Raw genomic sequence first — 57,391 nt, 5'->3', positions numbered from 1 at the left:
CGATTCGGACTCGATGCTCACTGAGGTTGAAATCGCCACAGCAGATGTATGCGTGGCGGTGGTGGCGGCGCGGCACAGCGGGCCTGCAGGTGGTAGGCAGGAGGAGTAAATGTCCCCCCGCCTGTCGCTGGACAATCGCTAGTCCTGCTCGAACGTCGGCTCGAGACGAGAACGATCAACGGTTACACGCACCTTCTGACCGGCGCGGTCCCGAGGAAGGAACTCGACCGTCACGCCGGCCTTCTCCATGGCTGGCCGAAGACGCTTCAGCGTGTGGGAAAGCCGGGAGGGAGTTGGCGGGAGACCCTTGGACGCTTCGCCAAACGCAGTAAACAGGTCCGCGACATAACCGACGAACGGCCCTTCTTTGCCCTCAAGCGCCCTCCGGACGGCGAGCCCCCGCAGCTTCATGACCAGCGGATCATCGTTAATGCGTTCGAGCACGAACTCGTTCTGGGCCTCGGTGATGGACCCGATAAGCTCCCCCTCAAGACTTAGGGCGGGCTCGGCCGCCTTGATCCAACGAGCGGCGTCCGCCATCCGCAGGTGACGGGGCGGCTCGACGGATGCCAGGTTCCGCAGCGCTGCAGAGACCGCGTCATACAGGACCCCAAGGAGTCCCGGCAGAATCGCCTCGAATGCGGCGAGCAGTTCGGCCTCGGTCTTGCGGGTGTTCTCAGGAAGGGCGGGGAGCTTAAGCGGGATCGCGCGCTCCATGAGGTCGGGACGGTTCACGTACCCAGAGATCCCATTGAGGACGAAGGGGCGGGCGAAGGACATCACGTGGAGGTCGCCGTCCGTGTAGAGCTTCCGGACCGCGATGCCGCCCCCCGTCGCGAGAGCGCAAAGAGCATCCGACATTTCCGCCTTCATCCCGGACGCATTGTCGAAGTTGAGGTGCCGGTACTCCTTCGCCTGGATCATCAAATCCCTCTCATTGTCGGGGAGGCGGAGACGGCCGGCTTTATTGGGGTCGAGAATCCTCTTGATGATCTCGCAGATGAAGCTCTTGCCGCTTCCCTGCTCGCCCTCGACCAACAGAATGAAGAAGGGACCTCCGGGCTTCAGCGCATTGATGATGAAGGCGATGACGAGCAGGAAATTCTCCATCGAAAGGCCGAGGAGTTCCTGGAGATCGCTCAGCTTCCCGCCACCAACCGGCTCCGGGAGCGCGCTGTAGCCCGAGCCACGAGCGAACTTACTCCTCGGCTCTTGGCTAACGCGCCAACCGCCACCGACGATCACGACTGTGCGGCCGTCGCTTGTGCCGAGGTCGATCTCGACGATCTCATCATCACCGGCGACCCGGTTGTTGACCACGTACGAAGCGCCGTCGAATAGCGCCATGGCTTCGATTCCGGCAATCGCCTCGAGGAGCGGACCGGCGCCTACCGGGCGGTCGAGAGCTTTGTGCGCCTGATAACGCACCCAGGTTTTGAAGCCTTCGCTGTTGACCCGGTACGTCACGACGCCTGATTCCGCTGCGACGGAGGCATACCCGTTGCGATCGCCGTCGTTGAAGAGCTCTACACAACCGGCGACGGCCACCTCCATGACGGCTTGCGCCAAACTGGGGCCACGGCCCTCGCGCTGATCGTAGCCCTTATCGCGAGCCGAGGAGAGCCACTCAGGGAGTTCCTTGAGACTGTCGCCTTTGTAGTCGACAGGCAGCAGCGCTCGTACAAGAGCTTCCGCCTCCTGATCAGACGCTCCCGCGCTAACCAACTGCGCCGCGAATTCGAGCCCGGCGATGTGCGTTAGTTCTCCTCGCATAAGCGTCGGCACATGCGGAGAGCCGAACACAACCTTCAGCAGCTTCACCTGCTTTTTGGTCAGCTCCGGCAGAAGCGCCAGGTCGGCCTCCAGCAGCGTCGTCCCCAGATTTTCGTAGGGTTTGCCGGTATCGGGGTGGATAGACGGCGGCATGACCGTCTCCTTCCCGGCTCCGAGCACGTCTATGTTCCCGAGGGGCTCTGCGCCTTCGATTACGGTCGACTTGAAGCCCTTCTTCGGGGCGCGCATAAAAACCGTTAGCCCCTTCATGCCGCGCTTTGCGCAGTACGAAGGATCTTCGGGGTTGATGCCCAAAACGGCGAGCGTCGGCTTAACCAGGCGGTCGTCGTCGATGTCGAGCGCAACCAGCTGATGGTCCGGCGCTATCTTCGACCCTAGGAGAACGCCCCAGCCGTTCGACGCATAGCGCGATAGCCAAGCCGTCTTGATTTCCGCACCTGGGATCGCGGCGAGATAGCCAGGCCAGCCGGAGATTTCCTTGGCCGGCCTTTTGTCCCCGGGCTCGATCGGCAGAACTCTGAGGTCGCGCTCCCATGCGAGCGGCGCGTAGCGCGAGAAGATTCCTTCGCTCACTGCGCCGCCTCCGTACGGGAAGCGCGGATCGCCGACACGACTTCCGAAAGCCGCACCAGCTTGCGGCTGTTGAATGGCGCATAGGCGGGGATCGTACCGGCCTTCACGGCGCGGCGCAGAGCCCATGTGTGGACGCCGAGCGTCTGCGCTGCCTGGGCTATCGTGACATAGGGCTCAACAGGCTTTTCCGGTTCCATCGAATCCTCCTTGGAAATGCGGGGGACGATGAATGATCAGGAAAAGCGGAGAGTGCAGCGGAGGAAATTCCGGGATTAATCTCTGTCGCGGTAGCCCACTGGAACGACGCGGCGCTCCACCTTCAATCCGGCCTCCCCAAACGCGCGCAGTATCCGGTCGATCGGCCTGTAGATGTCCGGCTCCTCCGAATCGGAGGCCTCAGCCTCTAAGAGCTGTGGAGCGAACTCATCGAACTTGCGGACGAGGTCGCGCACGACGGCCTCGCGTCCCTCGGTCCCAGCGGTGTCGGGATAAAATTCGACCAGTCGCTTGGCTAAGGACGTAACGCTGACATCTCGCTTGTTATAGTATTTCTCGACGGAGTAATCGAAGGCCAGCATACTAAGGAGCTCATCTCTATTCTTGCCTGGCGCGCCTTTCCTCGGCTGGCGCCCGAGCAAGATGGCAACCGCCTGCGCGACACGAGCCTCGTCGGTCCGCCCGGCTTGGTCTGGATGTGCCTCGATGATGGCGCGCAACACGATCCGCAGCGTCCGATCCGGCCGATCAAGCAGAAGTTCAGGAACGCCGGTCTTCTTGTGAGCTCCGTCTCGATTGGTCATTCCCCCTCCCCCAGCCGCCAGCGCAGCCCGCCGTACAGCGCCGCCACCACCACCACGCCGTCACATCCGAAGTCTTCGTGATGGTGTGACGGTGATGCAGCCATGTAGCAAGCTGGCTAGGGCGGCGTGGGAGGGGGCGCCGTGGCTGTGCTACCGCGCGCGTAGCCAGCGCGCATATACAAGCTGAGGTATAGTGGGTAGCACGCATAGTGGGTGGTATCGACGTATGCTAACGCCCGGAAGCCGTCGCCGGCACATTCCCAGCTCACATTCTGCCACTCTCGCCCTATGGTTCAGCAGTCTCGTTGAGAAGCGAAGACGATCTACGTAGCCGACCTCTGATTGCAATTCTCGCGCAGCTGTGAAGGATCGATTGACCCGCGCTCGAGCGGCGGGTTCTGGAAGGAAGTTGCATGGCGGACGCGACCGAAGCCTCAGTTTTTCGCAGCGATCTCCCGATCTCCGAGAAGCTTGAACGAGCCCGAACTGAACTGCTCGACCTTTCAGCGCGCAATCGGCTCCTCAACGTCCCCAGGTTTTCGAAGAGCGCCCGCGCGATTGAAATCGTCGATGAGAAGTCATCTGAAATTTTCCGCCTGCTGCGCGATGGCAAAGCCTTTACTTTCGTCCCCGGACGGGAAAGTCCTGCGGGTTCTGGGGATGAGGGCGAAAGTGAAGAGAACCGCCTCGTCGAGCTGCCTCAGCCAGAAGACGATGAAGTTGATGAGCGCGGAGTCGCCGCCCGACACGTCGATACGCGCCTCCAGACCCGCATGACGTCGAAGGGTCTGCAGAAGCGTCTCCTTGACCTTCATAACGACGCCCGCACCTTGGAGGAGGAGCAAGGCGTCAACATCCTGTTCCTCGCGCTCGGGATGCTGAAGTGGATCGATCCGAACAACGTCCAAAATGCGCGGCACGCGCCGCTGCTGCTCGTGCCGGTAAGCCTGGAGCGAGGAGCAGCCGGGGAGAAGTTCCGCCTGCGCGCCCGGCAAGAGGACGTTGCGACAAACCTGTCGCTTGAATCTTATCTCGACCGAGTTCACGCGTTGAAGTTACCCGTATTCGACACGGGAGATGAATTCGACCCCACGGCCTATTTCGCGGCGGTCGCTGAAGCAGTTTCGACGAAGCCGGATTGGGCGGTTCTGTCTGACGACATCGTCCTAGGCTTCTTCTCGTTCGCCAAATTCCTGATGTACCGCGACCTCGACGCGGATATTTGGCCGCCGGCGGACCGGATTTCGGATCGTCCCTTGATCCGCGGTCTCCTCGCGGACGGATTTGCGGTCACGCCGGATCTCGTCCCCGAAGAGGGCTCGATCGATCCCTTCATCTCCCCAGCCGACATGCTGCACATCGTCGACAGCGACAGTTCTCAGACCGTCGCCGTCCATGAGGTTCGCTCCGGGCGAAATCTCGTCATCCAAGGACCGCCCGGCACCGGCAAGTCGCAGACTATCGCTAACGTCATCGCTTCCGCTGTCGCCGATGGAAAGACCGTCCTGTTCGTCGCGGAGAAGATGGCCGCGCTCGAGGTCGTGAAGCGGCGTCTCGATCAAGCAGGCGTTGGAGACGCCTGCCTGGAGTTACACAGCAACAAGGCGAACAAACGTCTGGTTCTCGAGGAGCTAAAGCGCACTTGGGAACTGGGCCAACCTCGGGGCGCCCCCTCGACGTCTCTGGCCGATCGTTTGACCGGCCTCCGCGACGTCCTGAACAGCCATGCCGAACGCATCCACCGGACGCTGGCTCCGAGCGGTTTGTCCCCCTACGGCATTCTTGGCGAACTTGCGCGGCTGAATAGACTTGGGCAGCGGCCGGTCGACTTTTCTCTGGTCGATCCGCAGAGCTGGACGCCGGAAGACAAGACCGAGCGAGCGGCTTTGCTGAACGATCTCGTCCAGCGCATTCGCGACATCGGCCAGCCGGATCAGCATCCTTGGCGGGGCGTCGGGCTCGAAGTCGTCGTCGCGACAGCGCTCGAACGCATAATCGACCGCATCGGTGACGCACGGAGCGGTCTAGGTCGACTCGTTCAAGAAGGTGAGTCGCTGTCAGAGAAGTTCGGCGTCGAGCCACCGTCCAGCCTCTCGGGGTTCGCCGGCGTTGCAGATATCGGACGCCGCGTCTCGGGCGCTCCCAACCTCAGCCCCGAAGCTTTGGCAGCTTCGATTTGGGAGACTGATCCCGAAGCGGTGCGCGACGCGCTCGAAGCGGGGTGGCGCCTGAATGAGCTCGCCAGTCTGTTAGAGGGAGACTTGGTTGCGGCGACCGCCGACGCGCCGCTCGAAGGCGTTCGCGAGCAGTTCGGCTGGCTCCCACGCGACTTCGGCCTTGATGCGTTCGAACGCGTCGGGCGGTTGGCTCAGCGCCTGCCTCGCATCGTGGACGAGGCTGAACGGCTCCGCATCGAACTGGGATCGGCGACCTCCTCCGACACACTGAGCGGGGCGGACCGCCTCATCGAGACGGCCGAACGCGTCGCCGCGGCGCCAATTGCGAGTCCTGAAGCATTTGCAGCCTCTGTATGGGATCATGGCGTCGAGCGCGCCGGCGACATAGCGGAGGCGGTCGCACGGTTCCAGGAAGCGCGCGCCGCTGTCGGGGATCTTGTGACGGACACAGCCTGGGAGACGGATCTCGCCTCGACGCGCAAAGCGCTCGCGCTACACACCGGCCCGCTCCGGCGATTGAACGGCGATTGGCGGCGCGCCCATGCTGTCGCGCGCACCGTCCTCAGGAAACCAGACAGCCCTTTGGGCCAGCAGCTTGAGACGCTGGACCGCCTCATGGCGGGCCAGAAGGCCCTCAAGACGATCCGAGACGAAGACGCTTTTGCACGCTCGGCGTTCTCCAATGACTGGCGCGGCGAGCGATCGTCCGCAGCTCCACTTCTGACGCTTGTCGAGTGGATGCGGACGCTACGAGGACTGGGAGCAGAGCCTCGCCTCATTGCCGGTAGAACTCCCGAGCGTTCTGCAATTGGCGATCTAGCCAGCCAATTGAAGCAGCTGATTGGGGAACTCCGATCGGACCTGCGGCAGTTCTGGTACGATCTTGGATCGTCCGCCGGGCCGGCGTTCGAGAATGTGCTGACGCCCGAGCGCGTGGATCTCCGGCTCCTTCGTGCAAGGCTCGATGGTCTCGCAGATGCCGACCGACGCTCGCGCGCCGCGATGAAAAAGCCGCCAGCTACCGTGGAAGAGCGGCTCGCGCTGATCGATCGCATCGTCGAATGGCGCGAAAGCGCCTCCGCTCTTGCGCAGGCCCAGCCGATCGGACTGGCGGCTTTCGAGGTAGCCTGGAAGGGAGAAGCTTCGGACTTGTCAGCCCTCGCAGAGGCCGCCGAATGGCTGATCGGCAATCCGGCTATGGGGAAGCTTGCCGCCAGGCTTGGCGATCAAAGGGCCGAGATAGCCCGTCGTGCGATCGAGGCGGAGCGCGACGCTGATCGCCTGGCGAGCGAGCTTTCCGCCCTCCTGGCCGACCTACGGACCGACGCGAGAGCACAGTTTAGAGCGACAGTAGTTTCTGAAGCCGAGTTCCAAGACCTGTCGCTGCGCCTGGATCTCTGGCTGGGAAACCGCGAACAGCTTTCTAAGTGGGTGACGTTCCGCGATCGCGCCGCCCATGGGAGGGCGCTCGGAATGACCGCGTTGGTCGACAGGCTGGAAGACGGCCGGGTTTCTCCCGACGCCGCTCAAAACGCCTTCGCCATGGCCTACTACGACGCCCTTCTTGGCGTAGCGATCTCGGCCGATCCTGCCCTAGGCCGTTTTGACGGTCCTCTTCACGAGGGGCAGGTACGCGAGTTCGCGAACCTCGATCGCCAGCGCATCGCCGAGTCGCGCATAGAGGTGGCGAGGGCGCATCATAAGAAGATCCCGCCGTCGTTTGGCGGCGTCGGGCCTCTCGGGGTACTGCGCGCCGAAATGGCGCGACGCCGCGGCCATATGCCGATCCGTCAACTCATGCACCGCGCGGCGCAGCCGATCCAGGCGTTGAAGCCTGTCCTTATGATGAGCCCGTTATCCGTCGCGCAGTTTCTTCCACCAGGTCAGTTGACCTTCGATCTGCTCGTCATGGATGAGGCTAGTCAGATCCAGCCGGTGGACGCGCTGGGCGCCATCGGGCGCTGCCGCCAAGTGGTGGTGGTGGGCGATGAACGGCAACTCCCCCCGACCCGGTTCTTCTCGAAGATGACGGGAAGCGGCGAGGATGACGAGGATGACGGTGCACAGGTCGCTGACATCGAGAGCATCTTGGGGCTTTTCCACGCCCGTGGCCTTCCGCAGCGTATGTTGCGTTGGCACTACCGCAGCCGGCACCAGAGCCTGATCGCCGTTTCCAACTCGCAGTTCTACGAGGATAAGCTGTATATTGTGCCGAGCCCCTACACGCGGGAGGCCGGCATGGGGTTGCAGTTCCATCTCGTGCCCAACGGCGTGTTTGACTCCGGCGGGACGACCGCCAACCTCATTGAGGCGAAGGCTGTTGCACAAGCCATCATTCAGCACGCCAAGTCCAATCCGGAACTCTCGCTCGGCGTCGCCACCTTCTCGATAAAGCAGCGTCGCGCGATCCAAGATGAGGTTGAGATCCTGCGGCGCAAGAACCCGGACATCGAAACGTTCCTCAGCGCGCATCCCAGCGAGCCATTCTTCATCAAGAACTTGGAGAACGTGCAGGGCGACGAGCGTGACGTCATCCTGATTTCCGTGGGCTATGCGAAGAACGCGCAGGGTCAGATGGCCATGCGGTTCGGCCCGCTCAGCGCTGAAGGTGGCGAGCGACGACTGAACGTCCTCATCAGTCGCGCTAAGCGCCGGTGCGAAGTCTATGCTTCGATCACCGACGAGGACATCGATCTTGAGCGCGGGAAGGGCAAAGGCGTCTTAGCTTTCAAGCTCTTCCTCAACTACGCCCGCACCGGGCAAATGACGCTGCAGCCGGGCGCGGCGAACGCCGGGCCCGAAATACTCGAAGCGCAGGTGGCAGAGGCCCTCAAGGCGCGCGGCTATCAGGTGCATCCGCGCGTCGGAGTCGCAGGACTGTTCATCGACCTCGCGATCGCCGACCAGGAGCATCCCGGCCGTTACCTACTCGGTGTCGAATGCGACAGCCGCAGCTATGCAGGCGCGAGGTCGGCGCGGGATCGCGACCGGCTCCGTCAGACCGTTCTTGAAGATCACGGTTGGATCATCCGTCGCGTATGGAGCGTCGATTGGTTCCAGAGACCTCAGGAAGAGCTCAACCGCCTATGCGAGGCGATCGAGGCCGCGAAAGTCGAGCTCGCTGAACGCCTTGAGGCAAGCGCAGCGCGCCAGCGCGCCGTGGATGTCGAGATCGTCACCGTGGACCGAGGCGACTTTACGGAAGTCGGGCTCTCGGACGTGGCCGAGGACGGGTTGGCGGATCGCTTCTACGTCGAGGCGTCCCCGCGCGCCCATTTGCAGTACGAGCTCCATGAGACGCCGGTCGGCATGCTCGCGGAACTCGTCGTTGATGTCGTCTCTGTCGAGGGGCCAGTCCATATCGATGAGGCCGTCGCGAGGATCCGATCGGCTTGGGGACTGCAGCGCTCGGGCGGACGCATACAGGCCGCGGTGGAGAGGGCTGCGGAGATCGCCGTAAGGTCCGGGCGGGTGGCGCTCGATGGCCAGTTCCTCCGGATTCCGGATGCTCGGGTGACGATCCGCGACAGGCGAGACGTCCTGTCAACGACCTTACGGAAGCCGGAGATGCTGCCGCCGATCGAGCTTCAGGAAGCCGTGCGCCACGTCGTCACGACGAATTTCGGGGCCACACGCGAGGAGGTGGTGGTGGCAGTATCACGGCTCCTCGGATTCAAAGCGACGAGCGCCCAATTGCGGGACGTCATTCTGGCGCAGGTCGAGCGGCTCGTCGCCGACGAGACCCTATCGCAGGCAGACGGGCTTCTCGTCGGGCGTTCGTCAACCGATCCTCACGAACGTTCCGCACGTCCTGAGGTGACAGTGAGCGCTTAGCGTCCTTCGCTCGCTGCGACGCGCTGACGCGATCACTTTCGCCGGTTACATCGGGGTTACGGTCCGCACGGTAACTCCGAGTAAATACCGCTTCAGCCGAGTTCGTCGTGGTGCAGCCGTCAGAAGGCGCGAGTTCAAGAACGGAATGAGGTCGTGGGTTCGAATCCCATCGCCCGCTCCAGTTTCTTCAAAGATTGAAAAGTGTTACGATTTGGCCGCGCGAGCGGCCAAAGTCGTTTTTTGCCCGGGGATCCGCCGCCAGGTCGACGCCGCAGGCGTCGCTCCCAACATCCCGCCGAAGAGCAACCGTCGCTGGAAGCCGTGCTTCTCGGCTGCGCTGCGCAGCGAGGGCCTGCGCCAAGCCGGGTTCAAGGCCGAGTTAATCGAGCGGGTGCGCGGGCGCTCGCGCATGGCGGTCCTGTTCCAGGAAGGCGAGAAGCGTCAGAAGCAGCGCGTCGCCACCGCCCGCTTCTTCGCGCCCCGCGTGGTCGGCGCCCGCTACCGGGCGCTGATGACCACGTTGAGCGATGGCCTGATCGGCGGCCGGGAATCCAGCGGGCTGCGGACAAGATCGCCTCGGCTTGTTCCGGTGGAGGGGTGGCGCCCGAACCGCGCCGCAGCGACCTCGATGAACGAGCGCAGCTTCTGCATGACCCCCCAGTCCGGGGGAACGGCAGGTGCATAGGCCGGCTGAGCTCCATGCGGGCAGCAGCCGGACAAGGCGTCCAGCTTTCAAGTCCTCCGCGGTGAGGTCTTGCAAGACAACGCGGAATCCCTGGCCAGCGCTAACTCCTGCAACGCCTGACCGCTACGCCTAAGCCCGGAAGCGCTTCCCATTTTAACGGCGGCTTGGCCAAGAACTGCCCCTCAGCGTGAAACGCCGGGGAACTCGACCTGATCATTCCAAAAAGCGGCTTCCGGGCCGGCACATCAACGCATGACGCGCCAAATTTGCCGTATCGCGACCGGTTGACAATCCAGTTATTTTATAGAATTTGTGGATAGTCATCCGGATTGATCCTGCATGAGCTCGTCTCGCATCATCGCCATCAGCGGCAGCGTCTCTCTTTCGTCGAACACCAGGGTTGTGCTGGAGGACGTTCTGGAGCGTCTCTCCGAGCGCGTTGAAGCGGCCGTCGAGGTCATAGACATCGGCGAGATCGCTCACGTCCTTGGCCCCACTAAGCTGCGGACGGACGCGCCCGCGGAGATCGAGCGCCTGCTCGAGGCGGTCGAGGGATCCGATCTGATTTTGGCTGGTGCGCCAGTCTACAAAGGCTCGTATCCCGGACTCTTCAAGCACTTTATTGACCTGATCGATTACCGGGCGCTGGTCGGCCGCCCCGTCGGCCTGATTGCGACCGGGGGAAGCGATCGGCATGCGCTCGTCATCGAGCACCAGCTCCGGCCGCTGTTTGGTTTCTTCAACGCGCGAACGCTTCCGACCGGCGTGTTCATCTCCACGCCGCAGCATGACCGCGGGATCATTATCGACCCGCTCGTCCGAGCCCGCCTCGATGCCCTGGTCGACGAAGCCGTCGAAGCTCTCGCACGCCATGCAGTGGCCGCCTAAGCGGCTCGACAGCCAAATCTATACAGGAGGGCCACATGGCCGAGACGCCCCAATCAAACCGCCCGAACGAGCCGCTGAAATTTGCCTACTGGGTGCCGAACGTCTCTGGCGGCCTCGTCATCTCCAACATCGAGCAACGGACCCATTGGGGCATAGACTACAACCGCAAGCTCGCGCAGATCGCCGAAGCGGCGGGCTTCGACTATGCGCTGAGCCAGATCCGCTTCACCGCCGGCTATGGCGCCGAGAACCAGCACGAGAGCGTCTCGTTCTCCCATGCGCTCGCGGCTGCGACCGAGAAACTGACGGTCATCGCAGCGCTGCTGCCCGGGCCGTGGAACCCCACGCTCGCAGCAAAACAGCTTGCCACCATCAACCACCTCACGAACGGCCGGATCGCGGTCAATGTCGTGTCCGGCTGGTTTTCAGGTGAGTTCCGCGCGATCGGCGAGCCTTGGCTCGACCACGACGAGCGCTACCGGCGCTCCGAAGAGTTCATTCGGGCGCTTCGCGGGATCTGGACCGAAGAGAGCTTTACGTTCAACGGCGACTTCTATCGCTACCGCGACTATTCGCTGAAGCCCAAGCCCGTCGACCCGCACCCCGAGATCTTCCAGGGCGGCTCCTCGCGTGCGGCCCGCGACATGGCCTCGCGGGTCAGCGATTGGTACTTCACCAACGGCAATACGCCCGAAAACATAGCCAGACAGGTCGACGACATCCAGGCCAAGGCCGCCGAGCACGGCCGCCGCGTGAAGATCGGCGTCAACGCATTCGCGGTCGCGCGCGACACGGAGGCGGAAGCCCGTGCGGTCGTGGACGAGATCATCGCCAAGGCGAACCCGGACGCCGTCAACGCCTTCGGACATGAGGTGAAGAACGCCGGCAAGGCCTCGCCCGAGGGCGAAGGCAACTGGGCCAAGTCCACCTTCGAGGATCTCGTCCAGTACAATGACGGCTTCAAGACCAACCTGATCGGCACCCCCAAACAGATCGCCGAGCGGATCATCGATCTGAAGCAGGCCGGCGTCGATCTCGTGCTGCTCGGCTTCCTGCATTTCCAGGAGGAGGTCGAATTCTTCGGGCGCGAGGTCATCCCGCTGGTGCGCGAGCTCGAAGCTCAGGGAGCTGAGGCGACCCGGCCAATCCACGCCGCGGCCTGAGGCCGGATCGAAACCTTCGGGGATTTATCAATGTCGACATCGACGATCGCCGCGCCACGCGCGGCGACAGAAGGCGCTCGCGCCGCTGACGCAAGCGCGCCGGCGCTCGAGGTCGCGGGAGTGAGCCTCGCGTTCGGCGGCGTCACCGCGCTGACCGGCGTCGATCTCAAAGTCGCCGAAGGCGAGATTTTTTCAGTCATAGGCCCGAACGGCGCCGGCAAGAGCTCGCTGATCAATGTCGTCAGCGGCCTCTACCGCCCGAACGCGGGCTGCGTCCTGATTGGCCGGAAATCCTTCGCCGCCGTTCCGGCGGCGGCGCTCGCCAGCCTTGGCGTCGCGCGCACCTTCCAGAACCTCGCGCTGTTTAACGGTCTCGACGTCGCCGGCAACGTCGCCATGGGGCTCGCCCACCAAGATCGCACCGGGCTGTTCGGACAGATCGTGGGATCGCCCGGCGCACGCGCCGAGGAAGCACGCTCGCTCGTCACCGAGATCCTCGCATTCATCGAACTGACCGCCATCGCCGATCGCGCGCCGGGCACGTTGCCCTATGGCGTCCGCAAACGCGTCGAACTTGCGCGCGCGCTTGTCTCACGTCCGAAGCTGCTCCTGCTCGACGAGCCGATGGCGGGCATGAACGCCGCCGAGAAGGCCGACATGGTGCGCTTCGTGCGGGCGGCGCGGGACCGCTGGGGCGCGACCGTCGTGCTGATCGAGCACGACATCGGCGTCGTCATGGAGATCTCCGACCGGATCGCGGTGCTCGACCACGGCCGCAAGATCGCCGATGGCGCGCCCGCGGAGGTGCGCGACGACAAGGGCGTAATCGACGCCTATCTCGGCGTCGCGCACGACGACGACGAGATCCCGCTCGAACTGGCGGGAGCGGCTTGATGGAGCTCGCGGATTTCCAGTTCTTCGTCGAGGTCTTGGTCGGCGGCCTGTTGTCTGGGGTGATGTACTCGCTCGTCGCGATTGGCTTCGTGCTGATTTACAAGACCTCGGGCGTCCTGAACTTCGCTCAAGGGGCGCTGCTGCTGTTCGCAGCGTTGACCTTCGTCAGCTTGGTAGAAAAGGGCCTGCCGTTCTGGGCGGCGTTCGCCCTGACGTTCGCGGCCCTGACCCTGATCGGGATCGGAGTCGAGCGCGCCGTTCTGAGGCCGCTGGTCAACCAGCCTCCCATCACCCTGTTCATGGCCACTCTCGGCCTGTCCTACATCATCGAGGGCGCGGCTCAGCTTATCTGGGGGACGCAGGTCCACGCGCTCGACCTCGGGATCGACGACACGCCGATCGACGTCGCGGGCGTCTTCATCTCGACCTTCGACCTCGTCGCCGCAGGCGTCGCGGCCGCTATGGTCGCGAGCCTCCTCGCCTTCTTCCGCTTCACCCGGATCGGCCTCGCATTCCAGGCCGTCGCCGACGACCAGTTCGCTGCCGTCGCCGTCGGCCTTCGTCTCCACCGCGTCTGGGTCGTCGTCTGGACGGCGGCCGGGCTGGTCGCGCTCGTGGCCGGCCTGCTCTGGGGCGCACGGCTCGGCGTCCAGTTCTCGCTCTCGCTCGTGGTGCTGAAGGCGCTTCCCGTGCTTGTGCTCGGTGGCTTCGACTCCATAGCGGGCGCGATCGTCGGCGGCCTGATCATCGGGGCGGTGGAGAAGCTCGGCGAGGTCTATCTCGGGCCGTTGCTCGGCGGGGGTATCGAAAGCTGGATCGCCTATGCGGTCGCGCTCGCGCTGCTCCTCGTGAAGCCCTCCGGGCTGTTCGGCCGCCCGTCGACGGAGCGCGCTTGATGGCCGACGTCGCGTTCCGGCTCGCCGCCCCATCGCGGCGCCTGACCTCCGGGGCCGTCGCGGGAGCGCTCGTCCTGGCGAGCGCCTACCTGCTGCCACCGCTCGTCGGTTCGACCTACCTGTTCGAGGCGATCCTGCTGCCGTTCCTCGCATTGTCGCTTGCAGGCCTGGGCCTTAACCTGCTCACAGGCTACGCTGGCCAGCTCTCGCTCGGGTCGGCCGCCTTCATGGCTGTCGGGGCCTACGCCGCCTTCAACTTCGACCTGCGCGTGCCGGGCCTGCCCTTCGTCGGCAGCCTGATCCTAGGGGGCCTGTCGGCCGCCGCGGTGGGCCTTGCGTTCGGGCTGCCAAGCCTCAGGCTGCGCGGCTTTTACCTCGCGGTCTCGACGCTCGCGGCGCAGTTCTTCGTCCAGTGGGCGCTCAACAAGTTCGACTGGTTTTCGAACGGCTCGGCGTCGGGCGTCGTGCGGGCGCCGGACATCGTGCTGGCCGGCCACGTCATCGACGGCCCGGTCGAGCGGTACCTGTTCGCCCTGACGGTGGTGGTCGCCGCAACGCTGTTCGCCGTCCGCCTCGCCAATTCGCAGACGGGCCGAAACTTCATCGCGGTCCGGGACAACGAGACCGCGGCGCGCATCGTCGGCGTGCCCGTCCTGCGGACCAAGCTCGTCGCCTTCGCGGTCTCGTCCTTCATCATCGGCGTCGCGGGCGCGCTGTGGTCCTTCGCCTACCTGCGGACCATCGAGCCCGCGGGCTTCAACCTCGACCGCTCGTTCCAGATCCTCTTCATCGTGATCATCGGCGGGCTGGCCTCGATCCGCGGCGCCTTCTTCGGCGCGGCTCTGATCGTCGTCCTGCCGCTCGCCCTCTCGCGCCTCGGACAGGCGGCCTTTGGCGGCGCTTTCGACTCCGGCGTGCTCGAGCTCAGCCAGCGCGTGCTGCTCGGCGCGCTGATCATCGCTTTCCTGATCGCAGAGCCCAAAGGCCTCGTGGCGCTCGCCGACCGCGCGCGCGCTCGCGCGCTCCGTCCCTTCCTTAAACCGCCTTACGGCGGCTGACCAACCCACCGGGGGAACTTCCATGACCATCAAGCACTGGCTTCGCGCAGCCGCCGTCGCGAGCGTAGCGCTGACTTCGGCCGCGGCGCTTGCCGACGAGCAGTATTTTCCGCTCCAGAGCTACCGCGTGGGCCCCTATGCCGCCGGCGGAACCGGCTTCTTCGGCGGCTTCATCGACTACCTGAACCTCATCAACACCCGCGACGGCGGCGTGAACGGGGTGAAGCTGACCTGGAGCGAGGGCGAGACCCAGTACGAGGTCGAGCGAGGCGTCGAGGTCTACGAGCGGCTGAAGAACAACCCGGGCGTGGCCGCCTGGAACCCGCTCTCGGTCGGCATCGCTTACGCGATGATCGACCGGATCACCAAGGACAAGGTCCCGCTCATCACCATCAACCACGGCCGCACCGACTCCACCGACGGCCGCGTCTTCCCTTATGTCTTCCCGCTGCTTCTCAACCCCTACAGCGAGACCTCCGGCATCGTGAACTATCTCGCCGGCCGCGAGGGCGGGATCGAGAAGCTGAAGGGCAAGAAGATCGTGGTGCTCTACCACGGCTCGCCCTACGGCAAGGAGACGATCCCGATCTACGATCTGCTGGCCAAGCAGTTCGGGTTCGAAGTCCAGCAGATCGAGGTGCCGCATCCCGGCAACGAGCAGCAGGCGCAGTGGCTGACCATCCGCCGCGCCAAGCCCGACTACGTGGTGCTGCGCGGCTGGGGGGTAATGAACCCCGTCGCCCTGAAGACTGCTCAGAAGACTGGCTTCCCGGCCGACCACATCGTCGGCAACGTCTGGTCGAACTCCGAGGAGGACGTGCGCCCCGCGGGCGACGCGGCCAAGGGCTACGTCGCGATCACCACGCAGGCCTCGGGCGCGGACTACCCGGTGGTGCAGGAGATCATCAAGACGGTCTACGACGCGAATAAGGGCAACCTGCAGGACAAGGCCCGCATCGGCTCCGTCTACCACAACCTCGGCATCGTCAACGGCATCCTGAACGTCGAGGCGATCCGGATCGCGCAAGCCAAGTTCGGCAAGCGCACGCTGACGGGCGACGAGGTCCGCTGGGGCTTCGAGAACCTCCGGCTCGACGAAGCTCGGGTGGCCGCGCTGGGGGCCAAGGGCCTGTTCCACTCGATCAACGTCACCTGCGCCAACCACGAGGGCGACGGGCGCGTCACGTTCCAGCAGTGGGACGGGCAGAAGTGGAAGGTCGTCTCGGACTGGATCGCACCGGACTGGAAGCTGCTGCGGCCGATCATCGAAAAGTCCGCGGCCCAGTACGCCGTCGAGCACAAGATCGAGCCGCGCGACTGCGCCAGGGAAGAGGCCGCCGACTCCGTCCGCAAGGCGAGCGCGGAATGACGAGCGGCCCTCTGCTCGAACTCGACGCCGTCGAAGTCTCCTATGGCGGCGCGATCCGCGCGCTTTCGGGCGTGAGCGTCGCTGTCCCGGCCGGCGCGTTCGTCGCGCTGATCGGAGCGAACGGCGCCGGCAAGACCACCACGCTGAAGGCCGCTGCAAACCTCCTGCCGGTCGATCGCGGGGCGGTGACGGCCGGGCGCATCTCGTTCGAGGGCGAGGACGTCACCCACCAGCCGGTCCATCGGCTGGTCCGGCGCGGGCTGGTGCTCGCGCCGGAGGGCCGGCGCTGCTTCCGCTCGCTCACCGTCGAGGAGAACCTCATCACCGGTGCGCTCGGGAGAAGCTCGACGCGCGCGGAACAGCGCGAGGATCTCGATAAGATCTATGCGTTGTTCCCGCGGCTCACGGAGGTCCGACGCAGTCCCGCGGGCCTGGTCTCGGGCGGCGAGCAGCAGATGGTCGCGATCGGCCGGGCGCTGGCGAGCCGGCCCCGCGTGCTGCTGCTCGACGAGCCGTCCATGGGGCTCGCGCCGCTCGTCGTCGAGCACATCTTCCGCGCCCTCAAGCGGCTCACGACAGAGAGCGGACTCGCGATCCTGGTGGCAGAGCAGAACGCCGCGATCGCGCTGCGCCACGCAGACCGCGCCGTGGTGCTGGAAAACGGCCGCACCGCGCTTGAGGGCGACGCCAAGGCGCTCGCGGCGCGCGGCGACGTCAAGGCGTTCTACCTCGGCCGTGCGCCGTCCATCGAGACCCGCGTGGCCTGACCGTCACAATATCTCTTTGACAGGAAACAAACCCATGAGCACATCCGGCGCCCAGCCCCGTCTCGCAGTCGTCGACGACGCCCCCAAAAGCGTGCCCGGACCCCAGCGGTCGTCCACGCCCGCCCACGTGATCAAGGACGACGCCGAGGCGATCGCGGTCGCCGAGCGGCTGGCGGCCGCGTTCGCCCCCGGATCGTCCGAACGGGACGCGAGGCGCATCTGGCCGACCGCGGAGCTCGACGCCTTCTCCCAGAGCGGGCTGTGGTCGATCAACGTGCCGAAGGCGTTCGGCGGGCCGGAGGTCTCCTACGCCACCCTCGCAAGGGTCATCGAGATCATCTCGGCCGCGGACTCGTCGATCGGCCAGATCGCGCAGAACCACCTTGGCGTGATCGCGGCGATCCGCACGGTCTCGGACCCGGAGCAGCAGAAGCTGCTGTTCGGCGAGGCGTTGAAGGGCGTGCGCTTCGGAAACGCATTCTCCGAGTTCAAGTCGAAACGCGCGGCGGATTTCGAAACGACGTTCACCGAGGCGGGCGACCACGTCGTCGTCAACGGACGCAAGTTCTACTCGTCGGGCGCCATCCTCGCGCACCTCGTGCCGATCGTCGCGCTCGATGACCAGGGCCGCGCCTGGTACGCGATCGCCGAACGCGACGCACCGGGCCTGACGGTGATCGACGACTGGTCGGCGTTCGGCCAGAAGACCACGCTCTCGGGCACGGTGATCCTCGACAACGTCAAGGTGCCGAAGACCCACCTCGTCCCCGGCTACAAGGGCTACGAGCGTCCGACCGCGGACGGCGCGATCTTCCAGATCATCCAGGTCGCGGTCGACACGGGCATCGCGTCCGCGGCCATCGCGGAGACGATCGACTTCGTCAACACGAAGTCCCGCGCCTGGGTGGACAGCGGGGTCGAGCGCGCATCCGACGACCCCTACACGATACAGGCGATCGGGGATCTCACCATCCGGCTCCACGCCGCGCAGGCGCTGCAGGAGCGGGCCGGACGCGCGATCGACCAAGCGGTCGAGAATCCGACGGCCGAGACGGTCGCCCAGGCCCAGATCGCGACGGCCGAGGCCAAGGTGCTCTCGACCGAGATCGCCATCGCGGCGACGAACAAGCTGTTCGAGCTCTCGGGCGCGCGCTCGACGCTCGCCGAGCACAACCTCGATCGTCTTTGGCGCAACGCCCGAACCCACACGCTGCACGATCCCGTACGCTGGAAGTACGCGATCGTCGGCAATCACGCGCTGAACGGGGTGAACCCGCCGCTCCACGCCTGGAGCTGACGACCGACAGACTGCCGGGCATCCACGAGGCTCTTGGGTGCTCGGCGACAAGGGGGACATCCAACCCGCGGGCCCCGCAAAGCTGCGCCCAAGATCGGGAGTCGCCGTCTCTCGCATGCAAGGAAACGAGAACGGCGATGAAGCTCAGGATGTTTGTTTGCGCTCGCTGTCGAACCTTGTCCGCGCACGTTCGATCGCTGACTGGTTTTCGTTCGCCCAGCCGGCGAGCGCGACGGCATGCTTCTGCAGCGAGCGGCCGAGATCGGTGAGCTCGTAGTCGACCCGTGGCGGAATGCTGGGCGTCACGGTCCGCGTGACGAGCCCGTCGCGTTCGAGGCCACGCAGCGTCAGCGTCAGCATGCGCTGGGACACCCCGCCGATCAGCCGCTTGAGCTCGTTGAAGCGCTTCGAGCCGTCGGCGAGGAACATCACCACCAGCACGCTCCACTTGTCGCCGATGCGTGCAAGGACGGAATTCACCATCCGGCAGTCGTGCGATTCCGCGCCCGTATAGCCGAAGCTGGGAACATCGGTGTTCGTGCGTTTCAAAAATGTGCCTCCTTGCGCCTAGGCTGGGCAAGTAACTTATAGGTCCTCGGTTACAAACAGATACCGAGACCCCTGTGAAACTCCTTCATGTCGACGCCGGCATTCTCGGCGGAGATTCAGTCAGCCGCGCCGTTTCCGCGGCGATGGTCCAGCGCCTCGCAGAAGACACGCCGGAAGTCGAAATCGTGCGCCGCGATCTCGCCACGGCTCCTCTCGCGCATCTTTCGGCCGCGCATCTCGCCGCGTCGGGACCGGACGCGGAATCTTCGGCGGAAAGGGTCATGGCCGGACCCGGCGTGCGCGAGAAGGCGCTCGAGGCCGCGCTCAGCGACGCGGAGGGCTGAAAGCCGCCTGACGTCCACCAACTCCGCGTCCGCCTTTCGGGGTGGCGGGCGTAGTCTCGCCACGTGCATGCCAAGCCCCTGCCCCGCTGAAATAGATCGGACGCGTCCTCGTCCAGGGCCGGACCCGGTCGTCAGATCCCGTAGAGTAGACCCCATGAAGAAGATCGGCTTCCTTTCGTTCGGCCACTGGTCGCCCGCCGCGCACTCGCAGACCCGCTCAGCCGGCGACGCGCTGCTGCAGTCGATAGACCTCGCCGTGGCGGCCGAGGAGCTCGGCGCCGATGGCGCTTACTTCCGGGTCCACCACTTCGCGCGGCAGCTCGCCTCGCCATTTCCGCTTCTCGCGGCGGTCGGCGCGAAGACGAGCCGCATCGAGGTCGGAACCGGCGTCATCGACATGCGGTACGAGAACCCGCTCTATATGGCCGAGGACGCGGGCGCGGCGGACCTGATCGCCGGAGGCCGGCTGCAGCTCGGCGTCAGCCGCGGCTCGCCCGAGCAGGTGATCGAGGGTTGGCGGCATTTCGGCTATGCGCCGGCGGACGGCGAGAGCGACGCCGACATGGGTCGCCGTCACGCCGAAGTCTTCCTGAACGTGCTGAACGGGGAAGGCTTCGCCGAGCCTAATCCGCGTCCGATGTTCCCGAACCCTCCGGGACTGCTTCGCATCGAGCCGCATTCGGCCGGCCTGCGCAGCCGCATCTGGTGGGGATCGGCGTCGAACGACACGGCCGTCTGGGCGGCGAAGCAGGGCATGAACCTGCAAAGCTCGACCCTGAAGAAGGACGAGAGCGGCGAGCCGTTTCACGTGCAGCAGGCGCGGCAGATCCGCCTCTACCGCGACGCCTGGAAGGACGCCGGGCATGCGCGAACCCCGCGTGTGTCGGTCTCGCGTTCGATCTTCGCGCTCGTGGACGACCGGGACCGCGCCTATTTTGGACGCGGGGACGGCGACGACCAGGTCGGCGTCATCGACAACATGCGCGCGATCTTCGGCCGGTCCTATGCAGCCGAACCCGACAAGCTCGTGGAGGAGCTGAAGGCGGACGAGGCTATCGCGGAGGCCGACACGCTGCTCCTCACCGTCCCGAACCAGTTGGGCGTCGCATACAACGCCCATGTGATCGAGGTCATTTTGGAGCAAGTCGCGCCGGCTCTGGGTTGGCGCTGAAATAGTCCATCCAGATCCGACCCAAAGCCGCGACCAGCGCCTGGAGATGGCGGAAGCAGCGCGGGCGTGGAGCGCCGATCTTGCGCAATGACCGCCTGAGGCGGCAATCGCGGCGGTTCGCGCTGCGGCCGCTCGTCGCGGCTAAATAGCTCGGACTCTACGAAAAAACACCCTTCCGCTGACACGGGCGAGGTCGAACCACGAATATCATTCTGGACATTCGATAGAATCTATATTTTGTTGGCTTTGCCGCGCCTGACGCAGCGTCACGATCGCCAAGAGATCGAATGGCCCATGGGACTGCACAGCAAAATCAGCATCGCGCCGTCCGCCGTCGCAACGAACCGGATATCGTTGAGCGACGATCTCCTCGCGGCGGTCCATGACCGCGCGGCGGAGTTCGACCGGCAGAACCGGTTCTTCCACGAAGATCTCGATGACCTGCGCGCCGCGGGCTATCTGAAAGCGGCGGCCCCGGTCGAGTTCGGCGGAGGGGGCCTCACCCTGCCGCAACTTCTGCACGAGCAGGCTCGCCTCGCCTACCACGCCCCGGCGACGGCGCTCGCCGTGAATATGCATCTCTATTGGGTGGGGACCGCCGCCTATCTCTGGCGCCGGGGCGATCATTCCATCGACTGGATTCTGGAGGAGGCCGTCGCCGGCAAGATCTTCGCCGCCGGACATGGCGAACCGGGAAACGATCTTGGCCTCGCCGGCTCCTCCGTCGCCGCCGAACCATTGGCGGACGGCGCCTACAGCTTCCATGGACGTAAGATCTTCACCTCGCTGTCCCCGGTCTGGGATTGGCTCGGCGTTCACGGCCTGGATTCGAGCGACCCGGCGAATCCGCGCATCGTTCACGCCTTCATCCGCAGGCAGGATCCTGGCCACCGCACGGAAGAGACCTGGGACGCCCACGGGGTCCGCGCGACGAAGAGCGACGACACCGTACTCGAAGGCGTCATCGCGCCGGGCCGGCATGTCGCCCGCGTGCTGCCCGCGGGTCCGCCCGCTGATCCGTTCATCGACGGGATCATCTCGTCGGCGGTCCTGCCGATCGGCGCGGTCTACTACGGCGTCGCCCGCCGCGCCTTCGACCTCGCCGTCGAGGGCGCGAAGCGGCGGATCTCGCCCGCACTGAACGGACGCACCTACGCCCACCACCCCCAGACGCAGACCGAGATCGCCAAGGCTTCGATCGAGCTCGACAGCATCTGGGCCTATCTTTCGCAAGTGGCCGACGAATGGGTCAGGGGCGAAGACCACGGCTTGCTGTGGCCGACGAAGCTGCTCGGAGCCAAGCAGCATGCGGTCGACGGCGCGCGGAGGGTGGTCGACCGCGCGACCAAGGTGGCCGGCGCGAGTTCGCTCTCCAAGCGCGCCGAGCTCGAACGGTTAAGCCGCGACGTCCGATCCGGCCCGTTCCATCCGCCGAACACTGACGCCACCCACGATCTCATCGGCCAGATCCATCTCGGCGTGTTCCCGCCTGTCGCACAGGCGGCGGAATAGCCGCCGCTGACGTCGCAAGGTTCAGTCCATGCCCGCTCTTTCTTCCGTCTCCCACGCCGCTACCGCGGCGGCGGCCATCTCACGGCTCCCGCCGCCGCCCGCTGATACGCTCGACGGCGACGTGCGCGCGCTCTACGAGGCGAACCACCGTGAAAACTGGATCGCGGCTCTCTCTGTGAACGGCGCGACGGCGAAGCGGTTCGCCGGCTATTTCGGAAGCCTGTTCGCGACTGAGGGGAGCTTACTGCCGCTTCAGGAGCGGGAGTTGATCGCCGTCATCGTCTCGGCGATCAACGGCTGCGGCCTTTGCGAAATTCACCACGTCAACGCGCTCGCTTCGGCCCTCGGCGACGATGAGAAGGCGCGCCGCATCGCTCTCGACCCGCATCTCGCCCCGCTCAGCGCCCGGGAGCAGGCGCTCGTCGATCTCGCGACCAGCGTGACCACCGACCCGAAATCGGTCGAACCGCGCGCGTTCGACCGCCTCAGGGCGGTCGGGCTGAGCGACGCAGAGATACTGGAGGCGATCGAGACCGCCTCCTGGTTCAACCACACCAACCGCATCTTCATCTCGCTCGGCGTCTGGCCGGACGAGAAGTACTTCGACCGCTAGACCCGAACAGGCAGGAGCAGACCCGATGTCGACCGCCGCCCTCAGAACAGCCCCGGCTCCAGCCCTCTCCGCGCCCGCGGCGGAGGCGCCCGAGCCGATCTCGCGCCTCGGCCTGCCCGACGAAGCGTCGCTGCCGCCGCATGTGAAGCAGCTCTATGAAGACTTCCGCAGACAGTATGGCTTCGTGCCGAACTGGCTCGCGGCGCTTTCGATCAACCCCGACACCGCCTATCGCCTCGTGGCGTTCTACCGGCACCTGTTCGATCCGGCCCGCAGCCATCTCACCGCCGTCGAGCGCGAGCTCGTCGCGGTGGTGACCTCCGCCGCAAACCACTGCAGTTACTGCGTCTTCAACCACACGCAGGCGCTCGCCGCGGCGCTGGGAGACTCGGTGCGCGCCCAGCGGATCGCTCAGGGCTATCACCACGTCAGGCTGTCTCCGCGCGAGCAGGCGATCGCCGAAGTCGTCGACCGCCTGACCCGCGACGCGACGTCCATCGGCGAGGCTGATCTGCTCCGACTGAGGAATTTCGAGTTTTCGACAGAAGCGATCGCGGAGATCCTCGAGATCTCGGCCTTCTTCAACTACGCAAACCGGTTGACAATCGCGCTCAGCGTGGTTCCGGACGATCAGTTCTTCGACCGGCCGAGTTATGCGCACTAGCTCGGACGGCGCCGCACGGCCGTAAAGCCAGCGCGGCGCCGACGCCCAGACCTCACGGACAGCGACGAATTGCGTTCATCCGACCCCGGCGACAGCCGGATCGTCGGCGGAAGTGGCCTTCGTTCGCCTGTCTCAGCCCGAAGCCGACCCATCGCGTGGGGAGCGACATGCCCAAGCGCATCGATCCGAGAGCCTACCCCGACTTCAGCGACGTCCGCGTGATCGACCGCCACATGGACAGGCTCGACACGCACGGCGCGTCGCGACGGGATTTCCTGTCCCTCGTCTCCGCAGGCGTCGTAGCGGCGGCGGCGGCGGCGACCTGCGGTCTGTCGAACGTCGCCGTCGCCGCCCCGTCGGGAAAACTCGCCTTCCTCACGGCGTTCTACCGCAACGAATACAACCTCATCGCCGACAAGGCGTTCGAAGGCGTCACCAAGGCGTTCGGCCTCGACTACGCCGTGCTCGACGGGCAGTTCGATAGTCAGCTCCAGCTCAGCCAGTTCGAGCAGCAATCGGCGGCAGGCGTGCAGTCGGCAGTGTTCAACCTCGCCGACGGCGCCTCCATCAAGCGCATCGCCCAGGTCGCGCAGCAGAACCAGATCTACGTCGCCAACGTCTGGGACACCTTGTCGTGGTTTACGCCGTTCGAGGCCGGCGACTACTACACGCTCTACGCCGTGCCGGAGGAGTTCGCAGCCCATCGCGGCGTCACCGTCGAGCTTCTGAAGACGATCACGGAAACGCATGGCGGCGGCGACGTGATCGGCGTCACCGGCCTGCCCGGAAACTGGACAGACATCGCCCGCAGCCGCGGCCGCGACGACGCTTTCAAGGACTTTCCGAAAACTCGGCTCGTCGGCGAATTGCCCGGCAAATGGAACCGTGAGGACGCGCTCAAGGCGACCGAGGATCTCCTCACCCGCAACAGGAACGTCGTCGGCGTCGTCGCCCAGAACGACGACGTGGCGCAGGGCGCGCTCGGCGCGATCCGCGCGGCGGGGCTGAAGCCGGGCGAGGACGTCTTCGTGGTCGGCGCCGACGGCACGGCGCTCGGCGCGAAATCGATCGCGCAGGGCCATCAACTCGCGACCAGCGCGAACAGTCCGGCCTATGTCGCCGGCCTGTTCGCCGCGCGCATCTATGACGTCACCCACGGCTGGACGCCGAAGGCCTCCGAACGGCTGCTGAACTGGCGCTCGCTGACGGCCACCAAGGAGAACGTCGCCGGCTACATCGAACGCTTCGTCGACAATAACGGCGTCGATCCGTTCGATTACCGTAAGCTTTCGCGTGTTCTTCATCCCGAAGACTGGGATCCGCAGGTCGAGCTCTACCCGCTCGACATCGAGAAGCACTGGGAAGGCATCCCCCGACCGACGGGCTGGACCGCGCCAAAACCTTACGCCGACGCCTGGTCGAACGGCGAAGCCGAGGCCGTGAAGGCCGAATACGCCGCCCGCTACAAGATCAAGTTCGACGGCCCCTCGCCTCAGCGCAAGGCGTGACGCGAACCGTCTTCTCTCCTCCTCCCCTCGAGACCAAGAGCTCTTCAAATGGCCAAGCGGCTGGATCCACGCACTCTGCCTGACTTCGAGAACCGCAAGGTCGTCGACGATTACATGGGGCGGCTCGACACCCACGGGGTGTCGCGTCGCGACTTCCTAGCGCTCGCCTCCGCGGGCGCGGCGGCGAGCGTCGGCGCGGCGGCGCTCGGCCTTCCAAGCGTCGCGGTCGCTGATCCCTCAGGCAAGATCGCCTATCTCGCCTGGAGCGCCAGCACGGAATACAACCAGTTGGTCAGCAAGGGCGCTGAGGCCGCATCCAAGGCGCTCGGCCTCAACTACGTCTTTCTCGACGGCCAGATCGACAGCACCCGCCAGCTCAACCAGTTCGAGCAGCTCACCACCACGCAGGCCGCGGGCGGCTTCTTCAACATCCTCGACGGCAGCGCGCTGAAGCGCGTCTCCCAGATCGCCGAGGACACCAAGACCTATTTCGGCGCGGTCTGGGACAGCGTGGCCTGGTACACGCCGTTCGAAGCCGGCGACTATTACACGCTCTACGCCGTGCCGGAGGAGGACGACGCCCACCGCCGGGTGACGGCCGAGGTGCTCAAGGCCGTAACTGAATCGTTCGGCGGCGGCGACGTCGTCGCGCTCACCGGCACGCCGGGCAACTGGTGCGAGGCCGCGCGCAACCGCGGGCGCGACGACGCCTTCAAGGACTTCCCAAAGACGAAGCTGGTCGACCAGCTTCCCGGCAAGTGGCTGCGCGAGGAATCGCTGCGGGCGACCGAGGATCTGCTGTCCCGCAACAAGAACGTCGTCGGCATCATCACCCAGAACGACGACGAGGCGCAGGGCGCGCTCGCCGCGTTGCGCAACGCCGGGATCAAGCCTGGGCAGGACGTCTTCATCGGCGGAGCGGACGGCACCTCGCTCGGCGCGCAGGCGATCAAGCGCGGCCTGCAGACCGCGACCAGCGGCAACAGCCCGGTCTACACCGGCGCGCTGTTCGCTGCGCGCATCTACGACGTCACCCACGGCTGGAAGCCCCGCGCAGCCGAACGCCAGCTCTACTGGCGGGCGCTGACCGTCACGAAGGACAATGTCGACCCGTACATCGATCGCTACGTCGACGACAAAGGCGTCGAGCCCTTCGACTACCGCCGGCTTTCGCATGTCGCGGGCGGCGACGCCTGGGACCCGCAGGCGGATCTCTACCCGATCGATCTCGAGCGCCATTGGCGCGGCTATCCGAAGCCGGAAGGCTGGGCGCCCCCCAAGGCCTATGCCGAGGCCAAAGCGAACGGCGAGTTCGACGCGGTGAAGGCGGAATACGCAGCCGCGAACAAGATCAAGTTCGACGGTCCCTCTCCGAATCGCAAGGCGTGAGGACGGGCCGGCCATGAGCGACCGCACCGCCCTCCAGCGGCCTTCTCCCGTGTTCGAGGCGCAGGCGCTTTCGAAGAGCTACGGGCCCAACCGCGTGCTCGACGACGTCGGCTTCGTGGTGCCGCGCAACAAGGTGGTGACCTTCGTCGGAGAGAACGGCGCCGGGAAATCGACGCTGTTCAACATCCTGAGCGGCGTCGCCGCGCCGGATTCCGGCGTCATGCGCCTGCACGGCGCGACCTACGCTCCGACGGATTATGGCGCAGCGGCAAGCCTCGGCGTCTCGCGGGTGTTCCAGGAGCAGTCGCTGATCCTGAACGTGCCGGTCTACGAGAACCTGCTTCTCGGACAGGACGCCCGCTTCGCGCGGGCCGGGCAGTTCCTCGACCGCAAGGCGATGATCGCGGTCGCCGAAGCGATCGTGGAGGAGGCCGGCGTCGACGTCGACGTGCGACGCCGCACCGGCGACTACGACTTCTCCAAGCGCCAGTCGATCGAGATCGCGCGCGCCTGCCTCGCAGGTCTCCATCTCGGCCTCGTCACGCAGCCCTTCGTGTTGCTCGACGAGCCGACGTCCGCGCTCGACCGGCGCGACGAGGAGGCGTTCTTCCGGCTCGTCGCCAGGATCAAGACGCGCGGCTCGCTGCTGTTCGTCTCGCACCGTCTCACCGAGGTGCTTGCTCTCTCCGACCTGATCTACGTCCTCAAGGACGGCCGGCTGGTCGCCGAGCTGGAGCCGGCGAACACCACGGAGTCCGAGCTTCACGGCCTGATGGTCGGACGAGAGCGCGCGGCGGATTTCTATTACGAGCGCCGCCAGCGGGTGATCGCGAAGGGCGCGGAGCCCGTGCTCTCCGCGGTCGGCCTCTACCAGCCAGGCGCGTTCGAGCCCATCGACCTCGTGGTCCGGAAGGGAGAGGTCGTCGGAATCGGCGGGCTGCTCGACTCTGGCAAAAGCGCGCTGGGCAAGGCGGTCGCCGGCGTCGATCCTCCGGCCGCGGGCGAGGTCGCGCTCAACGGCGGGTCCGCGGGCGCGCCCGACATCGGCCGCTTCGTGCGGCAGGGCCTCGGCTACGTGCCGGCCGAGCGTCTCGCGGAAGGCATGATCGCCTCCGCGAGCGTCGCCTGGAACGTGTCGCTCGCGAGCGGCGGCGACCTGTTCTCGAACGCGCTCGGCCTCTGGAGGCGAGGCCGGGAGGTCGAGACGACGGAGCGTTACGTCCGCAGCCTTGCGATCCGCTCGGCCGCGGCGAACGTCAGGGCGTCCCGTCTCTCCGGCGGCAACCAGCAGAAAGCGGTGCTCGCGCGCTGGCTCTGCCGGAACCCGAGCGTGCTGGTGCTCGACAACCCGACCCGCGGCGTCGACGCCGGCGCGAAGGAAGAGATCTACCGGCTGATCCGGGAGCTCGCCGAGACCGGCGTCGGCGTCCTGCTGATCACCGACGAGCTGCTCGAGCTGATCGGCCTGTCGAACCGCATCCTCATCCTTCAGCGCGGACGCCTGGTGGCGGAAGTCCCCGCGCCCGCTGACGCGAAGCCGACCGAGCGCGAAATCGTCGCGCTCATGCTGCCGCAGAGCGATCGCCCCGATCTCCCGACCGGCGCCGCCTCTCCTTCCACCTCCTCGCCCGCTCGGGAGACGATTCCATGACCGCCGACGCAGACCACCTCGTCAGACCCGCGGAACGCCGCCTGCCCGCTTGGCCCACGATCGACAAGAGCCTCTGGCTGCCGATCGCGGTGGTGCTTGGGCTGATCGCGTTCTTCTCGTTCGCGACCGACAGCTTCGCGACGATGCGCAACTTCACGGCCGTGAGCGGCCAGGCCGGAGCGCTGCTCATCGTCTGCCTCGGCGGCACCTTCGTGATCCTGATGGGAAGCATCGACCTGTCGGTCGGCGCGATCGTGCTGTTCGTTGCGGCGGCGAGCGTACAAATCCTCAACAACACCGCGATCGGCGGGGCGGTGTTCTTCGCAGCCGCCGGCATCGGCGCGGCGCTCGGCCTGATCAACGGGCTGATCTACGCCTTCGGCCGCATCCCGTCCTTCGTGGCGACGCTTGGCACGCTGTCGATCTTCAGCGGTCTCGCGCTGCAGATCCTGCAGGGGCGCGCCATCCAGTTCGATCTCCCGGGCTTCGAGGAGATCGCGATCGGCCAGCTCATCCCGCGGCTGCCGAACATCGCGCTCTGCGCGCTGGTCGCCTGGGCGGCCGTCGTGTTCGTCGCGAGACGCACCCGCTTCGGCCGCTACATGTATCTGATCGGCGGCGGCGAGACGGTGGCCCGGACCGCCGGCGTGCCGGTGCGCCGCTACAAGGTCTACGCCTTCACGCTCGCCGGGCTGCTCACCGGCGTCGGCGCGATCCTGATGGTCGCGCGGCTCGGAGCCGCCGGCCCATCGATCGGCCAGGAGCTCCTGCTCAACAGCCTCGCCGCGATCGTCGTCGGCGGCACGTCGCTCGCCGGCGGCGTCGGCGGGCCGCACCGCACGCTGATCGGCGTGCTGATCATCGCCATCATCGACAACGGCCTCAACCTGATGGGCGTCACGCAGTACTCGCAGATGATCGTCAAGGGCGCGGTCGTCATCGCGGCCGTTCTCGTCAGCCGTGAGCGGATCTTCTCCGCCGTCGTAAAGTAAGGAGACCGTCGTGGCCAAAAGGCTGATCTTCAACGGCTTCTCGATGAACGCCGTCTCGCATGTCTACCACGGTCTCTGGCGGCGGCCGGACACGCGGCAGACCGAATTCAACGATCTCGCGCCGTGGGTCGATCTGGCGAAGCTGCTGGAGAAAGGGCGTTTCGACTCGCTGTTCGTGGCCGACGTCATCGGCGTCGATCCCGCCTACCAGGCGAGCTGGAACACCTATCTCGAGGAGGCGGTCCAGATCCCGATCAACGATTCCGGCGCGCTGATCACGGCGCTTATCGGCGCGACCGAGAACCTCGGCCTGACCTTCACCAGCTCGATCCTTCAGGAGCATCCCTTCAACTTCGCCCGCAAGGTTTCGACGCTCGATCATCTCAGCAAGGGCCGCGTCGGCTGGAACATCGTCACCAGCGTCAGTCACAACGCCGCGCAGAACTACGGCTTCGACCGCATCGTGCCGCACGACGAGCGCTACCGCTGGGCGGACGAGTACGTGGACGTCGTCTACAAGCTCTGGGAGGGGTCCTGGGACGAGGACGCGCTGATCGTCGACAAGGAGCGAGGGATCTACGCCGATCCCGGGAAGGTGCACCGCATCCACCACAAGGGCGAGCGCTACCGCGTGCTCGGGCCCCATCTCTCACAGCCCTCGCCCCAGCGGACGCCGGTGCTGTTCCAGGCCGGATCCTCGCGCGCCGGACGCGCCTTCGCCGCCCGCAACGCCGAAGCGACCTTCATCACCAGCCTAAGCCCGGAGGGCGCGCACAGACTGGTGACCGAAGTGCGGAGCCAGGTCGCGGCCGCCGGGCGCGATCCGGGCGATCTCAAATTCATTCAGGGCCTCTCCTTCGTGATCGGCAGCACCGAGGAGGAGGCGCGGCGCAAGGCCCGCGACCTCGACGAATATCGCAGCACGGATGGACTGCTCGCCCACATCAGCCGCGATCTCGGCGTCGATCTCGGGTTGCTCGGGCCCGAACAGCCGGTCGACGAACTCGACATACCGGGCGTGCAGGGCCTCGTCCGCTTCTTCGAGGAGGCCAATCCGGGCAAGCGGGCGACCGTCGCCGATCTCGGCCGGGCTTACGCCTACAACACCCGCATCGTCGGCACGCCGGAGAGCATCGCGGACGAGCTCGCCCGCTGGCAGGCGGCCGGGGTCGACGGCGTCAACGTCATCTACCAGACGACCCCCGGCTCCTTCGTTGAGTTCATCGAACATGTCACGCCGGTGCTGCAGGCGCGCGGCCTCGCGCAGAAGGAGTACGGCCCCGGCACCTATCGCGAGCGCCTGTTCGAAGGCAGCGGGCCGAGGCTGAACGAACGCCATCCCGCGACGCGCTACCGCGGCGCTTTCGGCCCGCAGGCCAAGGTCGCGTGACGCGCGCTCGCTCGCGACCGACTATCCATGGAGTTGAATGATGACTGAAGCCGCCGGCGTCTGGGGCGCAAGCCCGAGCGCTCGATACGAGGCGCTCGCCGCGCCGTTCCGCCCGATCTTCGCGCGCATCCGCGACGGCGCCGTCCAGCGCGAGATCGAGCGTACGCTGCCCTACGAACCCATCCGCTGGCTGAAGGAGGCCCGCTTCGGCGCGCTGCGCGTGCCGGCCGAGCATGGCGGCCCTGGCGCGACATGGCAGGAGACGACGGCGCTGCTGATCGAGCTCGCTGAAGCCGATTCCAACCTGCCGCAGGCCCTGCGCGGCCATTTCGGCTTCGTCGACAACGTGCTGTACCAGCCCGACAGCGCCTGGCGGAGGGCCTGGATCCAGCGCTTCCTCGACGGCGCGACGGTCGGCAACGCCTTTACCGAGAGGAGCGAGGCCAAGGCCGGCACCTTCGCCGCCCGCGTGACGCCGAACGGCTCGGGGTGGGTTCTGAACGGCGAGAAGTTCTACAGCACCGGATCGCTGCTCGCCGACTATCTCGACGTCGTGGCGGTCCGCGGGGAGGACGAGTTCGTCACCGCGATCGTGCCGGCTGATGCGGCCGGCGTTTCGCAGTTCGACGATTGGGACGGGTTCGGACAGAAGCTGACCGCGAGCGGCACGTCGCGCTTCGCCGACGTGCATCTGGAGCCGGACGCGGTGCAGCCGGCCGATCTCAGGTTCAAGTACCAGACCGCCTACTACCAGCTCTCGCATCTCATCACGCTGACCGGCATTGGTCGGGCGGCCGCGAACGACGTCGCGAAGCTGGTTCGCGAGCGCAACCGCACCTACTCCCACGCCAACGGCCGCATCTCGCGGGAGGACCCTCAGGTCCTGCAGGTGGTCGGCCAGGTGCACAGCCTCGCTTACGCCGCCGTCGCGGTGGCGCTGAAGGTGGCCGACGCCGTGCAGCGGGTCTACGAGGCGGCGGCGGCCGGCGACGCGGAGGCGGAAGCACGGTTGAACATCGAAGCCGAAATCGAGTCGTCGCAGGGCCAGATCGTGATCGCGAAGCTTGTGCTGGAGGCGACCACGATCCTGTTCAACGCGCTCGGCGCCTCGTCGCTCGCGCAGGGCAAGGCGCTCGACCGATACTGGCGCAACGCCCGCACGGTCGCGACCCACAACCCTCTTATCTACAAGGAGCGCGTGGTCGGCGACTACGCCGTGAACCGCACGGAGCCGCCCTTCCTCTGGCTGCCCGGCGCGGCCTGACAGTCTCCGTCCGGGTTCCGGCTCAGGCCGGAACCCGGGTCGTCTCTTCGGAGCGGACGTCGCCGCCGAGGTAGAGCGCCTCGAGATCGCCGAGTATCTCCTTGGCCCCGCCTGACGCCGCCACCCCGCCGTTCTCCAGCACATAGGCGCGGTCGGCGTAGCGCAACGCCAGGTTGGCGTTCTGCTCGGCGAGCAGGAAGCTCACTCCCTCGTCCTCGTGCAGCTTCCGGATGATCTCGAAGATCTCCTGCACGATGATCGGGGCGAGCCCCATCGAAGGCTCGTCGAGCAGGACGAGGCTCGGCCTAGTCATCAGCGCGCGGCCGATCGCGACCATCTGCTGCTCGCCGCCGGAGGTCAGCCCGGCACGCGTCGCGCGCTTGGTCTTCAGCCTTGGGAACCAGCCATAGACGCGCTCGAGATCGTCCGCGAGCCGCCTGCGGCTCGGCCGTCGCAGGTAGCCGCCGGTCAGCAGATTGTCCTCGACGGTGAGCTGCGGGAACACCCTTCGACCTTCCAGCACCTGCACCAGCCCGCGCTCGACGAGATCGACGGGGCCGAGCCGCGCCGTGTCCTCGCCCCGCCAGCGCACGACGCCCCGCCGCACGCGGCCGCCCTCCGACGCCAGAAGATTTGAGATCGCCTTGAGCGTCGTGGTCTTGCCGGCGCCGTTCGCGCCGAGCAAAGCGACGACGCCGCCCTCCGGCACCGTCAGCGAAACGCCGCGCACCGCGAGGATCGCGTCGTCATAGACGACCTCGATCCCGTCGACCTCCAGTATCGGCTGCTCACTCATCGCTTGGGCTCCATGATCATCGCGAGCGCTGCGCTCAATTCGTGGCGCCGTCGGACCGGGGCGTGATCCCCTTCTCCTTGGCGTAGGCGGCCGCCCGCTCGTAGATCAGCGGCAGCAGCAGGTCGCGGTCCGAGGCGACCCAGCCCTTGCTGACCACGTTCCACTTCTGGCCGTCCCACTGCAGGACCTTGCCCGACCCGCCGCCCTCGTGATCCTTGGCCGAGAGCTTCAGAGGCTGCACCAGCCCTTCCGCACCGATCTCCTTCAGTCTGGTCTCGTCGAGAACCAAGTGTTCGAGGCCCCACTGGCCTTCTTCACCGTTGATGGGACGCACGCCGAACTTCTTCTGCGCGGTCCGGATCGCCTCAACCGAGATGATCGCCTCGATCACGCCGAAGTTGTAGTAAACCGATCCGAAACTCTTCAGGTCCTTGAGGTCGCTCTTGCCCTTGTCGACGATCTCGGCCCTGATCTTCTTCAGGATCTCGAAGTCCTGCCCGGCCGGGAACGGCGTCACGGCGAGATAGCCTTTGCCGACCACGCCTGCCGGGCGGACGTCCTCCTCCGAGCCCGACCAGATGCCGCCGATGATGTGGTCGACGGGAAAGCCCGTCTTGGCCGCGGTCTTGATCGCGACCGGGGTCATCACGCCCCAGCCGCGCAGGAACACCCAGTCGGGCTTGATCTGGCGTATGCGCGCCCATTGCGCCGACTGGTCGTTGCCGGGATGCGGCACCGGGATCTGGATGTTCTCGAAACCATAGGTCTTCGCCAGCAGCTCGAGCGGCGCCTGGGTCTCCTTGCCGTAGGGACTGTCGTGGTAGACCGTCGCGATCTTCAGGCCCTTGAGCTTGTCCTTACCGCCGACCTGCTCCGCGATGTAGTTCACCACCGACGACGCTTCGCTCCAGAAGCTGAACATCACGGTGAAGCTGTAGGGAAAGACCCGGCCGTCGATCGCCTCGGTGCGGCCATAGCCGGTGGTGATCAGCGGCAGCTTGTCCGCGACCGACTTCTCGGTCAGCGCCTTCGAGATCGGGTCGCCATGCGGCAGGAAGATCGGCACGGGCGAGCCGTTCTTGCCGCCCTTCACGCGCTCGTAGCACTCGACGCCCTTCTCCACCGACCATTCGGTCTCGCACTCGTCCCAGAACAGCTTGACCCCGTTGATGCCGCCTTCGACCTCGTTGACGTAGCGGAAGTAGTCGATGATGCCGCCCCAGCCCGGAATGCCGCTCGAGGCGTAGGCGCCGACCCTGTAGGTGAGGAGCGGAAAATACTGCTCCTTCGCCTCCTCCGCCACGGCGGGCGAGACCGCGAGCGTCGCGGCGGCTGCGAGAGGAGCGGCGAGCCGCGCCACGAATCTGAACAGGTTCATCGGTGCGGCCCTCAGTTTGTGGAATCGGCGTCGGACCGGGGCGTGATCCCCTTCTCCCTGGCGTAGGCTGCGGCCCGCTCGAGGATCAGCGGGCGCAGAAGATCGCGGTCGGCCTGGATCCAGTCGCTGACCGTGCTCCACTTCGCGCCGTCCCACTGGATGACGCGGGCGATGCCGCCGCCTTCGTGGTCGCTAAGCGACAGCTCCAGGGTCGGCTGCAGGCCGGTCGCTCCGATCTCGTCGATGCGCTGGTCGGTGATGTCGAGATGTTCGAGGCCCCAGCGGGCCTCCTCGCCGTTGATCGCCCGGTGGCCGAACTTGCCCTGCGCGGTGCGGATCGCCTCGGTGAGGATGATCGCGTCGACGATGCCGGAGTTGTAATAGACCGAGCCGAAGCTCTTCTTGTCCTGAAGATTGCTCTTGCCCGTGTCGATCACGAATCTCCTGATCTTGTCGTGGATCGGGAAGTCGGCGCCCGCGGGATAGGTGGTGATGGCGAGATAGCCTTTGCCGACCGCGCCTGCCGGCCGCACGTCCTCCTCCGAACTCGACCAGATGCCGCCGATGATGTGGTCGACCGGAAAGCCCGTCTTCGCCGCGGTCTTGACCGCGACCGGCGTCATCACGCCCCAGCCCCGCAGGAACACCCAGTCAGGCTTCAGTTGACGGATGCGGCCCCACTGCGCCGACTGGTCGTTGCCGGGATGGGCGACCGGAATCTGGATGTTCTCGAAGCCGTAAGTCTTGGCGAGCAGGTCGAGGGCAGGCTGCGTCTCCTTGCCGTAGGGGCTGTCATGATAGACGGTTGCGATCTTCAGGCCCTTGAGCTTGTCCTTGCCGCCGACCTTTTGCGCGATGAAGTTGATCGCGGTCGAGGCCTCGCTGTAGAAGCTCAAAACGACCGGAAAGCTATAGGGGAATACGCGCCCGTCGACGGCTTCCGTGCGGCCGTAGTTCAGCGTGACCAGCGGGATCTTGTCCGCCGCCGCCTTCTCGGTCAGCGCCTTGCCGATCGGGTCGCTGTGCGGCCACAGGATCGGCACCGGGGAGCCGTCCTTTCCGCCTTTCACGCGCTCATAGCACTCGACGCCCTTCTCGACGCCCCATTCCGTCTCGCACTCGTCCCAGAACAGCTTCACTCCGTTGATGCCGCCCTCGGCCTCATTCAGATAGGTGAAGTAGTCGATGATCCCGGCCCAGATCGGGATGCCGCTCGAGGCGTAGGCCCCGACCCGATAGGTCAGCAGCGGGATATACTGCTTCTGGACCGGCGGCTCCTCCGCGGAAGACAGCCCCGCCCCCAACCCCAGTCCGACGACCGCGAGAATGGCTGCGCGGCGCAACCGGCCAATACGAGACGACATTTCGAGCACTCCTGAAGAGCGTGGGCGAGAGGGGTCGCGGTCAGCGACGGGATGGGGACGAAAGGCGTCGGCCAAGGCGCGCCAGCAACGCCGCGAGGCCCTGCGGCTCCTTGATCAGGAACACGATGATCAGCGCGCCGAAGACCACGTTCTGGAGATTCTCGAGCTGGCCGGCGTCGACCGCGCCGCCGAACGCCGCCCCCGCGACGCGGCTGAGTAGGATCGGCAGCAGGACGACGAAGGCGGCGCCGATGAAGCTGCCCGCGATGCTGCCCATGCCGCCGATGATGATGATGAACATCGCCTGGAAAGAGCGGTCGAGATCGAAGCTGCGGGCGTCGACGGTGCCGAGATAGGCGAAGGCCCAGAGCGCCCCCGCGACGCCGCAGATGAAGCCGCCGGCGAAGAAGGCGGTGAGCTTGCCGCGCGCAACCGGCACGCCGATGACGGCGGCCGCGGTGTCCATGTCGCGGATGGCCGTCCAAATGCGGCCGGTCTGGCTGCGGACCAGCCGCGCCGCGACGAGGGTGACGACAGTCGCCGTCGTCAGCGTCAGCAGATAGCGGGCGACCGGCGAGCTCAGGTCGTAGCCGAGAAAGACGAGCCGCGGCGCCGAGATCGAGCTCGAGGTCGAGTAGTTGGAGAACCAGCCGTACTGGTTGAACGTCCATTCCAGCAGGAACTGCGCCGCGAGCGTCGTCGCGATCAGATAGAAGCCCTTGATCCTGAGCGAGGGCAGGCCCACCACGACAGCGACGGCGCCAGCGATCACGCCGCCGAGCGCGAGGCTCGCAGGCAGCGGCAGCTCCGGCAGCCGGAGCATCAGGTTGTAGGTGGCGTATGCGCCCGTCGCCATGAAGGCGCCGGTCCCGAGCGACGCCTGGCCAGCATAGCCCATCAGCAGGTTCAGCCCGAGCCCGGCGAGCGCCATGATCAGGAACGGAATGAGGATGGCGTTGAACCAGTAGTCGTCTCCGACCGCGGGCGCGCCGACGAAGGCAGCGGCCAGCAGCGCGGCGATCGGCAGCGCGCGCCGCACGCGCGGCCAGAGCGCGTCCGGGGTCGCGGCGATAAAGTCGGAGGCGGCGTCCGAGCCGATGGAGGACATGCTCAGACCCTTTCGATCGCCCGCTCGCCGAACAGGCCGGCCGGGCGGATGAGCAGGAAGACGACGGCGAGGACGTAGGCGAACCAGGTCGAGACGCTGCCGCCGAGCAGCGGGCCGATATAGATCTCAGCGAGGCTGTCGGCGGCGCCGACGATCAACCCGCCGACGATCGCGCCCGCGATCGAGGTGAAGCCGCCGATGAGCAGGACAGGCAGCGCCTTCAGCACCACGAAGGTCAGCGAGAACTGGACCCCCTGCCGCGCGCCCCACAGCAGGCCGGCGACCAGCGCCACGAAGCCCGCGACGCCCCAGACGATCCGCCACAGCGTCTGGAGCCGGATGCCGATCGAGAGCGCCGCCTGCGGGTCGTCGGCGATCGCGCGCAGCGACACGCCGATCCGCGTCGCGCTGAAGAAGATGGAGAGGCCGATGACCAGAGCGCCCGCGACGCCCGCCGCGACCAGGTCGAACTGGCTGATCTGGATCGGGCCGACTTCAACCGGCACGTCGACGACGCCGAGGTCGAGCTCATGGACGCTCGCGCCCATTAGAATTTGGGCGACGCCCTCGATGACGAAGCTGAGGCCGAGCGTCGCCATAAACAGCGTGATCTGTGGCTGGTTGACCAGAGGCCTGAGCACGACCCGCTCGATCGCGACGCCGAGCGCGACCATCACGACGAGCGTGACCAGCCCAGCGGACCAGAAGTCGAGACCTTTGTCGCGCAACGTGACGAAGGTCAGCGCCGCGCAGAGCACCATCGACCCCTGCGCGAAGTTGAAGACTCCGGAGGCCTTATAGATCAGCACGAAGCCGATCGCGACGAGAGCGTACATCACTCCGGCGAGCAGACCCCCGACCAGGGTTTCGAGGAAGAAATCCATGACCGCCTCAGTGAACCGCGCCGAGATAGGCGGCGATGACTTCCGGATTTTTGCGGACGACCTCGGGAGCGCCGTCGCCGATCTTGCGGCCGTAATCGAGCACAACGACGTGGCGGGCGAGGTTCATCACCACGCCGATGTCGTGCTCGATCAGCACCACGGTCGCGCCGAGCCGCTCGTTCGCCTCGCGGATGAAGCGCGACATCTCGCGCTTCTCGTCCTGGTTCATGCCGGCCATCGGCTCGTCGAGCAGCAGCAGGCTCGGACGTCCCACCAGCGCGCGGGCGAGATCGACCCGCTTCTGCACGCCGTAGGACAGCGTCGAAACCACGGAGTCGCGGAACGGTGAGAGTTCGAGATGCTCGATCACCTCCTCGGCGCGAGTCTGGAAATCGCGCTCCTCGGCGCGGTCGCGCGGCAGGCCGAAGGCGTGCTCGACGAAGCGCGTCCTGCTGTGGCGGATGAGGCCGGCCAGCACATTGTCGGTGACGCTCAAGCGGGAGAACAACGCATTGTGCTGGAAGGTGCGGCCGATGCCGCGGCGGGCCGCCTCTCCCGGCCGGATACGGCGGAACGGCTCGCCTGCGAAAACGACCTCGCCGGCCTGCGCGCGGTAGACGCCGTTGATGATGTTGAGCAGCGAGCTCTTACCGGCGCCGTTCGGGCCGATCAGGGCGCAGATCTCGCCCTGATCGACCGCGAAGCTCAGCGCGTTCAACGCCTTAACGCCCTTGAATGAGAGCGAGACGTCGCGGAGTTCCAGGAGGGGGCGCGTCACGGCCGCTTCACGCGTCGACGGTTTCGAGGCGCCGGCCGGCGCCGCTTCGGGCGGCGTCCGCGCGCTTCACCGCCTCGATGTCGCGATAGCGGTCGGCGGGATGGCTCGCCGGCAGATAGGGACCGTCGCCGAACAGCTTCTCCCGCAGCGTCCCCGGCTTGTAGGCGGTGGGATAGACGCCGCGCTTCTGCAGCTCCGGCACCAGCAGGCCGACGATGCTCTCGAAGGTCTCGGGCGTCACGGCGTAAGCGAGGTTGAAGCCGTCGACGTCGGTCTCCTCGACCCAGTCCTGAAGGATGTCGGCGATCGTCGACGGCGAGCCGACGAACACCGGGCCAAGCCCTCCTATGCCCCCGAAGGTCGCAAGCTCCTGGATGGTCCACGCCTTGCCGCCGCCCGCAAGGTGCTCGACCGCCGAGACGATGGCGTTGGTGTCGACGTGGCGGACGAGTTCGGTCGGCGCGTACTGGCCGAAGTCGATGCCGGTCCAGCCCGACATGAACACCAGCGCGCCGTCGTAGGAAGCGTACGACTTGTATTCCTCGAAGCGGGCCTGCGCCTTCTCGTCGGTCTCGTCGACGATGATCGTGACGAGATTGTACGTGTAGAGCTTGCGCGGGTCCCGCCCCGCCGCCGCGGCCTGGCGGCGGACGTCGGCGACGTAGGATTTCAGCACCGACTTGCTGGGCGCCGCCACGAACACGCATTCGGCGTGGCCCGCGGCGAAAGCCTTGCCCGGGCCCGACGCGCCTGCCTGGTAGAGCACCGGCGTGCGCTGGGGCGACGGCTCGCAGAGGTGATAGCCCGGAACCTCGAAATGCGCGCCCTTGTGGCCGATCTCGTGAACCTTTTCCGGATGGGTGAAGACGCGGCGCTCGCGGTCGCGGACGACCGCCCCTTCCTCCCAGCTTCCTTCGAACAGCTTGTAGAGGACCTCGACATATTCGGCGGCGATCTCGTAGCGGTCGGCGTGCCGCTCCAGCCCGCTTTGCCCGACGTTCTTGGCGCCGCTCTCGAGATAGGACGTCACGATGTTCCAGCCGACCCGACCCTTGGTGTGGTGGTCGGCGGTCGAGAGCCTGCGCGCGAAGGTGTAGGGGTGCTCGAACGAGGTCGAGGCCGTGATCCCGATCCCGAGATGCTCGGTCGCGAGCGCGATCGGCGCCGCAAGCTGAAGCGGGTCGTTGACCGGGATCTGCGCGGCCTGGTGCAGCGCGTGGAAGTTCGATCCCTTGTAGACGTCGTAGTAGCCGATGACGTCGGCGATGAAGATTCCGTCGAAGATCCCGCGCTCCAGCGTCCGCGCCAGATCCTGCCAGTAGTCGAGATCCTTGTAGGTCCAGGACCGGTCGCGCGGATGCGCCCAGAGCCCAGGCGACTGGTGGCCGACGCAATTCATGTCAAAGGCGTTGAAACGGATCTGGCGGGTCATGGGGCCTCGCGTCGAAGGGGCCCAAAGCTAGGCGCCATCAATCTATAATGTCGATAGCTTTGATAGAATAATTTGTCGCACCCATCCTTGCTTGATTCTATAAATTTGACCGATTTAATAAATTGATGCGTCGGCCTAAGTGCCGGACGCCCACGCCATCGGCGGTCCTCGGGGGGATCGACGGTTTTCACATGAATTGCGGGAGACGCGTCCGGCGAACGGCGCGGCGGGCGCCTGCGCGCTTGCACCCGCGGAAGTCGCATGAAGGGGGTTTAATGTCTGGAGCGCTCAGGTCCGCACTCGCTGCGGCCGCTATTTCAGTCGTCGCGATGGCGAGCCCGGCCGCCGCAGCCGATCTCGCCGTTTCCGAACCGCCGCAGGTGGCGACGCCTGACTGGTTCGACGCTGCGTTCGGCGTCACCCTCGCCAGCCAGTACGCATGGCGGGGCCTGGCTCAATCGGACGGTCATCCCGGCTTGCAGGGCTATGGCGAGTTCCGGTTCTTCGACTGGGTCTATGCCGGCGCATGGCTGGCGAGCGTCGACTTCCCCACCAGCAAGGGTCTCACCGACCCCGCGGTTGAAGCCGATCTTTACTTCGGCGTCCGACACACCTGGGACAGGTTCACTTTCGACGCGGGCGCAATCTACTTCTATTATGCAGGCGAGAAAGGCGGAAACATCGATTTCTGGGAGCCTTATCTCAATCCGTCCTATAAGGTGAACGACTGGCTGACGCTGAACGCTCTGCTGCGCGTCACCGACAATTTCGTGAACAAGGGCGCGAAGCAGGCTTATTTCCTCGGAACCGCGAAGATCTCGCTGCCCAACTACACGCCGTGGCAGGACATCAACTATTACGTCACCGCATCGCTTGGAAAGCGCTGGGTCGGCAAGACCGACGATGGCTTCAACTTCCCGAACTACGTTGTCTGGCAGGGCAGCGTCGGCGCCACCTACAAGGCCGCGACGCTCGACTTCCGCTACTCGAAGACTGATCTGTCGCGGAGATCCTGCGCTTTGTTCACCGGCGACTCGGGCTGGTGCGGCAGCAAGTACGTCCTGAGCCTGTCCTTCGACACCACGCTGAGCGCTCTCAAGTAAGGGTCTTACATGGCGATCCCGAGCCTTTCGGGGGCCCAAGGAACGCCTTCGCGACACGCCCGGGGATGAGTGGCCCTCCCCGGGCGACGGCGATGACGTTGGACTCCCGCCGATCCCGACGGGCGGTGATTGGCCTGACCTTAACCGGCAGAAGCAATCCCTCTGGCTCAATCTTGATATAAACGATCAAATGAATATATTGTCTTGACTGCAGGCAAGGCGGTTCTCAATCGTCCGCGGGCTCACACGTCGTTCATGGACCGCTTCATGCTGACCAAGAAAGCCAAATACGGATTGAAGGCGATGGTGCATCTCGCGCGGCTGCCGCGCGGAGCCTCGGCCTTCGTGGCGGATATCGCGGTTCGAAACGGCATCCCGAAGAAATTCCTCGACGCGATCCTCGGCGAACTCCGTAACGCCGGCATGCTCACCAGTAAAAAGGGCAAGGCGGGAGGGTACATGCTCGCTGGCCCGCCAGAAGGCATCGCCGTCGGATCGATCCTGCGGGTGCTGGACGGCCCGCTGGCGCCGATCGCCTGCGCCAGCCGGTCCGCCTTCTCGCCCTGCCAGGATTGTGACGATCTGCAGCGCTGCGAGGTGCGACTGGTCATGCTGGACGTCCGGGAAGCGATTGCGAGCGTTCTCGACACCCGAACGCTCGCCGAGATGCGGGACCTCGGCTCCGACGACATCTCAAGCTTCGTCTACGAAATCTGACGCCGCCCACCCGCTGAGGGTGAGCTCGGCGAAGGCTCGCTTTCTTTAGAGTTGACTTAGTTTATAGACTTTATCAATTTATGGCTGCGCGACCGTCATCATCTTCGCGCCTTGCCGGAGACCCCCCAATGCTGCTGCTTCGTCGTCAGGCGCTCGCGATCGGCATCGCCCTCGCCTCTCTTGGCGCTCTAGGCGCGCGCGCTGCGCCGAGCGAGATCCGGTTGGACTGGGCGACCTACAGCCCCGTGAGCGTTGTGTTGAAGGAAGAGGGCTTCCTTGAAAAGGCGCTGGAGAAAGATGGGATCGGCGTCCGCTGGGTGCAGTCGCTCGGCTCCAACAAGGCGCTTGAATTCCTGAATGCGGGTTCGCTCGACTTTGGCTCCTCCGCCTCCGCCGCAGCGCTGATCGCGCGCGTCAACGGCAACCCGATCAAGTCGGTCTATGTCTACTCCAAGGCGGAGTGGACGGCGCTCGTGACCAAGCCCGGCGCGGGCGTCGAGACGATCGCGGACCTGCGCGGCAAGCGCGTCGCCGTCACGCGCGGCACCGACCCGCACATCTTCCTCATCCGCGCGCTGGCGCGCGAGAACATCCCGGCGTCCGAGGTCAAGCTGGTGCTTCTGCAGCACGGCGACGGCCGGCTCGCGCTCCAGCGCGGCGACGTCGACGCCTGGGCCGGGCTCGACCCGATCATGGCCTCCGCCGAACTGCAGGACGGCGCCAAGCTGTTCTACCGAGACCCCTCGCTCAACAGCTGGGGCGCTCTCAACGTCCGCGAAGACTTCGCAAAAGAAAATCCCGCCCTCGTCGACGCCGTGCTCGCCGCCTACGCCAAGGCCCGCCAATGGGCGCTCGACCATCCCGATGAGACCCGCGCCCTCCTCGCCAAGGCGGCGAAACTGCCCGAGGACGTCATCGCGCGGCAGCTCGAGCGGACCCAGCTCGCCTATACCCCGCTTGGCGACGCTGAAACCGCGACGGTCGTAGCCGCCGGCGAGGCGCTGGCCCAGGCCGGCGTCATTCCGGCCGACACCGACGTCAAGGCGACGACAGACGCCCTGATCGATCGGCGCTTCGACGCCAAGCTCACAAACTGACGGCGTCGCAGACTTGACCGCGATCGAGCATCCGGACGCCCGCGCGCCAGCCGTGGGAGACGCCCTCCCCCTGCGGCGCAGGAGCGGTGGATGGGGCCGCCCCCTCATCGGCTTCGCGCTCCCCGTCGGGCTTGCATTGCTTTGGGAAGCCGCGGTGCGTTCGGGGCTCGCCAACGGTCGGCTGGTCGCGCCTCCGAGCCGGATCGCGATCACGATCGTCGAGCTCTGGCGATCGGGGGACCTGCCGCTTCACATCTGGGCGACGGTCTGGCGGGTCGCCGCCGGCTTCGGCCTCGGCGTGATCTCCGGCACCACGCTGGGCGCCCTCGCAGGCGCGTCGGTCCTGGTCAGGCAGATCGTCGATCCGACCATCCAGGGTCTCCGCTCCGTGCCGTCGATCGCCTGGGTGCCGCTGTTCATCCTGTGGCTCGGCATCTTCGAGCCGTCGAAGATCGCGCTCATTTCCGTCGGTGTGTTCTTTCCCGTCTATCTCGGCGTGCTTGGCGCGATCGCCTCCGTCGACCGGAAGACCATCGAGGTCGGGCGCATCTTCAGGCTCGGGCGGTTCGCGCTGGTGCGCCGTATCCTGCTGCCCGCCATCCTGCCGGCATACGCGCTCGCTCTGCGGACGGGCCTTGGGCTCGGGTGGATGTTCGTGGTCGCGGCCGAATTCATGGGGGCCTCGGAAGGGCTCGGCTACCTGCTGGTCGACGGCCAGCAACTCGGCAAGCCCGACCAGATCATCGCCGCCATCCTGATCTTCGCGTGCCTCGGCAAGCTCACCGACGGCCTGCTGGTGAGCGTATCGGCGCCCCTCCTGCGCTGGCAGGACACCGTCGCGGAACAGGGGCTCTCCTGATGCTGACGCTGAAGCAGGTCTCCAAGACCTTCGGCGCCGGCCAACAGGCGCTGTCCAACGTCTCGCTGTCGGTCAGCGAGGGGCGCATTCTCGCGATCGTCGGGGGCTCGGGCTGCGGCAAGAGCACGCTGCTGCGCGCGATCGCAGGCCTCGACTCTCCGACGAGCGGAGAAGCCCTGCTCGACGGAAGCCGCATCATCGGTCCCCGCGAGGAGATCGGTCTGGTCTTCCAGGAGCCCCGCCTTCTGCCCTGGCTTACCGTGCGCGGGAATGTCGGCTTCGGGCTGGAGGGGCGGCCGGACGCCGAACGCAGGGCGCTGGTCGACGAGGCGCTGGAGCGGGTCGGGCTGCTCGACAAGGCCGAGGTCTGGCCGCGTCAGCTCTCCGGAGGCCAGGCCCAGCGGGCTGCGCTCGCCCGCGCGCTCGTGGTGCGGCCGAAGGTTCTTTTGCTCGACGAGCCGTTCTCAGCGCTCGACGCCATCACCCGCGCCGATCTTCAGGACCATCTGCTCGAGCTATGGGCGGCGTTCCGGGCGACGCTGGTGCTGGTCACCCATGACGTCGAGGAAGCTGTGCTGCTCGCCGACGAGATCGTCGTGATGTCGTCGCGCCCCGGCCGCGTGTTCGAGCAGGTCGCGGTCGACCTGCCCCGGCCGCGCGAGAGGCGCTCGGCCGCGCTCGAAGCCGTCGCGCGGTCCGTCGCGGCGTCGCTGGACCGCGCGATCGACCGCAACGCAGTCCGGCGCAGCCTGCCGAAACCCGCCGCCGCCTGAGCCGACCAGCTTCGCCCCATGACGACAATCGATCTCGACGCTCTCCAACCGCCCGACGCTGCTCCAACCCGGACCGCTGCGGCGCAGCGCCTCCATCTCGCAGGCGTCGCCCTGTTCGGCGACCGCTATCACAGCGCGCTGGCCAAGGAGCTCAAAATCTCGCGGCCGCTGGTGCACGCCATGGTCAACGACCAGCGGCGGATCAGCCGGGAGATCGAACTCAGGCTCGCGCAGGTCATCCGGTCGCGCATCGTGCCCCGATTGGAGGCGAAGATCGAGCAGCTCTCGGGACTGGCCAAGGATGTAGAGCTCAAATGGAGCTCGACCCTTTGATCGGCTGGCTTTCCGGATCGGGCGCGCCGCCCAGCTCGCCGGTCCTGCGCCCGAACTCTTGGGCTCGGTGTGACCGCGTGCGCGCGCAGTCTTCGAGACCATTCCGTCGTCGTCGAGCAGTAAGCTGCTGTCAAAGACCTCTTTTGCCTAGCAGGCCGATGTCGCACGTTGAGATCGCGTCAGGCCATGAAATACGTCGCCCGAAGCCCGGCGGCTCCCCACCGGGCTTCGGGACATGATTTTGCATTCCGTGAAGGACTTATTTCGCGTCCTTACACCATGACTTCGTGGCTTCCCTGCATCGTTCGGTATAACCCTTCGTCGTCTTTTCCGCCACGATCCACTCGTCCTCGTCTATGCCATTGTTATTGTCCATATCCATCGCGTCGAAGGTCGGCGCCGGATCAATCTTCAGGGTCCCGACGGTCTTCGCCCACTCCACGCGGCTGATGCGGCCGCTGCCATCGGTGTCGAGGGATGAGAAGGCAGGCCAGTCGGCGGCGACGGCGGCCGTTCCCGAAAGCAGCACAGCCGAAACGAAAGCGACCAAGGTCTTGGTCATTGCGTATTCTCCCTGATACGTTTGTTTATCGAGCGTCGCCATTTCAGGCGGCGCTCGTGCCGCCGTTTTCTGGAGGCTTTGCAACGGGCGCCTACGCTCGAAGCTTAATCAATGGCAAACCTTCCAATTCCGCCGGGATAAACTGGCAGGCGCGGAAGGGACGCTCTCCTATACGGGGCGCATGAGAGCCACCGGCCGCGCCCTCGGGGACAAACAACCGAAATGACGCCAGATCAGACTGTTCCTATCCGCCACCCCACGCGGATGATCGTCGCGACTGCTTCAGTCTTGCGCCTTCCGAAACGAGCCCCCCTGAACAACTTTCAATAAATACTACATTTTCAATATTTATTTCTTTCGGCATATTATTACTTAATATCCTTTATCCCCTTCGAATCTGAAGATTAATTTCAGACGACGTAAGAGATAATACTATTCGAGCGGCGGCGGAGCGCCGCCCGGCGGCTGCGCGGGGCGTGCAGCGAGTCACTGCAATCGTGGGGAGAGAATCGGCTCGGCGTTGAACTGCAGCATCGCGGAGGGTGTTCGGCGTCGTCGATCTATAACGGCGCAAGACGATCAGCGCCCCCGAGGCGATTCTCCTCGCCTCTACTCATTATCGGGGCGGGTCATTCCCGCGGAGCGTTCCACATCGTTCCACCCCGCCATTTCCCGGAACTAGCTCCCGAGAGCCTCCTGGGCGCGGCGGCTCCAGGCCTTCAACATCCTGTCGGACAACATGGCGATGAGCGCGATGGAAAGCCCCGCGACCAGTCCCTTTCCGACGTCGGCCTTGGACAGCGCCACATAGATCGCCTGAGCCAGCCCCTGCGTGCCGACGAGCGCCGCGATCGCGAGCATGCTGAGCGCAGCGAGGATCGTCTGGTTCAGGCCGAGCATGATCGACGGCAACGCCATCGGGAGCTTGACATGTCTTAGGATCTGCAGCCGCGAGCAGCCCATCTGCCGGGACGCCTCCACCACCTCCGGAGAGACATTCCGGACGCCGTGCTCGACGTAGCGGATCGGCGGGACGATCGCGTACATCACGATCGCGATCAGGGCGGTGAACTCTCCGACCTGGAAGAGCATCAGGACGGGGATCAGCAGGACGAACTGCGGAATCGTCTGAAGCGTGTCGAGCACGGGGCGCAGGCAGGCCGACACGTGATCGTTCTCCGCGGCCCATACGCCGAGCGCGCCGCCGACGGCCACGCAGATCACGACTGCGAGCGCGCAGAGATAGAGCGACTGCATGGCGTCGCCCCACGAACCGCTGAACGCGATGAAGGCCATGGCGGCGAGAGCGAACGCTCCCAGCCGCGCCCCGCCGACCTGCCAGGCGAGCGCCGCGACGACCGCCACGAAGCCGGGCCATGCGACGCCGGTCGTTCCGAGGAACAGCATCCAGGCCACGCCGAGGATCGCGAAGGCCGCGCGCCAGCGGCCGCCGAACAGCAGGGCCGCGCCGGCGGCGATCGTGGCGACGGCCCAGTAGCCGGCGATCATCGCCGGGGTAAGCGTGAAGCCCCAGCCGAAGGGACTGACCGCCTTGATGAGACCGATGCGCAGCGGGAGCATCAGGAAGAAGATCGCTGAATTCTTGATGGCGATCATCACGTCGCCGAAGCGGGCGACGAAGGCGAGGAGCCACCGGTTCAGCGCTTCCGCCGGACTGTAGGTCCACTCCGTCGGGAAGGCGTCGAGCGCGGGCTGCAGCCACGCGGCGACATAGAGCGCGGCGAGCGCGCACGCGATGACGGTCAGCGTCCGGGAGGACAGCCGTCGGACGGGCGCGCGGCTCGCGGCGGCGAAGCCGGCAGTCGTCCTGTCGATGACGATCGCGAGCAGCGCGATCACGAGCCCGCTCAACAGCCCTTGTCCGAACTGAGCCTGACGCATCGTCTGCAGGACCCGGAAGCCGATATCGTCGGCGCCGCCGATCACGGCTGCGATGATCACCATCGCGAAGACCGCCATCACGGTCTGGTTGACGCCGACCAGCAACTGGCTGCGCGCGGAGGGAAACTCCACCCGCCAGAACAGCTGACGCCTGGTGCACCCACTCATTTCGCCGGCCTCGCGCACAGCGAGCGGCACCTGCGCGAGGCCGAGCATCGTGTTGTTGGCCATAGGGCCGATCGCGTAGATCGCGCTCGCAATGATCCCGACCACCGGCCCGAAGCCGAACAGTACGAGGATCGGGATGAGATAAGCGAAGGTCGGGACCGTCTGCATAAGGTCGAGCAGCACGAGGATCCCATGTCGCGCCGCGGCGTGGCGATAGCCGATCACGCCCAGTCCAAAACCGATGAGCACTGCGATCGGCGTGGCGAGCGCGACCGCCGCCAGCGTATTCATCGTCGGCGCCCAATAGCCGCCGACGAGGACGTAGGCTGCGACCGCCGCCGTGAACGCTGCAAGTCGCGCGCCCTTCGCCCTGAAGGCGAGCAATACGGCGACCGCGGTCGTGATCACCCAAGGCGCGCCGCCGAGCACCGCCTGAAGCGCCGAGAGCGGCAGCGTAAGCGCCGCCGTGATCTGCCGGAAGAACCCTTGCGTCGGACCGATCAGCGCCGCCACGGCGTCGCCGATCCACGTCGCAATGGGCAACGTCCATGCCTTGGGGAACGCGTGCAGGGCCGCGACGCCGCCCCCTGCGGTCTCGCACCACAGGATAAGGAGAGCGACGCAGATCCAGACGACAGCCGCCGGCTCGAGCCGCAATCGCATCGGCGCGGCTTCGCCGCGCCCTATGTCAAGCACGCTCAACGGTCCAGCCCCTGTCGGCGCGCGCGCTGGCGGCGGCGACCGCCTTCATGACGCCGGCCGAGGTCACCTGTCCGACCAGCGCGCCGTCTTCCGTGATCGGAACGGCCGCGACGTCGGCGAGCCTGGCGAGCAGGGCCTCGATCGGCGTCGAGCGGGAGACGCCCCCGTGAGCCGCGCAAGCCCCGCCGACCGGCTCCTCGACGTCTCCGGCGGTGATGACCCGCAGGAGCGGAACGTCGGCTACGAAGCGCGCGACGTACTCGTCCGCCGGATTCAACACCAAGTCGGCCGGACGGCCGATCTGTACGACGCGGCCGTCGCGCATGATGACGACGCGATCCGCGATCTTCAGGGCCTCGAGGAAATCGTGGGTGATGAAGACGATCGTCTTTCTGAGCGTCCGCTGCAGCCGCAGGAACTCGTCCTGCATCTGCTTGCGGATCAACGGATCGAGCGCAGAGAACGGCTCGTCGAGGAACCAGAGGTCCGGCCCGACGGCGAGAGAGCGCGCGATGCCGACCCGCTGCTGCTGACCGCCAGAGAGCTGACGGGGATACGCGTCCTCGCGACCGGCGAGACCAACGAGACCGACCATCTCGAGCGCCCGCTTGCGCCGCTCGGCCTCCCCGACGCCCTGCACCTGCAACGGAAACGCGACATTCTCCAGAACGGTCAGGTGGGGGAGCAGGCCAAAGGCCTGGAACACCATGCCCATCTTGTGACGACGGACCTCCGTGAGCTCCCGTCGCGAGAGGCGCATGAGATCGCGCCCCTCAAAGATGACTTCGCCGGAGGTCGGCTCGACCAACCGCGAGAGGCAGCGCACCAGGGTCGACTTGCCGGAGCCCGAGAGCCCCATGATCACGAGACACTCGCCCTCGGCGACGTCGAAGCTGACGTCCGCGACGGCCGGGACATGACCGCCGTCGCGCAGGGCGGCGAGTCGCGCCTCGAGCGACCTCTGGACGGGCTTGGCGAAGGCGCGCTCCGCGCCTTCGCCGAAGACCTTCCAGACGTTCCTGCAGGCGAGTTTCGTGCTGCGGGCTTTATCGGTCAAACCGATAACCTCCGAACGCTGAGACGCGGGTGGCGCAGGTCGATGCGCCTCAGTTCATCGCCTCTTTCCAGGACTGCCAGACCTTGGGATGAGCATCGAGCCACTTCGATACGGCCTGCTCGATCGGCACATGATCCTGGTCGACCTGGAGAGCGATCTCGTTCTGGTCTTCGGTCGTGATGCTGAAGGCTTTCAGCATTTTGTAGGCGCCGGGCCACTTGTCCTTCAGGCCGACCCATCCGAGCTTCTTCACCCAGCCGTTGGGCCAGCCGCAGTCATGCGTCGCGTCCGGGTTCGGCCCGACCTTGGGATCCGTGTAGCATTCCGGCGTGCTCTCCGGCAGCTTGACCCACTTCGGATGCTCGGCTGCGAAGAGCCAGTGCGGGCTGTAGAACATCATGATGATCGGCTTGTGGGCCGCCACCGCCGCCTTGTATTCGGCCACGGACGCGCCGTCGGAGCCGGGATAGACAGTCTTGAAGTTGAGGCCGAGCGCCGCGACGCGCTTGTCGTTGTCGGGGCCCCAGTCGGCGGGATAGTCGAGCAGACGACCCTGCGGGAAGGTCTCGGCGGTCGCAAACTTCTCAGCGCAGGCGTTGAGCGCCTTGTAGTCCGGCAGGCCGGGGCACTCCTTCTCCATGTAGTCGGGATAGATCCAGCCTTCGACGGTCTTGATCCCGAGGTCGCCAAGATCCTCCCCCTTGCCGCTCTTGATCGCCTTGTCGAAATTATCCTGGATCGTGTGCTCCCAAATCTCGAGGGTCGCGGTGATGTCGCCGTCCATCACGCCCTGGATCTGCGGCAGGTAGCCCGCGGTCACGTATTCCACCTTGTAGCCGAGCCGCTTCAGCGTCTCGCCGGCGAGGTAGGTCGTGACGTGCTGACCGGTCCACTCGTTGATCGCGAGCTTGATCGGATCCTTGGAGTCGGCCGCGTCGGCGGATCCAGCGAAAGCGGCGACCGCCGCGATCGCCAGGGGAAGCATCCGGGCGACGCCCTTTAGTCTGATCTTCATGATGAAATCCCCTGCTTGAGACGCGTGCCTGGGCCGATGGCGGACCGGAACCCGCAGCCTAAGGACCGCGCCGGTTCCCGTTTACGCCGAAATATCGACATTCATTACCGTATTTTTTTGATAAGCTCTCTGTCAACGCGTTTTTCGTTCGAAAATGAGTATTGAATGACCGTTTTGCGTGCTTCCTTGCTACTTTCCGCGGCGCCCGCGTATTGTCGGGAACCCACCTCTCGTTTTGCTGATCCCCATGCTCAAAGCACGCGACCGCACGAGCCCCTCCCTCACTGAGGAGGGAGCTGCTCACTCGTCCTGGGCCGGCAACAATCTGCTGCGGCACTGGCCGCTGTCCGACGTCGACCGCAGAATCATCGCGCATCTTCAGGAAGATGGCCGGCGGCCGTTCGTGACGATCGCCCGAGACATCGGCGTCACGGAAAAAACCGTGCGCAGCCGCGTCCGGCAACTGCTGACGTCGAACATCATCCAGATCGTGGCGCTGACGACGCCGAGCGCGCTCGGCTACAAGGCCGGGGCGCTTGCGGCGCTGACGACCGATCCGTCGGTTGCTGCGAGCAAGATCGCCGCCGCGCTCACCCAGATCGACGACGTCGACTATGTCGTCATCACAACGGGACGCTACGGCATCTTCGCAGAGATCATCTCTCGGAACATGAAGACCCTTCAGGAGACGGTCGAGACCCAGATCGGCAAGATCGCAGGCGTCCGAAGCGTCGAGGTGTTTCCCTACTTCAGCCTGTTTTATCAGCAGGCTCGCTTCTTCATGCGCGGAGAAAGCGCCAACGGCGTGTCCGGAGTTCGCGACGACGAACTCGATCAGGTCGACAAGTCGATCGCCTCCGAGCTCAGCTATGACGGACGCGTCGCGCTGAAGGTCATCGCCGACAAGCTCGATATATCGGAGACCCAGGTCCGCACGCGCATCCAGAACATGACGACCGCGGGGACGATGAGCATCCTCGCCATCGTCAATCCGATGAACCTGCAGAACCGGTCGATCGCGTGGGTGGCGATCAAGTCGAAGGGCGGCGAGCCCCTCAGGGACCTCGCCGACAAGATCGCCCAGATCTCCTACGTGTCCTATGTCGTGATCTGCGCCGGCCGTTTCGACATCTTCGCCGAGTTCGTCTGTCCCTCGAACGACGAGTTGCTCGACGCGCTCGACCAGAAGGTCAGGCAGATCCCGAGCGTCGGCGACGTCGAGGCGTTCTTCTACCTCGACCTCCACTACAAGCGTCTGGTGCCCGTGCGCGGCGAAGGGCGACCGACCGTTTCGTCCGCCGCGAACGACGCGGCGGACGAACTCCAGGACAACCACGCCGACCTCGACGGTCAGGCGTAGTTCGTCCAGACCGTCTTGGTCTGGAGATACTTCTCGACGCCTTCCCGGCCATTGTCGCGACCGTAGCCGGACGACTTGAATCCGCCCCACGGGGCCGCGGCGTCGAACTGGTTGTAGGTGTTGATCCACACGGTGCCGGCCTTCAGCGCGGCGGCTACGGCGTGCGCCTTGCGGACGTCCTGCGTCCAGACGCCGGCCGCGAGCCCGAAATTCGAGGCGTTGGCGCGGTCGACGAGCTCGTCCACCTCATCGAACGGCTGCACCACGACCACCGGTCCGAAGATTTCCTGGCGGACGACCTCGACGTCGTCGGTCGCGCCGGTGAGAACCGTCGGCAGGAAGAAGTGGCCGGCCTCCAGTTCGCCGCCCGGCTTCGCGCCGCCGGTGGTCGCTTCCACGCCGCTGTCGCGCGAACGCTCCACAAAGCCGCTGACCCGGGCGAACTGCTCCGCCGAGATGAGCGGCCCGAGCGTGGTGTCGGACGACAGCCCGTGACCGATCTTCAGCTTGCCGGCCTCGGCCTGGATGACCGCGCAGACGCGATCGTAGACCGGGCGCTCGACCATCACCCGCGACCCCGCCGAGCAGATCTGGCCGGTGTAGAAGAAGATCGCCATCGCTGCAGTCGCGGCTGCGGCGTCGACGTCGGAATCGGCGAAGATGATGTTCGGGTTCTTGCCGCCGAGCTCGAGCGAGACGTGTTTCAGCGTCGCCGCGCCGCGCGCCGCGACCAGCTTGCCGACCTCCTCCGAGCCGGTGAACGAGATTTTCGAGACGCCGGGATGGTCGACCAGCGCCTGTCCGACGTCGCCATACCCCGTGACGACGTTGACGACGCCCTCGGGGATGCCGGCCTCGAGCGCAAGCTCGCCGAGGATCAGGGCGGAGAGCGGGGTCTGTTCGGCCGGCTTGATGATGACGGTGCAGCCGGCGGCGAGCGCGGGCGCGAGCTTGAAGCAGGCCTGGCAGAGGGGGAAGTTCCACGGGACGATGGCCCCGACGACGCCGACCGGCTCACGTCGGGTGTAGGCCAGCATGTTGGGAGCGCCGACCGGCAGGGTGTCGCCCTCGATTTTGGTCGGCCAGCCCGCGGCGTAGCGCATCGCGCCGACCGACAGCCCGACGTCGACGAACTTGATGTATTCGACCGGCTTGCCGCTATCGAGGCTCTCGACCTGGGCGATCATGTCCATGCGCGCCTCGATCAGGTCGGCGAGCTTACGGATCAGGCGTTCCCGTTCCGCCGGCGCGAGCTTCGACCAGGGTCCGACCAGCGCAAGTTGCGCGGATTTCACCGCGGCGTCGACGTCGGCTGCTCCGGCCTTTGCGACGTCCGCGATCTTCCTGCCGGTCGCCGGGTCGAAGGTCTCGAAGGTCGAGGCGTCGGCTGCGTCGACGAAGCGGCCGCCGATCAGCAGCTGGGACTTTCGCGCAAGCTGCGCCCGGGCCTCGTTCCCGAGGAGATCCGGCTTGACTGCTATGTTCATGGACTGCCTCGGGAGGTCTGAGGGGAGGGATCGCGGGCGCCCGCACGGGCCCGCGGCTTCAGGGAAGACGTTCGCCGAAAGCTCGCTGGACGCGGGTCATCGCGGCGCCTCGGTCCGCTCCGGCGCCGGGTAGATCTCGCGGCGGTGATAGACGAGCGGCTGGCGCCGCTCCTCCTCGACGCCGTGCACGAGGCCCGTGACGATCACGTGGTCGCCGGCCGAGAGCAGCGCGTGGACCTCGCAGCGGAACACCCGACAGCAGTCGGCGAGCTGTGGCCCGAACCGCGTCTGTCTCCAGACGACGTCGTCGAACTTGTCCGCCCCCTTGCCCGCCAGCCGGTACGCGGTCTTTTCCTGTCCCTCGCCGAGCAGGTGGATCAGGAAGCGCTTTCCCGGGGAGGAGATCTCCTTGAGGGTCGCCGATGACCGATCGAACGCCGCGAACATCAGCGGCGGATCGAGCGACAGCGATCCGCAGGACGACAGCGTAGCCCCAACCGGCTTGCCGGCGTCCCCCCAGCAGGTGACGACCGTCACCGCGGCGGGAAACTCCGCGAGCGCCGCCTTGAAACGCGCCTCGTCGAGCTGCGGCCGGAGGACGATCGGTTCGTCGTCGCGCAATGCGCTTGCAAGCACGGTGGACATGGCGTCACGCCTTTCCCGAGGTTTGGTCGAACACCACACGGCCGCGGGAAGCGACATAGTCGACCTTGAGGGTGCGGAGCTCGTCCACGGACACCGTGAACGGGTCGCGCTCGAGAGCGATGACGTCGGCGTATTTGCCGGGGGCCAGGCTGCCCTTCACATCGTCCTCGCCAAGGGCGGCGGCCGCGTCGATCGTGTGGGTGCGCAGCGCCTGCTCGAGCGTCATCGCCTCATGCGGATCGATGAACGAGCCGGAGAAGGTCTGGCGCTTCAGGCAGCACCAGACGCTGAACAGCGGGTTGGTCGCTTCCGTCTCCGAGCCGATCCAGACGTCGGAGGAGCCGTTCAGCCGCCACCCTCGCTCCATCAGCGTCTTGAACGGGAAACGGCCGCGGGCGCCGAATTCGCCGAGATAATCGGGGAAGTATTCGCCGAATGTGTAGATGAACACCGGCTGCGGCACCGGGATGACGCCCGCCCGCGCCCACCAGTCCATGGTGCGCTCGCGCGGCATCAGGTTCGCGGCGTGCTCGACGCGGGTCCGCGTCTTGCCGGACGACGCCCCGCCCAGTTCGTCGATCACGCCGCAGAGCCACTCCTGCGCCCGGTCGCCGTTGGCGTGAACGGAAAGCTGGAGGTCGGCCTCCTGGCTGAGCTCGAAGGCGCGCCGGAAGAAGTATTTCGGGAAGGCGATCTCGCCGCAGCCTCCGGTCAGATAGGGGCAGGTGACGGCCGCGCTCTTGGCCGAGAAGCCGCCATCCGAGAACAGTTTGATTCCCTGGATTCGGAGCGCCGACTGACGCGAGGACAGGCTGAAGTGATTGCGCCAGTCCGCCGCCTGCTCGAGTTTCAGGGTCCCCGGCGCCCAGAGATAGACGCGGTAGCTGACCGGCAGTTCGCCAGCCTGCTCCATCGAGTCGAAGGTCTCGACGCCGTCGACGGTCTCCGAGATTTCCCCGATCGTCGTCACGCCGAAGCGCGTGAAGTATTTGTCGAGGCCGATGCGGAAGGCGTCGCGCAGCTCGCTCTTGTCGACATGCGGAAAAGGAAGGAGCGTGTCCATCTCCTTCACGACGCCTGTCGGATCGCCGTTGGGGTCGCGCTCCACCACCGGCAGGCCAGTGACGCTGTAGTCGGCCGGCTTGAAGTTTCGGTCGATGCCGGCGACCTCGAGCGCCTTGGAGTTCAGCACCGTGATGTGTCCGCCGGCGCGCACCGCGACCGGACGGTCGCGGCTGACCCGGTCGAGATCGGCGCGGCTCGGCAGGCGGCCGTCGCTGAGCTTGCGGTCGAAGAACAGGTTGCCCTGCCCGACGATCCAGCCGTCGCGGCTTCGGCCGCCGTCGACCAGCGCGTCGCAGACGTCTTCGATCGAGCAGCACGTCGGCGCGCGGACGTCGACCGTCTCATAATCGGTTCGGAAGACGACTTCGCTGTGGGCGTGGACGTCGACGAAGCCCGGCATGATCGGCCGGTCGCCAAGGTCGCAGACCCGGGTGTCCGGGCCGGTCAGCCCTTCGGCCTCGTCGCGGCGGATGACGCGCAGGATGCGTTCGCCGCGGATCGCGACGCCCTGGGCGCGCTCGTCCGCGCCGTACTGCATCGTGATCGCTCGCCCGCCGAGGACGATGAGATCGGCAGGACCGGCCTCGTCCGACATCAGGCGAACTCGGGCACGGGCTGGAGCGCGGGGATCACCTCGCGGCCGATCAGCTCGATCGACTCCATGATCTGGTCATGCGGCATGCCGTCGATCCGCAGGAGGACCTCCTGCACGCCGCGCTGCTCGAGCTCCTTCAGCCGGGTCACGAAGTCCGCAGGGGAGCCGACCAGCACGGAGGGCGTCTCGGACAGCAGGTAGTCCATGTCGCCACGCCGATCGAGCAGCCGGACGATCTTCTGGTCGAGATACTCGTAGGAGCTCTTCTTTGCGAGCGGCGCATAGAGATCGAGGATGAAGTCGAAATAGCCGAGCGTGACGTCGCGCGCTTTGGCGGCGGCCTCCTTGCGCGTCTCGGCGCAAAACGAGCTGGCGACGTAAAGGCCGGCGAGTTCGGTGCGCGCGGGGAAGATCGACTTGCCGGCGGAGAGGCCCTCGGCATAGCCGTCGAGGCACTCCTGCAGATAGTCGAAACCGAAATAGTTCTCGAAGGTGAGCGCGCCGATGCCCATCTCGCCGGCGTTCTTGTGGGACTGCACGCTGGACGCGGCGACGAAGACAGGCGGATGCGGCTGCTGCGAGGGCTGCGGCACGATCCGGAGGCGAGGTATTTTCCAGACAGGCCCGTCGTGCTCGACGATCTCGCCGCTGAACAGCTTCACGAGGACCGCCATCGAGTCCTCCCACTGCGCCCGCGTCTGGGACGGATCGACTCCGAACGCCGAGAGCGTGGTCAGATTGTTCGAGCGCGCCGTCCCGAGCTCGGCTCTGCCGCCCGAGACGGCGTCAAGCGTGAAAAGCCGCTCCGCGACGAGGATCGGGTTGTTCCAGGCGAGCAGCACCGAGCACATGATCCGCAGCTTGATCTGCTTGGTGTGGCGCGCGACCGCCGCATACAGGACTTCGGGCGCGGATACGGTGAAGCGTGGCGGGCTGAAGTGCTGCTCCGACGTGCCCCAGCACGAGAAGCCGAGCTGATCCGCAAGCGCGACCTCCTCGATCATCTCCTCGTAGCGCTGGGCGTAGCTCACGCCCGGCATGACCTCGCCTTCCTGAAGCAACCCGACTTTCATTTGACTGCCATCCCGTCCGGAACGCGCGCTTTAACGCCGTCCACAGACCGTATCCCGCCGTTTTTTAGGTTGTCAACGCCGAATTTCGCGGTAACGTACCGCTCTGATTTCCGCATTTCAGCTCGCTGGGGATTGTTGATGGCGTATTCGGCAATCCCCGTGACCGTGCTGACCGGATATCTTGGAGCCGGAAAGACCACGATCCTGAACGGGATCCTCGGAGCGCCCCGAGGGGCGCGCCGCTACGGCGTCGTCGTCAACGAATTCGGCGAGATCGGCGTCGATGGCGAACTGATCGTCGGAGCCGACGAGGCGGTCGTCGAACTCGCCAACGGATGCCTGTGCTGCAGCGTGCGCGGCGACCTGATCGGCGCACTCGAGACGCTGCTCGCCCGTGATGCGGGGCTCGACGCCATTCTGATCGAGACCACAGGCCTCGCCGATCCCGCGCCGATCGCGGCGACCTTCCTGCTCGACGACGATCTTTCGGACCACATACGGCTGGACGGCGTCGTCTGTGTGGTCGACGCCGTCCACCTTGCGGAGAGTATCGAGGGCGATCCGGCGGTGGCGGCTCAGATCGCCTTCGCAGATCTTCTGCTGCTGACCAAGGCCGACGTCGCCAGCCCGTCCCAGCGCACAGAGGCCGAGGGGATCGCCCGCGCCCTCAACGCGGCGGCCCCGCTGGTTCACGTCACGCGCGGGGCGGTCGATCCCCAGGCGCTGTTCGACCTGCGGGGCTTCGACCTGCGCGGCCCGCGCAACCGGTTCGTCGCCGCGCCGGCGGCGGTCGAGCCCTCCCGCCACCAGGTCTCAAGCCTGGCGCTCACGACGGACCGGGAACTGGACCCCGACCGCTTCATGAGTTGGATGCAGACGCTGATCAGGCGGAGCGGCGGCGACATCCTCAGGTCCAAAGGCGTGGTCGCCCTGTCGGGCGAGAACCGCCGCTTCGTTTTCCATGGCGTTCAGACCATGCTTGAAGGCGATGTCCAGGAGCCGTGGCCCATTGGAGACGAGCGGCGGAGTCGCCTTGTCTTCATCGGCCGCAATCTCGATGAGGCGGCGTTGCGAGACGGATTTGCGGCATGCCTGGCGCCGGAAGACGGGTCGTCGGCCTCCGAAGGCCGCAGCGCCGCGGCCGCATGACCCCGTCCGAACGTCAGGACAGCGCCGGCGGCTCCCTGACGCCCTCTCTCGCTGTCGCATTCTCGACGATCTTCTGGGGCGCCGCGTGGCTCCCGATGCGCATGTTGAAAGAACGCGGGCTCGATTCCGATTGGGCGATAGCGCTGATTTTCGGCGTGGTCGCCTTAGCGTTGTCGCCCGTCGTCCACAGAAGTCGCGCGCGCCTCTCCGGACAGTGGCGCTCCCTCGCCCTGATCGGGGCGACGGGCGGAGTCGCGATGACCTGCTATTATCTCAGCGTCGGCCTCACGACGATCGCGCGCGCGACCCTGTTGTTCTACCTCGCGCCGATATGGACGACGTTGATCGAATATGTCGGCCTTCGCCGGCCTATCGGGGGGAGCCGGGCGGTCGAGATCGGCCTCGGCCTGCTCGGCCTCGGAGTCATTCTGGGCTTCGGTTCCGGCGGCGGCCCCGCGAACGCCGGCGACGCGCTGGCGCTTCTTGCAGGCGTCACCTTCGCTCTCTCCTCCTATTTCATCTATCGCGCGCCAGAACCCGGCGCCGCGGCCTTCACCTGGTGCTGGGCGATCGGCTCCGCGGTTTCGGCGGCCGCGGCCGGAGCGGCGCTCAACCCCGATGGTCTGGGCCGCGCGCTGGCGGCTCCCGCAGCCGCCGCCTCGATTTTCGCCCCCATCATGCTGCTGGCGCTGGTCATGTTCATGCCCATGAACCTGCTGACCTTGTGGGGCGCGAGCCGGCTGACGC

48 protein-coding genes and 1 pseudogene (1 of these 49 only partly in view) are annotated in these 57,391 nt (G+C 66.1%); 30 read left to right on the top strand and 19 right to left on the bottom strand.

Annotated features, from left to right (window positions below; genetic code table 11):
* Positions 1-138: 138 nt before the first annotated feature.
* The 3 genes from PKE75_RS17325 to PKE75_RS17315 all read right to left on the bottom strand — a co-directional run bounded on the left by PKE75_RS17325 (position 139) and on the right by PKE75_RS17315 (position 3,167).
* Entirely contained in the window at positions 139-2,367 is a 2,229-nt protein-coding gene (locus PKE75_RS17325; protein WP_271170002.1) for a bifunctional DNA primase/polymerase, read from the bottom strand.
* Entirely contained in the window at positions 2,364-2,564 is a 201-nt protein-coding gene (locus PKE75_RS17320) for a MerR family transcriptional regulator (RefSeq protein WP_271170001.1), read from the bottom strand. Before PKE75_RS17320 ends, PKE75_RS17325 begins: the two co-directional genes overlap by 4 nt.
* A gap of 75 nt (positions 2,565-2,639) precedes the next feature.
* Positions 2,640-3,167 (bottom strand): hypothetical protein, encoded by a 528-nt coding sequence (locus PKE75_RS17315; protein WP_271170000.1) that lies wholly within the window; start codon positions 3,165-3,167, stop codon positions 2,640-2,642.
* 413 nt (positions 3,168-3,580) lie between these two features.
* On the opposite strand from PKE75_RS17315, the gene PKE75_RS17310 reads away from it, so the two are divergent.
* The 10 genes and pseudogenes from PKE75_RS17310 (at position 3,581) to PKE75_RS17265 (ending at position 18,195) form a co-directional block, all read left to right on the top strand.
* Positions 3,581-9,178, top strand: coding sequence for a DUF3320 domain-containing protein (locus PKE75_RS17310; protein WP_271169999.1), 5,598 nt, complete (start codon positions 3,581-3,583; stop codon positions 9,176-9,178).
* 250 nt (positions 9,179-9,428) lie between these two features.
* Positions 9,429-9,518 (top strand): annotated as a pseudogene (locus PKE75_RS17305) (IS5/IS1182 family transposase); the annotation flags it as partial.
* Positions 9,519-10,202: 684 nt separating this feature from the next.
* Positions 10,203-10,751 carry an NAD(P)H-dependent oxidoreductase gene (locus PKE75_RS17300; RefSeq protein WP_271169998.1) on the top strand — a complete coding sequence of 183 codons (549 nt, stop codon included), beginning with the start codon at positions 10,203-10,205 and terminating at the stop codon, positions 10,749-10,751.
* Between the two features lie 35 nt (positions 10,752-10,786).
* Positions 10,787-11,914, top strand: a complete 1,128-nt coding sequence (gene sfnG / locus PKE75_RS17295) for a dimethylsulfone monooxygenase SfnG (protein WP_271169997.1) — start codon at positions 10,787-10,789, stop codon at positions 11,912-11,914.
* Positions 11,915-11,944: 30 nt separating this feature from the next.
* Positions 11,945-12,808, top strand: a complete 864-nt coding sequence (locus PKE75_RS17290; protein WP_271169996.1) for an ABC transporter ATP-binding protein — start codon at positions 11,945-11,947, stop codon at positions 12,806-12,808.
* Positions 12,808-13,704: a branched-chain amino acid ABC transporter permease gene (locus PKE75_RS17285; RefSeq protein ID WP_271169995.1), complete on the top strand. Its 897-nt coding sequence runs from the start codon at positions 12,808-12,810 to the stop codon at positions 13,702-13,704. The genes PKE75_RS17290 and PKE75_RS17285 overlap by 1 nt, the downstream gene beginning before the upstream one ends.
* Positions 13,704-14,762: a branched-chain amino acid ABC transporter permease gene (locus PKE75_RS17280; protein ID WP_271169994.1), complete on the top strand. Its 1,059-nt coding sequence runs from the start codon at positions 13,704-13,706 to the stop codon at positions 14,760-14,762. Before PKE75_RS17285 ends, PKE75_RS17280 begins: the two co-directional genes overlap by 1 nt.
* Positions 14,763-14,784: 22 nt before the next feature.
* A complete protein-coding gene (locus tag PKE75_RS17275; RefSeq protein ID WP_271169993.1) occupies positions 14,785-16,131 on the top strand; it encodes an ABC transporter substrate-binding protein in 1,347 nt (448 codons plus the stop codon).
* The gene (locus tag PKE75_RS17270) at positions 16,128-16,898 is read left to right on the top strand and encodes an ABC transporter ATP-binding protein (protein WP_271169992.1); all 771 of its coding nucleotides are present in this window, start codon (positions 16,128-16,130) and stop codon (positions 16,896-16,898) included. The genes PKE75_RS17275 and PKE75_RS17270 overlap by 4 nt, the downstream gene beginning before the upstream one ends.
* Positions 16,899-16,932: 34 nt before the next feature.
* Positions 16,933-18,195 carry an SfnB family sulfur acquisition oxidoreductase gene (locus PKE75_RS17265; protein WP_271169991.1) on the top strand — a complete coding sequence of 421 codons (1,263 nt, stop codon included), beginning with the start codon at positions 16,933-16,935 and terminating at the stop codon, positions 18,193-18,195.
* Positions 18,196-18,339: 144 nt separating this feature from the next.
* On the opposite strand, the gene PKE75_RS17260 is transcribed toward PKE75_RS17265, so the two are convergent.
* Positions 18,340-18,744, bottom strand: a complete 405-nt coding sequence (locus tag PKE75_RS17260) for a winged helix-turn-helix transcriptional regulator (protein ID WP_271169990.1) — start codon at positions 18,742-18,744, stop codon at positions 18,340-18,342.
* A 74-nt stretch (positions 18,745-18,818) separates the two neighbouring features.
* Between PKE75_RS17260 and PKE75_RS17255 the strand changes: the two genes are divergently transcribed.
* The 11 genes from PKE75_RS17255 (at position 18,819) to PKE75_RS17205 (ending at position 31,242) form a co-directional block, all read left to right on the top strand.
* A complete protein-coding gene (locus PKE75_RS17255) occupies positions 18,819-19,088 on the top strand; it encodes an NAD(P)H-dependent oxidoreductase (protein WP_271169989.1) in 270 nt (89 codons plus the stop codon).
* A gap of 154 nt (positions 19,089-19,242) precedes the next feature.
* Complete coding sequence (locus PKE75_RS17250) at positions 19,243-20,259, top strand: LLM class flavin-dependent oxidoreductase (RefSeq protein WP_271169988.1); 1,017 nt, start codon at positions 19,243-19,245, stop codon at positions 20,257-20,259.
* Between the two features lie 354 nt (positions 20,260-20,613).
* Complete coding sequence (locus PKE75_RS17245; RefSeq protein WP_271169987.1) at positions 20,614-21,771, top strand: acyl-CoA dehydrogenase family protein; 1,158 nt, start codon at positions 20,614-20,616, stop codon at positions 21,769-21,771.
* 28 nt (positions 21,772-21,799) lie between these two features.
* Positions 21,800-22,384, top strand: coding sequence for a peroxidase-related enzyme (locus tag PKE75_RS17240; protein WP_271169986.1), 585 nt, complete (start codon positions 21,800-21,802; stop codon positions 22,382-22,384).
* A gap of 25 nt (positions 22,385-22,409) precedes the next feature.
* Positions 22,410-23,048, top strand: a complete 639-nt coding sequence (locus tag PKE75_RS17235; RefSeq protein WP_271169985.1) for a peroxidase-related enzyme — start codon at positions 22,410-22,412, stop codon at positions 23,046-23,048.
* Between the two features lie 167 nt (positions 23,049-23,215).
* Positions 23,216-24,556 (top strand): sugar ABC transporter substrate-binding protein, encoded by a 1,341-nt coding sequence (locus PKE75_RS17230; protein WP_271169984.1) that lies wholly within the window; start codon positions 23,216-23,218, stop codon positions 24,554-24,556.
* Between the two features lie 48 nt (positions 24,557-24,604).
* Positions 24,605-25,945 carry a sugar ABC transporter substrate-binding protein gene (locus PKE75_RS17225; RefSeq protein ID WP_271169983.1) on the top strand — a complete coding sequence of 447 codons (1,341 nt, stop codon included), beginning with the start codon at positions 24,605-24,607 and terminating at the stop codon, positions 25,943-25,945.
* Positions 25,946-25,958: 13 nt separating this feature from the next.
* Positions 25,959-27,596 (top strand): sugar ABC transporter ATP-binding protein, encoded by a 1,638-nt coding sequence (locus PKE75_RS17220; protein ID WP_271169982.1) that lies wholly within the window; start codon positions 25,959-25,961, stop codon positions 27,594-27,596.
* Positions 27,593-28,588, top strand: coding sequence for an ABC transporter permease (locus PKE75_RS17215; protein WP_271169981.1), 996 nt, complete (start codon positions 27,593-27,595; stop codon positions 28,586-28,588). Before PKE75_RS17220 ends, PKE75_RS17215 begins: the two co-directional genes overlap by 4 nt.
* A 10-nt stretch (positions 28,589-28,598) precedes the next feature.
* Complete coding sequence (locus tag PKE75_RS17210) at positions 28,599-29,978, top strand: LLM class flavin-dependent oxidoreductase (RefSeq protein WP_271169980.1); 1,380 nt, start codon at positions 28,599-28,601, stop codon at positions 29,976-29,978.
* Positions 29,979-30,018: 40 nt separating this feature from the next.
* The gene (locus PKE75_RS17205; protein ID WP_271169979.1) at positions 30,019-31,242 is read left to right on the top strand and encodes an acyl-CoA dehydrogenase family protein; all 1,224 of its coding nucleotides are present in this window, start codon (positions 30,019-30,021) and stop codon (positions 31,240-31,242) included.
* Between the two features lie 22 nt (positions 31,243-31,264).
* Here the strand turns inward: PKE75_RS17205 and PKE75_RS17200 are convergent, their stop codons facing one another.
* Genes PKE75_RS17200 through PKE75_RS17170 form a run of 7 tightly spaced genes read right to left on the bottom strand, consistent with a single transcriptional unit; the run spans position 31,265 to position 38,982 of the window.
* Positions 31,265-32,038, bottom strand: a complete 774-nt coding sequence (locus PKE75_RS17200) for an ABC transporter ATP-binding protein (RefSeq protein ID WP_271169978.1) — start codon at positions 32,036-32,038, stop codon at positions 31,265-31,267.
* A gap of 34 nt (positions 32,039-32,072) precedes the next feature.
* A complete protein-coding gene (locus PKE75_RS17195) occupies positions 32,073-33,416 on the bottom strand; it encodes an ABC transporter substrate-binding protein (RefSeq protein ID WP_271169977.1) in 1,344 nt (447 codons plus the stop codon).
* Between the two features lie 11 nt (positions 33,417-33,427).
* Positions 33,428-34,780, bottom strand: coding sequence for an ABC transporter substrate-binding protein (locus PKE75_RS17190; protein WP_271169976.1), 1,353 nt, complete (start codon positions 34,778-34,780; stop codon positions 33,428-33,430).
* 40 nt (positions 34,781-34,820) lie between these two features.
* A complete protein-coding gene (locus PKE75_RS17185) occupies positions 34,821-35,888 on the bottom strand; it encodes a branched-chain amino acid ABC transporter permease (RefSeq protein ID WP_271169975.1) in 1,068 nt (355 codons plus the stop codon).
* A gap of 2 nt (positions 35,889-35,890) precedes the next feature.
* Positions 35,891-36,772, bottom strand: coding sequence for a branched-chain amino acid ABC transporter permease (locus PKE75_RS17180; protein WP_271169974.1), 882 nt, complete (start codon positions 36,770-36,772; stop codon positions 35,891-35,893).
* 7 nt (positions 36,773-36,779) lie between these two features.
* Positions 36,780-37,550 carry an ABC transporter ATP-binding protein gene (locus PKE75_RS17175; RefSeq protein WP_271169973.1) on the bottom strand — a complete coding sequence of 257 codons (771 nt, stop codon included), beginning with the start codon at positions 37,548-37,550 and terminating at the stop codon, positions 36,780-36,782.
* Positions 37,551-37,557: 7 nt separating this feature from the next.
* Positions 37,558-38,982 (bottom strand): LLM class flavin-dependent oxidoreductase, encoded by a 1,425-nt coding sequence (locus PKE75_RS17170; RefSeq protein WP_271169972.1) that lies wholly within the window; start codon positions 38,980-38,982, stop codon positions 37,558-37,560.
* Between the two features lie 275 nt (positions 38,983-39,257).
* Between PKE75_RS17170 and PKE75_RS17165 the strand changes: the two genes are divergently transcribed.
* From PKE75_RS17165 to PKE75_RS17140, 6 genes are all read left to right on the top strand, one after another.
* Positions 39,258-40,085 (top strand): TorF family putative porin, encoded by an 828-nt coding sequence (locus PKE75_RS17165; RefSeq protein ID WP_271169971.1) that lies wholly within the window; start codon positions 39,258-39,260, stop codon positions 40,083-40,085.
* Positions 40,086-40,352: 267 nt separating this feature from the next.
* Complete coding sequence (locus tag PKE75_RS17160; protein ID WP_271169970.1) at positions 40,353-40,802, top strand: RrF2 family transcriptional regulator; 450 nt, start codon at positions 40,353-40,355, stop codon at positions 40,800-40,802.
* Positions 40,803-40,930: 128 nt separating this feature from the next.
* Positions 40,931-41,899: an aliphatic sulfonate ABC transporter substrate-binding protein gene (locus tag PKE75_RS17155; protein WP_271169969.1), complete on the top strand. Its 969-nt coding sequence runs from the start codon at positions 40,931-40,933 to the stop codon at positions 41,897-41,899.
* 52 nt (positions 41,900-41,951) lie between these two features.
* On the top strand, positions 41,952-42,758 hold the full coding sequence (locus tag PKE75_RS17150; RefSeq protein WP_271170100.1) for an ABC transporter permease: 807 nt from the start codon (positions 41,952-41,954) through the stop codon (positions 42,756-42,758).
* A complete protein-coding gene (locus PKE75_RS17145) occupies positions 42,758-43,531 on the top strand; it encodes an ABC transporter ATP-binding protein (protein ID WP_271169968.1) in 774 nt (257 codons plus the stop codon). Before PKE75_RS17150 ends, PKE75_RS17145 begins: the two co-directional genes overlap by 1 nt.
* An 18-nt stretch (positions 43,532-43,549) precedes the next feature.
* Positions 43,550-43,864 carry a helix-turn-helix domain-containing protein gene (locus PKE75_RS17140; protein WP_271169967.1) on the top strand — a complete coding sequence of 105 codons (315 nt, stop codon included), beginning with the start codon at positions 43,550-43,552 and terminating at the stop codon, positions 43,862-43,864.
* 259 nt (positions 43,865-44,123) lie between these two features.
* On the opposite strand, the gene PKE75_RS17135 is transcribed toward PKE75_RS17140, so the two are convergent.
* From PKE75_RS17135 to PKE75_RS17120, 4 genes are all read right to left on the bottom strand, one after another.
* Positions 44,124-44,426 (bottom strand): EF-hand domain-containing protein, encoded by a 303-nt coding sequence (locus tag PKE75_RS17135; RefSeq protein WP_271169966.1) that lies wholly within the window; start codon positions 44,424-44,426, stop codon positions 44,124-44,126.
* A 678-nt stretch (positions 44,427-45,104) separates the two neighbouring features.
* Positions 45,105-47,159: an ABC transporter permease gene (locus PKE75_RS17130; protein WP_271169965.1), complete on the bottom strand. Its 2,055-nt coding sequence runs from the start codon at positions 47,157-47,159 to the stop codon at positions 45,105-45,107.
* Positions 47,160-47,184: 25 nt separating this feature from the next.
* Entirely contained in the window at positions 47,185-48,255 is a 1,071-nt protein-coding gene (locus PKE75_RS17125; RefSeq protein WP_271169964.1) for a quaternary amine ABC transporter ATP-binding protein, read from the bottom strand.
* 49 nt (positions 48,256-48,304) lie between these two features.
* Entirely contained in the window at positions 48,305-49,270 is a 966-nt protein-coding gene (locus PKE75_RS17120; protein ID WP_271169963.1) for an ABC transporter substrate-binding protein, read from the bottom strand.
* 247 nt (positions 49,271-49,517) lie between these two features.
* On the opposite strand from PKE75_RS17120, the gene PKE75_RS17115 reads away from it, so the two are divergent.
* On the top strand, positions 49,518-50,630 hold the full coding sequence (locus PKE75_RS17115) for an Lrp/AsnC family transcriptional regulator (RefSeq protein WP_271169962.1): 1,113 nt from the start codon (positions 49,518-49,520) through the stop codon (positions 50,628-50,630).
* On the opposite strand, the gene PKE75_RS17110 is transcribed toward PKE75_RS17115, so the two are convergent.
* From PKE75_RS17110 to PKE75_RS17095, 4 genes are all read right to left on the bottom strand, one after another.
* The gene (locus PKE75_RS17110) at positions 50,621-52,117 is read right to left on the bottom strand and encodes an aldehyde dehydrogenase family protein (protein ID WP_271169961.1); all 1,497 of its coding nucleotides are present in this window, start codon (positions 52,115-52,117) and stop codon (positions 50,621-50,623) included. The genes PKE75_RS17115 and PKE75_RS17110 overlap by 10 nt on opposite strands.
* Before the next feature lie 96 nt (positions 52,118-52,213).
* Positions 52,214-52,762, bottom strand: a complete 549-nt coding sequence (locus tag PKE75_RS17105) for a flavin reductase family protein (protein WP_271169960.1) — start codon at positions 52,760-52,762, stop codon at positions 52,214-52,216.
* A gap of 4 nt (positions 52,763-52,766) precedes the next feature.
* Entirely contained in the window at positions 52,767-54,422 is a 1,656-nt protein-coding gene (locus tag PKE75_RS17100) for an amidohydrolase (RefSeq protein ID WP_271169959.1), read from the bottom strand.
* Positions 54,422-55,495: an LLM class flavin-dependent oxidoreductase gene (locus tag PKE75_RS17095; protein ID WP_271169958.1), complete on the bottom strand. Its 1,074-nt coding sequence runs from the start codon at positions 55,493-55,495 to the stop codon at positions 54,422-54,424. The genes PKE75_RS17100 and PKE75_RS17095 overlap by 1 nt, the downstream gene beginning before the upstream one ends.
* 138 nt (positions 55,496-55,633) lie before the next feature.
* Between PKE75_RS17095 and PKE75_RS17090 the strand changes: the two genes are divergently transcribed.
* Together PKE75_RS17090 and PKE75_RS17085 are read left to right on the top strand one after the other, a co-directional pair.
* Positions 55,634-56,644, top strand: a complete 1,011-nt coding sequence (locus PKE75_RS17090) for a CobW family GTP-binding protein (protein ID WP_271169957.1) — start codon at positions 55,634-55,636, stop codon at positions 56,642-56,644.
* Positions 56,641-57,391, top strand: partial view of a DMT family transporter gene (locus PKE75_RS17085; protein WP_271169956.1) — the 5' portion only. 176 nt of this gene lie beyond the right edge of the window; 751 of the gene's 927 nt are visible here — the first part of the coding sequence; its start codon is at positions 56,641-56,643; its stop codon lies off the right edge, out of view. The genes PKE75_RS17090 and PKE75_RS17085 overlap by 4 nt, the downstream gene beginning before the upstream one ends.

This window comes from Hansschlegelia plantiphila, assembly GCF_027922265.1.
Classification (GTDB): Bacteria; Pseudomonadota; Alphaproteobacteria; order Rhizobiales; family Methylopilaceae; genus Methylopila; species Methylopila plantiphila.
This window is presented reverse-complemented; position numbering and strand designations above follow the sequence as displayed.

What these genes read in the sequence shown, in the direction of transcription:
- PKE75_RS17320 (WP_271170001.1), bottom strand. Translation starts at nt 2,564, where the DNA reads ATGGAACCGGAAAAGCCTGTTGAGCCCTATGTCACGATAGCCCAGGCA.
- PKE75_RS17315 (WP_271170000.1), bottom strand. Translation starts at nt 3,167, where the DNA reads ATGACCAATCGAGACGGAGCTCACAAGAAGACCGGCGTTCCTGAACTT.
- PKE75_RS17310 (WP_271169999.1), top strand. Translation starts at nt 3,581, where the DNA reads ATGGCGGACGCGACCGAAGCCTCAGTTTTTCGCAGCGATCTCCCGATC.
- PKE75_RS17300 (WP_271169998.1), top strand. Translation starts at nt 10,203, where the DNA reads ATGAGCTCGTCTCGCATCATCGCCATCAGCGGCAGCGTCTCTCTTTCG.
- sfnG (WP_271169997.1), top strand. Translation starts at nt 10,787, where the DNA reads ATGGCCGAGACGCCCCAATCAAACCGCCCGAACGAGCCGCTGAAATTT.
- PKE75_RS17290 (WP_271169996.1), top strand. Translation starts at nt 11,945, where the DNA reads ATGTCGACATCGACGATCGCCGCGCCACGCGCGGCGACAGAAGGCGCT.
- PKE75_RS17285 (WP_271169995.1), top strand. Translation starts at nt 12,808, where the DNA reads ATGGAGCTCGCGGATTTCCAGTTCTTCGTCGAGGTCTTGGTCGGCGGC.
- PKE75_RS17280 (WP_271169994.1), top strand. Translation starts at nt 13,704, where the DNA reads ATGGCCGACGTCGCGTTCCGGCTCGCCGCCCCATCGCGGCGCCTGACC.
- PKE75_RS17275 (WP_271169993.1), top strand. Translation starts at nt 14,785, where the DNA reads ATGACCATCAAGCACTGGCTTCGCGCAGCCGCCGTCGCGAGCGTAGCG.
- PKE75_RS17270 (WP_271169992.1), top strand. Translation starts at nt 16,128, where the DNA reads ATGACGAGCGGCCCTCTGCTCGAACTCGACGCCGTCGAAGTCTCCTAT.
- PKE75_RS17265 (WP_271169991.1), top strand. Translation starts at nt 16,933, where the DNA reads ATGAGCACATCCGGCGCCCAGCCCCGTCTCGCAGTCGTCGACGACGCC.
- PKE75_RS17250 (WP_271169988.1), top strand. Translation starts at nt 19,243, where the DNA reads ATGAAGAAGATCGGCTTCCTTTCGTTCGGCCACTGGTCGCCCGCCGCG.
- PKE75_RS17240 (WP_271169986.1), top strand. Translation starts at nt 21,800, where the DNA reads ATGCCCGCTCTTTCTTCCGTCTCCCACGCCGCTACCGCGGCGGCGGCC.
- PKE75_RS17235 (WP_271169985.1), top strand. Translation starts at nt 22,410, where the DNA reads ATGTCGACCGCCGCCCTCAGAACAGCCCCGGCTCCAGCCCTCTCCGCG.
- PKE75_RS17230 (WP_271169984.1), top strand. Translation starts at nt 23,216, where the DNA reads ATGCCCAAGCGCATCGATCCGAGAGCCTACCCCGACTTCAGCGACGTC.
- PKE75_RS17225 (WP_271169983.1), top strand. Translation starts at nt 24,605, where the DNA reads ATGGCCAAGCGGCTGGATCCACGCACTCTGCCTGACTTCGAGAACCGC.
- PKE75_RS17220 (WP_271169982.1), top strand. Translation starts at nt 25,959, where the DNA reads ATGAGCGACCGCACCGCCCTCCAGCGGCCTTCTCCCGTGTTCGAGGCG.
- PKE75_RS17215 (WP_271169981.1), top strand. Translation starts at nt 27,593, where the DNA reads ATGACCGCCGACGCAGACCACCTCGTCAGACCCGCGGAACGCCGCCTG.
- PKE75_RS17205 (WP_271169979.1), top strand. Translation starts at nt 30,019, where the DNA reads ATGACTGAAGCCGCCGGCGTCTGGGGCGCAAGCCCGAGCGCTCGATAC.
- PKE75_RS17200 (WP_271169978.1), bottom strand. Translation starts at nt 32,038, where the DNA reads ATGAGTGAGCAGCCGATACTGGAGGTCGACGGGATCGAGGTCGTCTAT.
- PKE75_RS17195 (WP_271169977.1), bottom strand. Translation starts at nt 33,416, where the DNA reads ATGAACCTGTTCAGATTCGTGGCGCGGCTCGCCGCTCCTCTCGCAGCC.
- PKE75_RS17190 (WP_271169976.1), bottom strand. Translation starts at nt 34,780, where the DNA reads ATGTCGTCTCGTATTGGCCGGTTGCGCCGCGCAGCCATTCTCGCGGTC.
- PKE75_RS17185 (WP_271169975.1), bottom strand. Translation starts at nt 35,888, where the DNA reads ATGTCCTCCATCGGCTCGGACGCCGCCTCCGACTTTATCGCCGCGACC.
- PKE75_RS17180 (WP_271169974.1), bottom strand. Translation starts at nt 36,772, where the DNA reads ATGGATTTCTTCCTCGAAACCCTGGTCGGGGGTCTGCTCGCCGGAGTG.
- PKE75_RS17170 (WP_271169972.1), bottom strand. Translation starts at nt 38,982, where the DNA reads ATGACCCGCCAGATCCGTTTCAACGCCTTTGACATGAATTGCGTCGGC.
- PKE75_RS17165 (WP_271169971.1), top strand. Translation starts at nt 39,258, where the DNA reads ATGTCTGGAGCGCTCAGGTCCGCACTCGCTGCGGCCGCTATTTCAGTC.
- PKE75_RS17160 (WP_271169970.1), top strand. Translation starts at nt 40,353, where the DNA reads ATGCTGACCAAGAAAGCCAAATACGGATTGAAGGCGATGGTGCATCTC.
- PKE75_RS17155 (WP_271169969.1), top strand. Translation starts at nt 40,931, where the DNA reads ATGCTGCTGCTTCGTCGTCAGGCGCTCGCGATCGGCATCGCCCTCGCC.
- PKE75_RS17145 (WP_271169968.1), top strand. Translation starts at nt 42,758, where the DNA reads ATGCTGACGCTGAAGCAGGTCTCCAAGACCTTCGGCGCCGGCCAACAG.
- PKE75_RS17140 (WP_271169967.1), top strand. Translation starts at nt 43,550, where the DNA reads ATGACGACAATCGATCTCGACGCTCTCCAACCGCCCGACGCTGCTCCA.
- PKE75_RS17135 (WP_271169966.1), bottom strand. Translation starts at nt 44,426, where the DNA reads ATGACCAAGACCTTGGTCGCTTTCGTTTCGGCTGTGCTGCTTTCGGGA.
- PKE75_RS17130 (WP_271169965.1), bottom strand. Translation starts at nt 47,159, where the DNA reads ATGCGATTGCGGCTCGAGCCGGCGGCTGTCGTCTGGATCTGCGTCGCT.
- PKE75_RS17120 (WP_271169963.1), bottom strand. Translation starts at nt 49,270, where the DNA reads ATGAAGATCAGACTAAAGGGCGTCGCCCGGATGCTTCCCCTGGCGATC.
- PKE75_RS17115 (WP_271169962.1), top strand. Translation starts at nt 49,518, where the DNA reads ATGCTCAAAGCACGCGACCGCACGAGCCCCTCCCTCACTGAGGAGGGA.
- PKE75_RS17110 (WP_271169961.1), bottom strand. Translation starts at nt 52,117, where the DNA reads ATGAACATAGCAGTCAAGCCGGATCTCCTCGGGAACGAGGCCCGGGCG.
- PKE75_RS17105 (WP_271169960.1), bottom strand. Translation starts at nt 52,762, where the DNA reads ATGTCCACCGTGCTTGCAAGCGCATTGCGCGACGACGAACCGATCGTC.
- PKE75_RS17100 (WP_271169959.1), bottom strand. Translation starts at nt 54,422, where the DNA reads ATGTCGGACGAGGCCGGTCCTGCCGATCTCATCGTCCTCGGCGGGCGA.
- PKE75_RS17095 (WP_271169958.1), bottom strand. Translation starts at nt 55,495, where the DNA reads ATGAAAGTCGGGTTGCTTCAGGAAGGCGAGGTCATGCCGGGCGTGAGC.
- PKE75_RS17090 (WP_271169957.1), top strand. Translation starts at nt 55,634, where the DNA reads ATGGCGTATTCGGCAATCCCCGTGACCGTGCTGACCGGATATCTTGGA.